Below are 45,998 nucleotides of genomic sequence, written 5' to 3' on the forward strand. Positions count from 1 at the left end.
ACTGCCCGAGACCGAGTTCTGGGCGCTGCTGCGCGCCGAGGTGCTGCGCTACCAGGACCGCTTCCCCGAGCTGAGCGAGCGCTTCGAACTGTTCGACCTGTTCCGCCCCCGGATCGACCGGCTCTGCCTCAACCGCAACCGGCTGCTGCTGGACGGCTACCAGGACCGCCCGCACCGCCCGCACGCCGCCCGGTACGGGACCGTGCCCAACGCGCTGGTCGCCGTGGACGTGCGACTGCCCGGGCAACGGAACCGGATTGTCACCCCCGCCCCGTAGGGTGGGAGGGTCATGACGAACGACTCCGAATCCCACGACTCCGAATCCCAGCGGGCGGCGGACCTCGGCGACGAGGCCGAGGAAGCCGTAGCCGTCCCGCGCTCGCGGATCCCCGAACTGCTGCACGCCGCGGTGGCGGCCGTCGGCGGTGTGGAGCGCCCCGGTCAGGTCCGGATGGCCGAGGCCGTCGCCGACGCCGTCGACCACGGCGAGCACCTGCTCGTCCAGGCCGGCACCGGCACCGGGAAGTCCCTGGCCTACCTGGTGCCCGCGCTCGCCCACGGCGACCGCGTGGTGGTCGCCACCGCCACCCTGGCACTGCAACGCCAGCTGGTGGAGCGGGACTTGCCGCGCACCGTCGACGCGCTGCACCCGGTGCTGCGCCGCCGCCCGCTGTTCGCGATGCTCAAGGGCCGCTCCAACTACCTGTGCCTGCACCGGGCCAACGAGGGCACGCCGAGCGACGAGGGCGAGGGCCTGTTCGACCCGGTGGACGCGCTCGGCGGGCCCACCGGGAAGCTCGGGCAGGACGTGCTGCGGCTGCGCGACTGGGCCGACGAGACCGACACCGGGGACCGCGACGACCTCAGCCCCGGCGTCTCCGACAAGGCCTGGGCCCAGCTGTCGGTCACCTCCAAGGAGTGCCTGGGCGCCACCCGCTGCCCGTACGGGCAGGAGTGCTTCGCGGAGAAGGCGCGGGAGCGGGCCAAGCTGGCGGACGTCGTGGTCACCAACCACGCGATGCTCGCGATCGACGCGATCGAGGGCGCGCCGGTGCTGCCCGAGCACGGGCTGCTGATCGTGGACGAGGCGCACGAGCTGGTCAACCGGGTCACCGGCGCGGCCACCGCCGAGCTGACCGTCGGCGCGGTCAACCGGGCGGTGAAGCGGGCCGCGCGGCTGGCCAACGAGAAGGCCGTCGACGCGCTCCAGGCCGCCGCCGAGAACTACCACGGCCTGATGGAGACCGCCCAGCCCGGGCGGGTCGAGGAACTGCCCGAGTACCTGGCGTACGCGGTCACCGCGATCCGGGACGCCTCCCGGCAGGTGATCACCTCGCTCGGCGAGACCAGGGACAAGGGGCTCAGCGACGAGGACGCCGTCCGCAAGCAGGCGATGGCCTCGGCCGAGGCGCTGCACGAGACGGCCGAGCGGCTGTTGGAGGACTCCGAGTACGACGTGGTCTGGATCGAGCGCAGCGACCGCTACGGGCTGGGCACCGCCTCGCTGCGGGTCGCCCCGCTGAGCGTCTCCGGGCTGCTGCGCGAGGGCCTGTACAAGGAGCGCTCGGTCGTCCTCACCTCGGCCACGCTCAAGCTCGGCGGGGACTTCAACGGTGTCGCCGCCTCGGTCGGCCTGCCGTCCGAGACGCGGCTGCCGGACGTCCGCACCGACGGGGACAACCCCGAGCCGGGCTTCGGGGAGGACGCCGTCCCGCACTGGCGCGGGATCGACGTCGGCTCGCCGTTCAAGTACCCCAAGCAGGGCATCCTGTACGTCGCCAAGCACCTGGCCGACCCCGGGCGGGACCCGGAACGGCCGGACATGCTGGACGAGTTGGCCGAGCTGATCGGCGCGGCCGGCGGGCGGACGCTGGGCCTGTTCTCCTCGATGCGCGGCGCCCAGACGGCCGCCGAGGCGATGCGCGAGCGACTGGACAACCGCGTCCTGCTCCAGGGCGAGGACACCCTGGGCGAGTTGATCCGGGAGTTCGCCTCGGACGCGACCACCTGCCTGTTCGGCACGCTCTCGCTCTGGCAGGGCGTGGACGTGCCCGGCTCGGCCTGCCAGCTGGTGGTGATGGACCGGATCCCGTTCCCCCGGCCGGACGACCCGCTGATGAGCGCCCGCCAGAAGGACGTCGAACAGCGCGGCGGGAACGGCTTCATGGCCGTCGCGGCGACGCACGCGGCGCTGCTGATGGCGCAGGGAGCGGGCCGGTTGGTGCGCGCGGCCGACGACCGGGGCGTGGTCGCGGTGCTGGACCCGCGGGTGGAGACCAAGCGGTACGGGGGCTTCTTCCGGTCCTCGATGCCGGAGTTCTGGTACACCACGGACCGCAACCAGGTGCGCCGCTCGCTGGCGGCGATCGACGCCTCGGCGGCGCCGGTGCGGCCGGTGGTGAAGCGGGGCTGAGGGCCCCGCCGCGGCACACGACGCCGGAGGGGCTCCCCGTGGTCGCGGTGGAGCCCCTCTCCCGTGTGCGGCGACCCCGGGGACGGCGGCCCGGGTGCGGCGGTCTGTGGCGGTGCGCGCCGTACGTCAGAGGCGGCGCAGGACCGCGACGACCTTGCCCAGGATGGTCGCGTTGTCGCCGTTGATCGGCTCGTACGCGGAGTTGTGTGGCATGAGCCAGATCCGGCCGTCCTCGCGCTTGAGCCGCTTGACGGTGGCCTCGCCGTCGATCATCGCGGCGACGATGTCGCCGTTCTCGGCGACCGGCTGGCGGCGCACGGTGACCCAGTCGCCGTCGCAGATGGCCGCCTCGATCATCGAGTCGCCACGCACGGTGAGCGCGAACAGCTCCCCCTCGCCGACCAACTGGCGGGGCAGCGGGAAGACGTCCTCGACCGTCTGCTCGGCCAGGATCGGCCCGCCGGCGGCGATCCGGCCGACCAGCGGGACGTAGGAGGTGGACGGGCGGCCGGCCGTCTCGGCGGTGTTCGGGCGGGCCACCTCGACGCCACGGACCTCGTAGGCGCGCGGACGGTGCGGGTCCCGGCGGAGGAAGCCCTTGCGCTCCAGGGCCATCAGCTGGTGGGCGACCGAGGAGGTGCTGGACAGGCCGACGGCCTGGCCGATCTCGCGCATGGACGGCGGGTAGCCGCGGCGCTGCACGGAATCCCGGATGACCTCGATCACCCGGCGCTGGCGCTCGGTGAGCCCGGCCTCGTCGGTGCGGATGCCGGGCGGGCGGCCGGGCATGGCGCGGGCGGGGGAGGAGTGGCTGTCGTCCATGGCGGCGGAGTGTTCGATCGGCTGGTCGGGGACGCGGGGCGCCCCGGAAAGGGCCGCGCCGGAGAGACGGTGGTCTTCGCTACGGTCCATGTTGATGTCCACACCCTGCTGATTCATGGTGCGCTGCCCCACCTTGAACTGGGAGTGTTCCTGCACCGGGATGGTGTTGCTTTCGATCGTGTTCACGGCGGCCCCTCTCGACGGCTGTCCTCTCCCTTTTCCAGCCCAACGCGCCTCCTATCGAAAGGTTGCGCCAAACACACGTTCGAGTGAATTATTCGGGAGTTGACTGACTCGATCAAGGCTTTGTTGTACATCGAGTAAATGTTCGAGCAGAACTCGACCTCGGCAGTCTAATCGGCACCGACACGCCAGGGCGTCCACCTCCCCCTGAGACCTAGATGTAGTGGCTACAGTCCTCTCCGTGCCCAGTACTAGTGGTCACCCCGCATGATCAGCTTGCCGAGGCCGGGGGCACATCGCATAGACTCGACTGGTCCGAACGTTCTGCCAGGGAGGGATCCCGAGGTGCACTGCCCCTTCTGCCGGCACTCCGACAGCCGTGTTGTCGACAGCCGGACCACCGAGGACGGCAGCTGCATTCGCCGCCGTCGGCAGTGCCCGGACTGCGGTCGCCGCTTCACCACGGTGGAGACGGCCGCACTGATGGTCATCAAGCGCAGCGGCGTCACCGAGCCGTTCTCCCGGCAGAAGGTCATCACCGGCGTCCGCAAGGCCTGCCAGGGCCGTCCCGTCACCGAGGACGCGCTGGCCCAGCTCGGCCAGCGGGTCGAGGAGTGCGTGAGAGCCAGCGGCAACGCCGAGCTGACCACCCACGACGTGGGGCTGGCCATACTCGGCCCGCTCAAGGAACTCGACGTGGTCGCCTACCTGCGCTTCGCCTCCGTGTACCAGGCGTACGACGGACTGGAAGACTTCGAGGCCGCCATCGCGGAACTCCGCGCCGAGCGGCCCCACACCCCGGAGACGGACGACACCTGCGTGTCCGTCTCCGCCGCCGCGCCCTAGCCGGCGCCGGGCCCCCGGCCCGCCCCGTTCCGCACCACCACGGCCCCGCGGGGCCCACGCGTGCCCGAAACCGGGGCACGAAACACTACAAACCGTGCGCAAGCAGGCTGGGTCTCCGTCTGCCCGCACACCGGAAGAACGAACCAGCAGTGCCCGGACTTTTAGGGGCACTTCGGGCGTTTGCCCAGGAGGAGGAAAAGTGACAGACACCACGAGCGGTTCCGCGCGCGGGTCGAAGTCCGAGAAGGCCGCGGCCAAGGGCGCCAAGGCCCCGAAGGGCGGTCTCCGGATGGAGCGCATCTACACCACTCCTGGCGTGCACCCGTACGACGAGGTCCGCTGGGAGCGGCGCGACGTCGTCATGACCAACTGGCGCGACGGCTCGATCAACTTCGAGCAGCGCGGCGTCGAGTTCCCCGACTTCTGGTCGGTCAACGCCGTCAACATCGTCACGTCCAAGTACTTCCGCGGCGCCGTCGGCACCCCGCAGCGCGAGTGGAGCCTGAAGCAGATCATCGACCGCGTGGTGCTCACCTACCGCGCCGCCGGCGAGAAGCACGGCTACTTCGCCTCCAAGGACGACGCCGAGATCTTCGAGCACGAGCTGACCCACGCCCTCCTCCACCAGGTGTTCAGCTTCAACTCGCCGGTCTGGTTCAACGTCGGCACCAAGCAGCCCCAGCAGGTCAGCGCCTGCTTCATCCTGTCCGTCGACGACTCCATGGAGTCGATCCTCGACTGGTACAAGGAAGAGGGCATGATCTTCAAGGGCGGCTCCGGCGCAGGCCTCAACCTCTCCCGGATCCGCTCCTCCAAGGAACTGCTCTCCTCCGGCGGCAACGCCTCCGGCCCGGTCTCCTTCATGCGCGGCGCCGACGCCTCGGCCGGCACCATCAAGTCCGGTGGCGCCACCCGCCGCGCGGCCAAGATGGTCGTCCTCGACGTCGACCACCCGGACATCGAGGCCTTCATCGAGACCAAGGTGAAGGAGGAGGAGAAGATCCGCGCCCTGCGCGACGCGGGCTTCGACATGGACCTCGGCGGGGACGACATCACCTCCGTCCAGTACCAGAACGCCAACAACTCCGTCCGCGTCAACGACGAATTCATGACCGCCGTCGAGAACGGCACCGAATTCGGCCTGCGCGCCCGGATGACCGGCGAGGTCATCGAGACCGTCGACGCGAAGAAGCTGTTCCGCAAGATGGCCGAGGCCGCCTGGGCCTGCGCCGACCCCGGCATCCAGTACGACACCACGATCAACCACTGGCACACCTGCCCGGAGTCCGGCCGCATCAACGCGTCCAACCCCTGCTCCGAGTACATGCACCTGGACAACTCCAGCTGCAACCTCGCCTCGCTCAACCTGATGAAGTTCCTGCGCGAGGACGACTCCTTCGACGCGGAGGCCTTCGCCAAGGTCGTCGAGCTGGTCATCACCGCGATGGACATCTCCATCTGCTTCGCCGACTTCCCCACCGAGAAGATCGGCGAGACCACCCGCGCCTTCCGCCAGCTCGGCATCGGCTACGCCAACCTCGGCGCCCTGCTGATGGCCACCGGCCACGCCTACGACAGCGAGGGCGGCCGCGCCCTGGCCGGCGCCATCACCTCGCTGATGACCGGCACCGCGTACCGCCGCGGCGCCGAACTCGCCGGCGTGGTCGGCCCGTACGACGGCTACGCCCGCAACGCGACCGCCCACCGGCAGGTCATGAAGCAGCACGCGGACGCCTCGCTGGACGCCGTCTCGGTGGACGACCTGGACTCCCCGGTCTGGCTGGCCGCCAACAAGACCTGGCAGGACGTGCTGCGCATCGGCGCGCAGAACGGCTTCCGCAACGCCCAGGCCTCGGTGCTCGCCCCGACCGGCACCATCGGCCTGATGATGGACTGCGACACCACCGGCGTCGAGCCCGACCTGGCCCTGGTCAAGTTCAAGAAGCTGGTCGGCGGCGGCTCGATGCAGATCGTCAACGGCACCGTCCCGCGCGCCCTCAAGCGCCTCGGCTACCAGGACGAGCAGATCGAGGCGGTCGTCGCCCACATCGCCGAGCACGGCAACGTGGTGGACGCGCCGGGCCTGAAGCCCGAGCACTACGAGGTGTTCGACTGCGCGATGGGCGAGCGCGTCATCTCGGCCATGGGCCACGTGCGCATGATGGCGGCGATCCAGCCGTGGATCTCGGGCGCCATCTCCAAGACCGTGAACATGCCCGAGAGCGCCACCGTGGAAGAGGTCGAGGAGATCTACTTCCAGGCCTGGAAGCTCGGGGTGAAGGCCCTGGCCATCTATCGCGACAACTGCAAGGTCGGCCAGCCGCTCTCGGCGAAGACCAAGTCCTCCGAGGCCGCCGAGGCCAAGGTCGAGGAGGCCCCGGCCGCCGCGGTCGAGAAGGTGGTCGAGTACCGCCCGGTCCGCAAGCGCCTGCCCAAGGGCCGTCCGGGCATCACCACCTCCTTCACGGTCGGTGGCGCCGAGGGCTACATGACCGCCAACTCCTACCCGGACGACGGTCTGGGCGAGGTCTTCCTGAAGATGTCCAAGCAGGGCTCGACCCTCGCGGGCATGATGGACGCCTTCTCCATCGCCGTCTCGGTCGGCCTCCAGTACGGCGTGCCGCTGGAGACCTACGTCTCGAAGTTCACCAACATGCGCTTCGAGCCGGCCGGTCTGACCGACGACCCGGACGTGCGGATGGCGCAGTCGATCGTCGACTACATCTTCCGCCGCCTGGCGCTCGACTTCCTGCCATTCGAGACCCGCTCGGCGCTCGGCATCCACTCCGTCGAGGAGCGCCAGCGCCACCTGGAGACGGGCTCGTACGAGCCGCTGGAGGCCGAGGAGATCGACACCGAGTCGCTCGCCCAGTCCGCCCCGGTCGCCGCCAGGCCGGCCGTGGTCCCGGCCCCGGCCGTCGAGGCGCCCAAGGCGGCCCCGAAGCAGGCCCACAACTCCACGGAGCTGATGGAGATCCAGCTCGGCCTCAACGCCGACGCCCCGCTCTGCTTCTCCTGCGGCACCAAGATGCGCCGCGCCGGCAGCTGCTACCTCTGCGAGGGCTGCGGCTCCACCAGCGGCTGCAGCTGACCGCGCCCGACCCCGGTGGTCGCCTCCTGAGGTGACCCCCTGAAGCGGGGCGAGGACCTTTCCCGGTCCTCGCCCCGCTTTTTCGTGTGCCCGGGCGTGTCTTTCGTGTGCCCGGGCGTGCCGATGTCACGTCCTGGGGTGGTGTCCGGTCCGTAGGGGGTGAAGGCATGTGACGAGAGGGGCGGGGCGATGGCCGGGACGGTGCTGGTGACCGGGGCGACGGGGACGTTGGGGCGGGAGGTGGTGCGGCTGCTGGTGGCGCGCGGGGTGGCGGTGCGGGGGTTGAGCCGGCGGGTGCGGGAGGGGGGCGACGGGGTCGAGTGGGTGGTCGGGGACCTGGTGAGCGGGGCCGGGATGGCGCGGGCGCTGGCCGGGGTCGAGGTGGTGGTGGACTGCGCGACCACCCAGAAGAAGGAGGACGTGGCCGGGGTCCGGACGCTGGTGGCGCGGGCCGGCGAGGCCGGGGTGCGGCACCTGGTGTACGTGTCGATCGTCGGGATCGACCGGGTGCCGATCGCGTACTACCGGACGAAGCTCGCCTGCGAGCGGGTGGTGCGGGAGTCGGGTTTGGGCTGGACGGTGCTGCGGGCGACGCAGTTCCACGACCTGGTGCTGAAGGTCTTCGACGCCTCCGCGCGGCTGCCGGTCTTCCCGGTGGTGAGCGGGGCGGCGTTCCAGCCGGTGGACGTCCGCGAGGTGGCCGAGGCGGTCGTGGACCTGGCGGGGCGGGAGCCCGTCGGCTTCGCGCCGGAGGTGGGCGGTCCGCAGGTGCGTTCGTACCGGGAGCTTGCCGGGGACTACCTGCGGGCGGCGGGCAAGCGCCGGGTGCTGCTGCCGCTGCGCCTGCCGGGAGCGGTCGGCCGCGGGCTGCGGGAGGGCGGCAACCTGACGCCGGACCGGGCGGTGGGCCGGGGGACCTTCGAGGAGGCGCTGGAGCGGCGGTTCGGCGGTCGCCGAGGCCGTTCACACGTCGACCGGAGTTGACGGCAGGGGCGAGAGCGGAGAATTCGCGGCTGCGGCGAGCAGCAGGGGCCCGGTGGGTGATGGCGGGAGACTGGCCGTCAACTGGCCGCTTGAGGCCTATGTCTGAATCGATATGATCGGCCGAAAGCGTGAACCGATCAGATGCCCGAAGACGATTCGCTGCGTCGCCGGGCGGTCCGGTATCGCGCCCGACCAGCTGTCGGCGGCCGCGACCGTCGCCGACCCGCTGCCCGCGCCGCCGCCCGCCGACGTTGCCGAGGACCGCACCGATGAGAGAAGCCACCAGCCCCGACGGCCGATCGCGCCGACGGCCCGCGCCGCGCACCGTCGCCCTGACCGCGGTGGCCGTGCTGCTGGCGCTGGTCGCCGCGCCGGTCGGCGTCACCCGGGCGTTCGGCGCGCACCAGCCGCTCACCGCCCTCGCGGTGGTCGCCGTCACGGTGCTCTGGCTGATCGCCGTCGGGCTCGCGGCGACCGGCGTCGAGCGCAACCACGGGCTGACCGAGGAACTGGCCGCGCAGCACGAGGAGACCCGGGCCGCGCTGGTCGCCGCGGGCAGGGCCCGGCAGGCTGAGACGGCCGCCGTCGACCACGCCGCCGCCGCGCTCGCCGAGCGGGACGCCGCCCGTGCCGAGCAGGCCAGGGCGGAGGCGGACGTCACCGCCGCGCACGCCGAGCTGGCCCGGCTGCGGGCCGAACTCGACGCCGAGCGCGCCGGGGCGGAGGCGGAGCGGACCAGGGCCGAGGCCGAGCGTGCCGAGCTGGCCCGGATCGTCGACGGCGTACTGCCCGAGGTGGTGACGAAGCTGCGGGCCGGCGCGGCCGTGGACAGTGCGCTGGCCGTCCACCGCAAGCACCCCCAGTACGTGCTGCTGCGTGCCGTCGGCGAGGAGATCGGCCGCGGCGAGCGGCTGCGGGCCGCCGCGCTCGCGGTCTGCGCGACCGCCGCCGGGCGGGTCCAGGCGCTGGCCACGAGCATGCACGCCGAGTTGCGCGAGATGCAGCACCGGCATGACGAGGAGGTCCTCGGCGACCTGCTGAGCCTGGACCACTCGACCGCCCAGGCGGGCCGGATGGCCGACAGCATCGCGGTGCTCACCGGTGCCCGATCGGGGCGCCGCTGGGCCAAGCCGATCTCGGTGGAGTCGGTGCTGCGCGGTGCGCTCGGCCGGATCGGCGCCTACCAGCGGGTGCGGCTGCACAACGCCAGCACCGCCGCGGTCGCCGGGTACGCGGCCGAGGGCGTGATGCACGCGTTGGCCGAACTGCTGGACAACGCCACCAACTTCTCCGCCCCGCCGGCCGAGGTGCACGTCTACGTCGAGGAGGTGCCGGCCGGGCTGGTGGTCACCGTCGAGGACAGCGGGCTGGGCCTGAGCGACAGCTGGCTGCGCCGGGCCGAGCGGGCCGTCTCCGCCGAGCCGCTGGACCTCACCACGCTCTCCGCCGGGACCCGGCTGGGGCTGGCGGTGGTCGGCGTGCTGGCGCGCAAGCACGGGCTGCAGATCTCCTTCCGGCCGTCGGCGCGTGGCGGCACCGGGGTGGTGGTGCTGATCCCGCAGCAGCTGGTCACCCACCCGGCGCCGGCTGCCGCCCCGGCGTCCGTCCCGGCGCAGGCGCCGTCCGTGGAGAACGCGCGCCCGGCGCTCACCTCGGCGCGCACCGCCCCCGCCTCCCTGCCTCCGGTGCCCTCCGCGCAGCGGACCCCCGTCGGGGCTGGAACCGGGGCACAACCGCTGCCCAAGGCGCAGACCGCCACCGCGCCCGCGCTGCCGGCCGCGCCCGCCCGGATGACCGACAGCGGCCTGCCGCAGCGCCGTCGCGGGCAGACGCTGGCCACCGCCGCCCCCGCGGCGGACCGGGCCGCGAAGCCCGCAGGAGCCGACGCGGCGGTTGCGGCCGCCCGGTTCGGCGCGTTCCGACGGGCCGCCGCCCGTCCCGTGGGGGCCGAGCAGCCCCCTGCCGGGGTTCCGACCACGGACCCCGACACCATGCCCGACGCTTCCCCCGTCACCGAGAAGGACACCTGATGAGCAGTGCCGACGACCGCGACCTCGACTGGCTGTTGGAGAACCTGCTGGCGGCGACCCCCGGCACCCGGCACGCCCTGGTTCTCTCCGCCGACGGCCTCAAGCTCTGCCACACCGCCGGACTGAGCACCGACCAGGCCGACCAGCTGGCCGCCATCGCCTCCGGCCTGCAGAGCCTGGCGCACGGCGCCTCGATCGAGTTCGGTGACGGCAGCGGCGGCGTGCGGCAGTCGATGACCGAGTTCCACGGCGGCATCCTGTGCATCGTGGCGGCCGGCGAGGGCGCCCACCTGGCGGTGGTCACGGACGACGAGGCGGACGTCGGCGTGGTCGGCCACAACATGCACGGCCTGATCGAGCAGATCGGGGTCCACCTCAGCGCGCCCGCCCGGAGTACGGAAGGCGAGGCCGTGCGAGAGAGCGCGACGATATGACCCCGGGGCCGGTGCTGCCGGGGCGCGACGACGACCCCGACCGCCTCTACACCATCACCCGGGGACGCAGCCGGGCTCCGGAGAACGCCTTCGACCTGGTGACCCTGATCGTCGCCGAGCGGCAGCCGGCGCCTGGGATGCAGTCGGAGCACGCCCGGATCCTGCGGATGTGCGAGGCCCCGACCGCGGTGGTGGAGGTGGCGGCGGAGCTGGCGCTGCCCGTCTCGGTGGTGAAGATCCTGCTCGGCGACCTGCTGGAGTCCGGGGCCGTCACCGCCCGCCACCCCCGGTTCGCGCCGAACAAGGCCCGGCTGCCCGACCTCGACACGCTGAAGCAGGTGCTGCATGGCCTCCAACAGCTCTGACGTCCGGGCCGCTGATGACGTCCGGATCGATGCCGACGGCCGGTCCGATGCCGACGTCCGGTCCACCGCCGGGGACGGCGTGCGGCCCGCCGGCTCGCGCACCCCGCTGCGGGCGACCGCCGACAACGCGCTGAAGATCGTCGTGGTCGGCGGCTTCGGGGTGGGCAAGACCACCCTGGTCGGGTCGGTCAGCGAGATCCGTCCGCTGAACACCGAAGAGGTGATGACCAGGGCGGGCGAGGGCATCGACCCGGCCGGCACCTGGGGCAAGCGCTCCACCACGGTCGCCTTCGACTTCGGCCGGATCACCCTCTCCGAGCGCCAGGTGCTCTACCTGTTCGGCGCGCCCGGGCAGGAGCGCTTCTGGTTCCTCTGGGACCGGCTGTTCAGCGGCGCCCTGGGCGCGGTCGTCCTGGTGGACACCCGGCGGCTGGAGGAGTCCTGGTACGCGATCGACCGGCTGGAGCACCACGGCACGCCGTTCATCGTGGCCCGCAACAACTTCGGCGAGCCGAGTCACACCCTGGAGCAGGTCCGCGAGGCGCTGGACCTGCCGGCCGAGGTGCCGCTGGTGGACTGCGACGCGCGCGACCGCGAGTCCGGCAAGCGGGTGCTGATCGCCCTGGTCCACCACCTGGCCGCCCTGGCCGGGGCCGACGCGGCGAGCCTGGCCGACGGGCCCGCCCCGGTCACCGCCGACGGGCCCGCCCCGGTCGCCGCCGGAGGGGAAGAGCCCGCCCCGGCAGGGTCCCGAACCGCGATCTACGAGGAGAGCACCCCGTGACCGAGCCCGCCGCCACCCCGCCCCCGGGCTGCCCGGCGCACGCCGGCGCCACGCCGCTGTACGGGCCGCGCTTCCAGACCGACCCGTCCCAGCTCTACCGCGAGCTGCGTGCCGCGCACGGCCCGGTCGCCCCGGTCGAGCTGGCCGGCGGGGTGCCCGCCTGGCTGGTGATCGGCTACCGCGAGCTCCAGCAGGTGACCGGCCAGCCGCAGCTGTTCGGCCGCGACTCCAGCCGTTGGCACGCCTGGGCGACGCTGCCCGCCGACTGGCCGCTGAAGCCGATGATGGCGCCCGTCCCCTCGATCCTCTACGCCGAAGGCGAGGAGCACGTCCGGCGCTCGCGCGCGGTCACCGACGCGCTGGCCGGGACCGACCCGTACGAGCTGCGCAAGCATGCCGAGGAGATCGCCGACCGGCTGATCGACGAGTTCGCCGGGCGCGGCGAGGCCGACCTGGTCGCCGAGTACGCGCACCGGATGCCGCTGCTGGTGCTGTGCCGGGTGCTCGGCCTGGACGAGGAGCAGGCACCGCAGCTGACCGCGGCGCTGCTGGCCATGCTGGACGGCGGCCCGGACGCGCCGGCCGGCGCCCAGCGGCTGCTGGAGCTGATGCTCGCGCTGGTGGAGGAGAAGGCCGAGCACCCGGGCGCCGACATCGCCTCGCGGATGCTGGCGCACGAGGCCGGGCTGACCCACGACGAGGTGATGCGCGACCTGCGGGTGCTCTTGATCGCCGGCCACCAGCCGAGCTCGTACTGGATCTCCAACGCGCTGCGGCTGATGCTCACCGACGAGCGGTTCGCGGCCTCGCTGGCCGGCGGCCGGCGCAGCATCAGCCAGGCGCTGAACGAGGCGCTCTGGGAGGACACCCCGACCCAGATCTTCGCCGGCCGCTGGGCGGTCAGGGACACCCAGCTGGGCGGTCAGCGGATCGGCGAGGGGGACCTGGTCCTGCTCGGAATCGCCGGGGCCAACGCCGACCCGGCGGTCCGGCAGGCGGACGGCCGCCCGGCGGAGGGGAACCGGGCGCACATGAGCTACTCGTACGGCGAGCACGGCTGTCCCTTCCCGGCCCAGGAGGCGGCCGAGGTGATCGCCACCACCGCGATCGAGGTGCTGCTCGACCGGCTGCCGGACCTGAGGCTGGCGGTGGCCGAGCACGCGCTGGTGTGGCGGCCGTCGGCCTGGGTGCGCGGGCTGGTGGCGCTGCCGGTCTCGTTCACCCCGGGCCACCCGGCCTGATCATTCAACACCCGCCGTTCGAAAGAGAGTTGTCGATGACCGCTGCCCCGGCCCGAATCGTCCTCGACCCGCTGGCCCGCGACAACGCGGCCGAGGGTGCGCTGCTGAGGGCCGCCGGCCCGGCGGTGCCGGTCGAGCTGCCCGGCGGGGTCCGGGCCTGGGCGGTGACGCAGCATGCCGCCGCGCGCGACCTGCTGACGGACGCCCGGCTGGTGAAGGACGCCGCGCACTGGGCGGCCTACCGGCGCGGGGAGGTGCCGAAGACCTGGCCGCTGATCGGCCTGGCGGTGCCCGGCCCGAGCATGGTGACCACCGACGGCGCCGAGCACCGCCGGCTGCGGGCGCTGGTCGCCCAGGCCTTCACCCCGCGCCGGGTGGAGCTGATGCGCCCGCGCGTCGAGGAGGTCACCCACGCGCTGCTGGACGCCCTGGCGGCGGGTGAGCCCGTGGTGGACCTCAAGACGGCCTTCGCCTTCCCGCTGCCGATGACGGTGATCTGCTCGCTGCTGGGCGTGCCGGAGTCGGACCACGGCCTGCTGCGCGACCTGTACGAGCGGTTCTTCGGCACCAAGCCGAACCCGGAGGGCATCCAGGCGACCGTCGCCGGACTGAACGCCTTCGTCAACGACCTGGTGGCGCAGCGTCGTTCGGCTCCCGGCGAGGACCTGGCGAGCGTGCTGCTGGCGGCCGACACCGAGGGCGGGGCGCTGACCGACGCGGAGGCGGCGGCCACCCTGCGGGTGATCATCGCGGCCGGCCACGAGACCACGGTGAACCTGATCGGCAACGCGGTGCGGGCCCTGCTGACCCACCCGGACCAGCTGGAGCTGGTCCGCTCGGGCCGGGTCTCCTGGGACGCGGTGGTGGAGGAGTCGCTCCGCTGGACGCCGCCGACCAGCAACTTCCTGTTCCGCTTCGCCGCCGAGCCCATCCCGGTCGGTGACGTGGTGATCCCGGCGGGCGAGCCGGTGCTGGTCTCGTACAACGCGATCGGCCGCGACCCGCTCCAGCACGGGGTGACGGCCGAGGTCTTCGACATCACCCGGGACCCGATCCGCCACCTGTCCTTCGGCCACGGCCCGCACGTCTGCCCCGGCTCCCCGCTGGCCCGGCTGGAGGCGGGGATCGCGCTGCCCGCGCTGTTCGAGCGCTTCCCGGGGCTGTCGCTCGCGGTGCCGGACGCCGAGCTGCGTCCGAGCCCCTCGCTGGTGGTGAACAGTCTGCTGGAGCTGCCGATCCGGTTGTTCTGACGTTACGTCATACTGACTGCCCCCGCTCGGGTTTCCGGTCGGGGGCGGTCGTGCACCTTGGCGCGGGCCGACGGCTGCGTTAACGTCTTCGATCAGTTCGGCCGCCCGTCCCGCTGCTCCCCGCAGGCCCATCTCCGGTACAGCGCAATGTCGTTCAGTCCACCGTCGGCAGCATGCCCTGGCGAGGAGAACCGCATTGACCCTCAATCCGACCGCACTGCACGTGAGTCACCGCCGTCGCCTGGCTGCCGTACCAGCTCTGGTGGCGGCACTGGTGCTGACCGCGGCCTGCTCCAACAGCCCCGGCGGTTCGGGTGGCGGCGGAGGCGGGTCGGCCGAGTCGCTGTCCGGCGACTGTGCCAAGTACCAGCCGTACGCCGGACACTCGGGCACCACCGTGACCGTGTTCGCCTCGATCCTCAGTCCGGAGTCGGACAACCTGGAGAAGTCCTGGGCCGAGTTCGGCAAGTGCACCGGGATCAAGATCAGCTACGAGGGCTCGAACGACTTCGAGTCCCAGCTGCCGGTCCGGGTCTCCGGCGGCAACGCCCCGGACTTCGCGATCATCCCGCAGCCGGGCCTGCTGGCGCAGATGGTGAAGAGCGGCAAGGTGGTGAAGCCGCCCGCCCAGACCGTCGCCAACCAGGACAAGTGGAGCCCGATCTGGAAGACCTACGGCTCGGTCAACGGCACCTTCTACGCGGCCCCGATGAGCGCCAACATGAAGTCCCTGGTCTGGTACTCGCCGAAGGCCTTCAAGACGGCCGGCTACGAGGTGCCCAAGACCTGGGCCGACCTGATGGCGCTCAGCGACCGGATCGCCAAGGCGGGTGGCGCCAGGCCGTGGTGCGGCGGCATCGCCTCCGGGACGGCCACCGGCTGGCCGGCCACCGACTGGCTGGAGGAGGTGGTGCTCGGCTCGTACGGCGGCGAGGTGTACGACCAGTGGGTCGGCCACCAGGTGAAGTTCTCCGACCAGAAGATCACCACCGCGATGAAGACCGTCGCCGACTGGATGCAGAACCCGGCCTGGGTCAACGCGGGCTTCGGCGACGTGAAGTCGATCGCCACCACCACCTTCCAGGACGCGGGCACGCCGATCCTGAGCGGCAAGTGCCTGATGCTCCAGCAGGCCTCGTTCTACGAGGCGCAGTGGCCCAAGGGCACCAAGGTCGGGCCGGACGGGGACGTCTTCGCCTTCCGCCTGCCCGCGGTGAACCCGTCGGTCGCCAACCCGGTCGAGGGCGGCGGAGAGTTCCTGGCGGCCTTCTCCGGCCGGCCCGAGGTGCAGGCGGTGCAGAACTACCTGTCCAGTTCGGACTGGGCGAGCAGCCGGGTGAAGACCGCGAGCGGCTGGGTCTCGGCCAACCAGGGCGTGGACAAGAGCCTCTACACGGACCCGATCGACAAGCTGTCGGCCGAGGCGCTGACCGACCCGTCGGCGACCTTCCGCTTCGACGGCTCCGACCTGATGCCGGCCGCCGTGGGCGCCGGGCAGGAGTGGAAGTCGCTCACCGCCTGGTTCGCGGAGGGGCAGTCGATCCAGAAGACCGCCGCCGACATCGACGCCGCCTGGCCGCAGTAGCCGACGTGCCGGGGCCGCTCCCGGCGCACCCGGGACCACCTGTCGAGGGCGGTGCGGGGCCACCCACCCGCACCGCCCGCCCTTCCCACCACGCCCGAAGGGACGCGCAGCCATGTCCGTACCCGGATTCCCTTCTCCCGGATTCCCTTCTCCCGGCTTCCATTCGCTCGGACTCCCTTCGCCCGGGTTCCCTTCGCCCGGGTTCCCTTCGCCCGGGTTCCCTTCGCCCGTCGGCGGGTCGGCCGCCGAGGGACTGCTCGTCGACAGGCTGGCGGCCGGCTCCTGGAACGACGCGGCGATCAAGTTCGGCAACACCTTCGGCGCCGTCGCGGGCTTCCTCGGCATCCTGCTGGTGGTCTTCCTGGTCGCCGGACGGGCCCGGGGCCGGCTGGCCCGTCCGCTGGCGGTCGCGGTGTTCCTCGGTCCGGCGGTGCTGCTGCTGGCCGTCGGCCTGGTGGTGCCGCTGGTCCGCACGGTCTACCTCAGCCTCCAGAACGACGACGGCACCCGGTTCGTCGGCGGTGAGAACTTCGGCTGGGCCTTCACCTCCGACTCGGTGCAGAAGGTGCTGGTCAACACGCTGCTCTGGCTGGTGGCCGTACCGCTGGTGGCGACCGGGCTGGGACTGGTGCTGGCGCTGCTGGTGGACCGGATGCGAGGCCAGTCGGTCTACAAGTCGCTGATCTTCATGCCGATGGCGATCTCGTTGGTCGGCGCGTCGATCATCTTCAAGTTCGTCTACGAGTCGCGCGGGCCGGGCCAGCCGCAGATCGGCCTGCTCAGCCGGCTCGCCGTCGCGGTGGGCTGGAACGATCCGCCGAACTGGCTGCTCTCGCAGCCGCTGAACACCTTCCTGCTGATGGCGGTGATGGTCTGGGTGCAGACCGGCTTCGCGATGGTGGTGCTGTCGGCGGCGATCAAGGCGATCCCGGCGGAGGTGGTGGAGGCGGCCCGGCTGGACGGCGCGAGCGGGGCACGGCTGTTCTGGTACGTCACCGTGCCGATGATCCGCAGCACGGTGCTGGTCGTGCTGACCACCGTCCTGCTCATCACCCTGAAGGCCTTCGACATCGTCCGCACCATGACCGGCGGCAACTTCGGCACCCAGGTGCTGGCGAACGAGATGTACTCGCAGTCCTTCGTGCAGTTCAACTCCGGTCGCGGCAGTGCCCTCGCGGTGCTGCTCTTCGTCGCGGTGCTGCCGCTGGTGGCCTACAACATCGTGCAGCTGCGGAAGGAGCGTGAGGTCCGGTGACCCGGACGGACGGCCGGGAGGGGGCGGCGGATCCGGCGCGGCCGGCGGAGCCGTTGCGGGAGGTGGAGTCGCCGCGGGAGGTGAGGCCGACGCAGTCGGTGCGGAAGGCCTTCAGCAGTCCGCTGGCCTCGGTGTTCGTGATCGCGATGACGGTGCTCTGGACGATCCCGACGCTGGGCCTGCTGGTGACCTCGCTGCGGCCCAAGCAGGACGTGACGGACAGCGGCTGGTGGACCGCCCTCGTCCACCCGGACCTCGGCCTCGACAACTACCACTCGGTGCTGTTCGAGGGCGGGCCCGGCGTCTCCACCGGCCTGATGCCCTTCCTGGTCAACTCGCTGGCGATCGCCGTCCCGGCGACGGTCTTCCCGCTGATGCTGGCGGCGATGGCGGCGTACGCGCTGGCCTGGGTGCGGTTCCGGGGGAGCGACGTGGTCTTCTTCACGGTGTTCGCGCTCCAGGTGGTGCCGCTCCAGATGGCGCTGATCCCGCTGCTGCGGCTGTTCTCCGGCGGCGCGCACCTGGGGCCGCTGACGCTGATCCCGGCGGTGGACCTGAAGGGCAGCTACGCGCCGGTCTGGCTGGCGCACACCATGTTCGCGCTGCCGCTGGCGGTGTTCCTGCTGCACAACTTCATCGCCCAGCTGCCGCGCGACCTGATGGAGGCCGCGGTGGTGGACGGCGCCTCGCACTTCAAGATCTTCCGTTCGATCGTGCTGCCGCTGTGCACCCCGGCGCTGGCCTCGTTCGCGATCTTCCAGTTCCTGTGGGTCTGGAACGACCTTCTGGTGGCGCTGACCTTCGCGGGCGGCACCCCGGAGGTGGCGCCGATGACGGTGCGGCTGGCACAGCTGTCCGGTTCGCTCGGCGGGCGCTGGGAGCTGCTCACGGCCGGGGCGTTCCTGTCGATCACCGTGCCGCTGATCGTCTTCTTCAGCCTCCAGCGGTACTTCGTCCGGGGACTGCTGGCCGGGTCGGTGAAGGGGTAGCGGGGGAGTCCAGGGGAGCGAGGCAGTTCTGAACGCGTTCAGACTCAGCTTTTGAACTTGTTCAGAATGGTCTACAGTCGGCAGCGGCCGGGGCGCCGAACGCGCCCGCCGGCGGACCGCCCGTGGGGTGGCCTCCGCATGCCCGCCGATCACTGAGGGGGACTCATGTCCGGCCCTTCCGCGCCTGTGCCATCCGATTCGTCCGGCCCTTCCGGCGTTCCCGACTCCTCCGGGCCGCTCGGTTCGGCCGGGTCGCCCGACTCTCCCGGCCCCTCCGGGGCGCCGGGTGCGAGCGACGTGCCGGGGCCGACCGGGGCGCCGGGTGCGGCCGATGTGCCGGGTGCGAGCGACGTGCTGGGTGCGAGCGACGTGCTGGGGTCGAGCGACGTGCTGGGGTCGACCGCGTCGCGCAACCCGTACGGTGCGTACGACCCGTACGACCCGTACGGTCCCTACCGCGCGGTCGGCCCCGGCCCGCAGGGCAGGCCGGGGCGGGGGCCGGTGCCCGGAACGTCGGCGCACTCGGTCGGCACGTGGCTGCGCGCCAGTGACCCCGAGCGCCGGGCAGGGGCCACGCCCCGGGTCGTCCTGGCCGCCCTGCTCACCGGTCTGCTGACGGCCTGGCTGCTGTTCGACGGTCTGGGTGTGAACCTGCTGGTCTGCGGTGCCGCCACCGCCGTCGGGGCCGGGTTCGCCGCCCGGGTGGCGGGCCGTCGGATCCGGCCCTGGACGGCCGTCTGGAGCCTGCTCGCCCTCGCCCTGCTCGTCGTCCCCGCGCGGTGGGACGCCGACTGGCCCGCGCTGCTGGCCGCCGGGGGCGCGCTCGCGCTGGCCTCACTGGCCCTGCACGGCGGCCGTCGCTGGGCCGGTGTCCTGTTCGCCCTGCCCGGTCTCCTCTGGCAGCCGGTGCCCGCCGTGGGGTGGGCCTTGACCAGCGTGCAGGGGCGCCTGCTGCCGGGCCGGGGCCGGATCGTCCCGGTGCTCAAGGCGCTCGCGGTCGCCGCCGTCCTGCTGACCGTCTTCGGCCTGCTGTTCGCCAGCGCCGACGCCGCCATGGCGGACCTGCTGGGCAACCTCAGCCCGGACCTCGACCTCGGCCGGCTCCCGGGGCGCGCCGTGCTGTTCGTGCTCGGGACGGCGACCGCGCTGGGTTTCGCGCACATGGCCGCCGGCCCGCGCCGCTGGGACCGCACGGTGATCCGGCCGGGCCGCGAGCGGCGCCGGCTGGAGTGGGCGCTGCCGCTGGTCGCGCTCAACCTGATGTTCGGCGTCTTCGCGGTGATCCAGGCCGTGGTGGTGCTCGGCGGCGCGGACGCCGTGCTGAGCAACACCGGGATGAGCCGCTCCGAGTACGCCCGGCAGGGGTTCTGGCAGCTGAGCGTGATCACCGTGCTGACGCTGGTCGTGGTGGCGGTCGCCAAGCGCTGGGCGCCGCGCACCACCGCCGCCGACCACCGGCTGGCGCGGATCCTCCTCGGGCTGCTCTGCCTGCTGGCGCTGGCCGTGGTCGCCTCGGCGCTCGGCCGGATGTGGTTCTACGTGGACGCCTCCGGGCTCACCCGGCTGCGGCTCTGGGTGCTGGTGGTCGAGGTCTGGCTGGGCGTGGTCTTCCTGCTGCTGATCGCCGCCGGGCTGACCCGCCGCGCCGGCTGGCTGCCGCGCGTCGTCGTCCTCAGCGGGATGCTCACCGTCGCGGTCTACGGCCTGATGGGTCCGGACGCGATCGTCGCCGAGCAGAACGTCACCCGGTACGAGCAGGCCCTGCGGACCGACCCGCACGGCGCGGCCATCGACCTGCGCAACGTCCGCCGGCTCTCGGCGGACGCGGTGCCCGCCCTCGAGCGCCTCCCCGAGCCACAGCGGAGCTGTGCGCTGCAGCTGATCGGACACGAGCTGGAAGGGGAGTCGAGGCCCTGGTACGCGACCAACCTCGCCGCCGCCCGGGCCCGGGGGATCCTGGCGCAGCGGCCGCTGGCGGACTCCACGGTGGTCGGCCGCACGGCCTGCGACGGGGCGGGGCTGGCGTACGAGGACCTGTAGGCCGACCCGGGGCTGGGGCCCGCGGACAGCGGCAGGACCGGCCGGGAGCGTGCTGCTCCCGGCCGGCCCTGGGCGTTGTGGTTTGTGGCGGTGTCGCCGCGTCGCGACGGTGTCAGCGCATCGCGACGGTGCCAGTGCATCGCGACGGTGCCAGTGCGGCGCGACAGCGTCAGTGCATCGCGACGGCGGAGGAGTCGCTCGGCAGGTCGCCGGCCTTGGCCTTGATCGCGAAGAGCGCGACCAGCAGGGCGACGGCGGCGAGCGCGGCACCCACGATGAAGCCGTGCGAGATGCCCTCGGTGAGCACGGTGTTGGCGGCGTCGGTGCCCTGCGGGAACTCGTGGTGCTGCTGGAGGTAGGCCAGCTGTTCCGGCTTGGCGCTCTCCATGAACTTCGGCAGCTGTACGGCGGCCTCGGCCGTGGCGTAGTGCGCGAAGACCGTGGTCAGGATCGACAGGCCGAGTGAACCGCCGATCTGCTGCATCGAGTTGAGCAGGCCGGAGGCGGCGCCGGTCTCCTCGCCCGGGACGCCCGCGACGGAGATCAGCATCACCGGGACGAAGATCAGGCCCATGCCGAAGCCGAACACCACCGTGGGGCCGAGCACCCCGTCCAGGTAGCCGCTGTCCTTGCTCATCTGGGTCAGCCAGGTGAGGCCGACGGTGACCAGCAGCGCGCCGCCGGCCATGAAGGGCTTCGGGCCGTACTTGGCCTGGAGGTTGGAGGCGATCTGCGCGGCGATGATGATCGCGACGCTGATCGGGAGGAAGGAGACACCGGCCTTCAGCGGGCTGTAGCCGAGCGGACCCTGCACGAACAGCACGACGTAGAAGAAGATGCCGAACATGGCCGCGGCCAGGCAGAGCATCATCACCAGGCTGCCGGTGCGGTTGCGGTCGGCGAACAGGTGCATCGGGGTGATCGGCTGGTCGGTGCGGCTCTCGACCACGAGGAAGGCGGCGACCAGGACCGCGCCGGCCGCGAAGGAGCCGAGCGTGATGCCGTCCGACCAGCCGTCGGAGGCGGCCCGGATGAACCCGTAGACCAGGCCGACCAGGCCGAGCGTCGAGGTGAGTGCGCCGGGCAGGTCGAAGCGGCCCGGGTGGCGCTCGGACTCCGCGATGTAGCGCGGCGCGGCGATCGCGATCAGGATCGCGATCGGCACGTTGACGAAGAACACCCAGCGCCAGTTCAGGTACTCGGTGAGCAGGCCGCCGGCCAGCAGGCCGATCGCGGCGCCCGAACCGGCCACCGCCGAGAACACGCCGAACGCCTTGTTGCGCTCCGGCCCCTCGTCGAAGTTGGTGGCGATCAGGGCGAAGGCGGTCGGGGAGCATATCGCGCCACCGATGCCCTGGAGCGCGCGGGCGGCCAGCAGCAGGCCGCTGTCCTGGGCGAAGCCGCCGAGCAGCGAGGCCAGGCCGAACAGCAGGGTGCCGAAGATGAACACCCGGCGGCGGCCGAGGATGTCACCCGCGCGACCGCCGAGCAGCAGCAGCCCGCCGAAGGTCAGGGTGTAGGCGTTGATGACCCACGACAGGTCGGTGGTCGAGAAGCCCAGGGCGTCCCTGATGTGCGGCAGTGCGATGTTCACGATGGTCGCGTCGAGGACCACCATGAGCTGGGTGGCCGCGATGACGGTCAGGGTGATGCCCTTGCCCCGCCCCTGGGTCGTCCGCGGTGGTGCGTTCTTGCTGAGCGTGTCGGAGATAGCCACGAATGTGCCCCCTGCTGGCTATGTGCTCGGTGGTGCGGGTTCGGCGGAGTCGCCGGTCCGGGTGTGGCGCTGCGCCCTTGCGCAGGCCGGGAAGGAACGGGATCGTTCACTAATCGGGACGATATCCCGGTCGTGATTGTGAACGCAAGCGTTCCTTAAGGATGGTGGCGGTGGCGATGGAGCGGTTGGTGCGGCGCCTGGTGGCGGACCGGTCCGGTCGGCCGCTCGGTGGACTGCTCGACGGGGCGCCGGGCGGTGCGGTGGTTGGTGCGGCGGGTGGCGTGGCGGGTGCTGCGGTGGGTGTCGCGGCGGGGCGGGCGTCGTCCGGGGAGACGGCGGCCGGGGCGGGCGCTGGATCCGATGCCGGGACGGGCTCGGGGTCGGGTGCCGCACCGGCCTTCTGTCCGGTGCGGGTCGCCCACCAGGCACTGACGCGACCGGCCCGACGCCGGGGGAAGGAGTTGGAGAACGCTATCTTCGAGGCCGCGCTCGACCAGCTCACCTCCGGCGGATATGCGCGGCTGACCATGGAAGGCGTCGCCGGCGCGGCGCGGACCGGGAAGGCCGCGCTCTACCGGCGCTGGGCGTCCAAGGACGAACTCGTCATCGACGCCCTGGACGCCACTCTCCCACGGCCCTACGACACCCCCGACCTCGGGTCCGCCCGTGACGAACTCCGCGAGCTCGTCGCGGGGTTCACGCAGGCGATGACCTCCCGGGTGGGCGCCGCGCTCAATGCGCTGATGGGCGAGATCGACCACGAGCGGGCCGAGGTCTTCAAGGCCTTCGTCAACGACCGGGTCATCGAGCCGACAGCGCGGACCATCCTGGAGATCCTGCGCCGCGGGGCCGAGCGCGGCGACGTCCGGCCCGGCGCGGCCACCCCGCTGGTGGCGGACGTCATCCCGGCGATGCTGCTCTACCAGGTCAAGATCCGCGGGCTGGAGAGCGTGGGGCCGGGAATCGCCGACCGGCTGGTGGACGAGGTGCTGGAGCCGATGATCCGGGTCTGAGTCGGCCGCGGGGTCCGAGTCGACCTCGGTTGGGCTCCGGGAGGCGGATTCGGCGGTCGCGGGCCGGGCTTAGGCTGGAGGCTGCCCCCGCTGAACGGATTACGCCATGCCCATCGTCCCCCCGACGCACTCCGTCGAACGCTCGCTGCGCCGGGCTGGCGCCAAGATCGTCGTCGGTCTTGACGAAGTCGGGCGCGGGGCCTGGGCCGGGCCGGTCACGGTGGGCGCGGCCGTCACCGGCCTGCGCAAGGCGCCGGAGGGACTGACCGACTCCAAGTTGCTCACCGAACTGCGCCGGCGCGCCCTCGCCCCGGTCCTCGCCGACTGGGTCACCGCGTACGCGCTCGGGCAGGCCTCCCCGCAGGAGTGCGACGAACTCGGGATGACGGCGGCGCTGCGGCTGGCCGCCGTCCGCGCGCTGGAGGCGTTGCCGGTCGAACCCGACGCGGTGATCCTGGACGGCAAGCACGACTACCTCGGCGGCCCCTGGCGGGTGCGCACGGTGATCAAGGGCGACCAGTCCTGCATCTGCGTCTCCGCGGCCTCGGTGCTCGCCAAGGTCCACCGCGACGGCCTGATGGCCGAACTGGGCGAGGGGTGCCCGGACTACGGCTTCGCGGACAACGCCGGCTACCCGTCCCCGGTGCACCGCGCCGCACTGGAGGAGTTCGGCCCCACCGAGCACCACCGACTCTCCTGGGCCTACTTGGACGCACTGCCGAAGTGGCGTCACCTCAAGCGCGTTCGGGAAGGTGCGGGCGACGCTCAGGGGTCCGCCGACGAACAGTTGACGCTCGGTTTCTGACGTTCCGTCTGGAATTGCCTGGGGGAGGGCGGCGGGAGGGCGGTGCCCAATGGGTGGGGCGCCCGTGCGCGTCCGACCGGCATTTGATAGATATCCGGGTATGCCTGTCTTCCCCGAGGAGTCGGAGATTCACGAGAGCCTCCCGAACCCCGGCGTTCCCTTCCCACGCGAGTCGGACGCACAAGCCCCCGCCACCGCACCCACCACCGTCGCCGCCCCGGCTCCGGTGCCCGGCCCCCGTTCGGCGCCCCCGCGCCCGGTTCCGCCGCGTGCCGCCCGTCCGGGCCCGCCGCAACTGATCCCCAAGCCCGGGCCGGCACCGCGCCGCCCCGCCCCCGCCGCACCGCAGGTGGAGGTCCAGCGGATCGCCGCCACCCCGGCGCAGGCGGTGGAGCGCGCCGATGACGCGGTCGACCTGCTGCTGGAGTCCGGGCGCAACCCGGGCGACATCCTGGTGCTGACGACCGGCGAGGCACACCCCTGGCAGCAGCACGAACTCTCCTTCGGCGAGGAGTGCTACTGGGCGCAGCTCACGGAGGGCGGGGACGTGTTCTACGCGGACGCCGCGCTGACCCGCCCGGTCCGCCGCGAGGTGGTCGTCCTGGTGGCCAACGGCGGACCGTCCGCCCGTGCCGCCGAGGCGTACACCAAGGCGCTCGGCCACGCGGCCGCGCTGCTGGTGGTCTGCGGCGACGCCGGCCCGGCAGCCGTGGGTACGGCCGGAGCCGCGCCCGGCCGCCCGGTCAAGGCCTGACCGCAGTCGTCCACTTCGGGCCCGGTGCCGCCGTACGGTGCCGGGCCCGAAGTCCGTCCCACGGCGCTCGGTGGTCGGTCGCCGGCGGTCGGCGGACCGGTAGTCGGCAACTGGTGCTCCATGGCCGACGGTTTGAGGCCCGGCGAATTCGGCAGCTCCTGCGGAGTCAGCGCGTACCGGTGCGACGGGTCGGTTCGGCCGCCGCGACCCGCCCCGTGGCCCACGGGGGCTCGGACTGCGGGGAGCGTGCCGCGTCCTCGCCGCGCTTGGCCTGGTCGGTCGCCGACTGGAGGGTGCGCTGGCCGCGTGGGGCGTCCAGCGCCGAACGCGGGGGCAGCTCCGTCACGGTGTGCACCGGCCCGTCGGCCCACGAGCCCGCATGCGGCTTGCGTCCGCCCCGCCCGTCCCCGAGGACCTGCCAGCCCGCCGGGGTGAGGCCGATGTACGCGCCGCAGCGCAGCCCGTGGAGCACGGACGAGTCCCGCAGCGCCCACATCCAGGCGCCGTCCTGTTCCGTCCAGCCGGGCGCACCGTCGCGGCAGCGCAGCAGCACGGCAGTCCGGGTCGGCTCGGGCAGCCGCAGGTCGTGCGGGATGATCCGGCGCAGGTGCGTCAGCAGCGCGTTCCGGTGCTGCCAGCCGTCGGTGTCGTGCGCCCAGGGGGTGAACGAGGCCGAGGCGACGAGGCGGTGGAGCGCGTCCAGGACGGTGATCACGACGGTACCGGGCTGTGGCAGGTGGCGCTGGTGCAGTTCCAGGACGAACTCGCGGGGGTCGCGCAGCAACGGGATCCCCGAGGCGGTCCACGCCTCCAGGTCCAGTACCCGTCTGGGTGCCGGGCTCCCGGAGAAGGGATTCTGACCTCGGTCGATACCGTTGATCACGATCCTCCTTCCTGGCCCGGGGGCAGGCGGGTGCCTGGGTACGCCGAACGGCGGGTCCAGCGGACCGGGTTTCGGGTACCTCCCAATTCTCGGGGCATCGGGGGCAGAGCGGCAACGATGAAATGATGAACGCCACCCAATAGCCCATGGTCTGTCGGATATGTTCCACAGTCGACCGAGCGCCCCGGAGCTGCCGCCAGGCCTTGATCCACAACGCCTGAAGGGCAGCGTGAACCGTCATGGGCATGTGATCGCTCCTTTCTCGGGCCGTTCGACCGCTGTGATCGAAATCGCTTCGCCTGATCCTTTCTGTTAGGCCATTCGAGTGAGGAAGGGTTCCCGGGCCGGAGGGCCCCCGCGGCGGCTTTCCGCCGCCCCGTCACCCCTGCACGGCCAGCACCAGCGGCAGCACCGCGCTCGCCCCCGCTCGGCGCAGCAGCCGGGCGGCCACGGTCACCGTCCAGCCCGAGTCGACGAGGTCGTCCACCAGCAGCACCGGCCCGCCGGCGGCCGCCACCGCCTGCTCCACCTCCGGCGGCAGGACCAGCGCGCCGGCCAGCGAGTGCAGCCGCTGGGCGCTGTTGCTGCGGGCGCCGTGCGGGGGCAGCCCGCCGGCGTACTCGATCCGGCCGAGCAGCGGCAGCCGCCCGATCTCGGCGATCCGCGCGCCCAGGCTGCCGACCAGTCGGGGCCTGGCCGAGGAGGCCATCGTCACCACGCCGACCGGCCGCTCCAACCGGGTGCCCTCCGTCGTCGCGGGCCCGGCCCAGCCGCCCGGACTGCGGGCCCAGTCGGCGAGCACCGCCACCAGGGCGTCCACCGCCTCGCCGGGCACCGGCACGTCCGGCGCCTGGTCGGCGAGCAGGGTGCGCAGCCGGTTGCCCCAGCCGATGTCGGACAGCCGGCCGAGCGCCCGGCCCGTCTCCGCCTGCTCGCCCACCGGGATCCGGCCCTTGAGCGGCACCCCGAGCGCGTCCATCCCGGTGGGCCAGAGCCGGCGCGGCTCGAAGCTCACGCCCGGCCGGCCGAGCGCGGCCCGGGCGGCCCCCAGCGTCTCGGCGGAGACGTCCGGGGTGTGCAGCGGCCCCGCGCAGTTGTCGCACCGGCCGCAGGGCGCGGCCTGCTCGTCGTCCAGCTGGCGGCGCAGGAACTCCATCCGGCAGTCGGTGCCGGCCGCATAGTCGCGCATCGCCCGCTGTTCCGCCTCCCGGGAGGCGGCGACCTTGGCGTAACGGGCGGTGTCGTACTCCCAGCTCTGGCCGGTGGCCGTCCAGCCGCCCTTGACCCGGCGGACGGCGCCGTCCACGTCGAGCACCTTGAGCATGGTCTCCAGCCGGGCCCGGCGCAGGTCCACCCGGGGCTCCAGGGCGGCGGTGGAGAGCGGCCGGCCGGCCTCGGCGAGCGCGTCGATGGTGCGGCGAACCTGCTCCTCGGGCGGGAAGGCCAGCGAGGCGAAGTAGCGCCAGATCGCCTCGTCCTCGCGCCCGGGCAGCAGCAGCACCTCGGCCCGGTCCACCCCGCGCCCGGCCCGGCCGACCTGCTGGTAGTAGGCGATCGGTGAGCTGGGCGAGCCGAGGTGCACCACGAAGCCGAGGTCGGGCTTGTCGAAGCCCATGCCGAGCGCGGAGGTGGCGACCAGCGCCTTGACCCGGTTGGCCAGCAGGTCGGCCTCGGCGGTGCGGCGCTCGGCGTCCTCCGTGCGGCCGGAGTAGGAGGCCACCGGGAAGCCGCGCTCGCGCAGGAAGGCCGTCACCTCCTCGGCGGCGGCCACCGTCAGGGTGTAGACGATGCCCGAGCCGGGGAGCCGGTCGAGGTGGTCGGCCAGCCAGGCGAGGCGGTGCGCCGGGTCGGGAAGGGAGAGCACGCCGAGGGTGAGGCTCTCCCGGTCGAGCGGCCCGCGGAGCACCAGGGCGTGCTCGTCGGTGGCGCCGGTGCCGAGCTGCTCGGCGACGTCGGCGGTGACCCGGGCGTTGGCGGTGGCGGTGGTGGCCAGCACCGGGACACCGGGCGGCAGGTCCGCGAGCATGGTGCGCAGCCGTCGGTAGTCGGGGCGGAAGTCGTGCCCCCAGTCCGAGATGCAGTGGGCCTCGTCGACCACCAGCAGGCCGGTGGAGGCGGCGAGCTCGGGCAGCACCTGGTCACGGAAGTCCGGGTTGTTCAGCCGTTCGGGGCTGACCAGCAGGATGTCGACCTTCCCGGTGGCGACCTCCTCCTGGACCGCGGCCCACTCGTCGGTGTTGGCCGAGTTGATGGTGCGGGCGTGGATGCCGGCCCGGCCGGCGGACTCGACCTGGTTGCGCATCAGGGCGAGCAGCGGCGAGACGATCACCGTCGGCCCGGCGCCGCGGGCCCGGAGCAGGGCGGTGGCGATGAAGTAGACCGCGGACTTCCCCCAACCGGTGCGCTGGACGACCAGGGCACGGCGGCGGTCGACCACGAGGGCCTCGATGGCCGTCCACTGGTCCTCGCGCAGGGTGGCTCCGGGGCCGGCGAGCTCGCGCAGGACGGCCTCGGCCCGCGCCCGGACCTCGGCGCGGTCGGCGGTGGCGGTGGTGTGGATGTCGGGCTGCTGCATGGCGTCCATGTAACCCCGTACCGCCGACAAGCGACGAATGCGGGGGAGGAGAGGCCGGGGAAGGCGGGGTGTGTTTCATCCGCTGGTCGGCTGAACGGAAGTCAAAATCCACTCTCGGGAGGGCGTGTCGCCTGCTCCGAATGAGTGAAGGGAAATTCGGGGGCGGGGTTATCCACAGAAAAAAGTCAGGTCAGGCATCTTTCGCGCATTGCGTCCACTCTTGCGGCCATGAACGCGATGAACAACGAACACGTCATTCTGTCCCTCGGCCCGGCCTCCGACCACCGGCCGGTCGTCATGCGCGGTCCGGCCGACATGGCCGAGCTGCTTCCCTACTTCCTGGGCTTCTACCCCGACGACAGCATCGTCGCGGTGGGGCTCCACGGCCCCGGCCTGCACCAGGGCGGGGTGATCCGGGCGGACCTGCCGCGCTCGCCCGAGCAGTGGCCGGCCGCGGCGGAGGAGACGGCCGCCCTGCTGATCGCCCTCTCCGAGCGGCACGGGGCCCGGCCGCTCCAGGTGCTGCTCTACCTCTGCCAGGATCGCGGCGCCGCGCACGCTCCGCCGGTGGTGGACGGACTGCGGCCGTTGGCGGATGCGCTCCGGGCGGCCTTCGGACGCCGGGGCGTGGCCGTCAAGGAGTCGCTGTGCGTCTCGGACGGTCGCTGGTGGTCCTTCCTCTGCCGCGGTGACGGGTGCTGCGACGCGGCGGGCAATCCGGTGCGGCGCAGCCCCGAGCCCGGTCCGGCGGCCGCCGCCGCGACGGTCGCCGGGCTGGTGCCGCGCGGCAGCCGGAAGGCGATCATCGGCGGGCTGGCCCCGGTCGGTCCGCCGGAGGGCGATGTCCAGCGGGAGGCGTTCGCCCGGGTCGAGGCCGTGGACGCCCTCGCCAGGGAGCAGCGCATCGCCCTGCTCGACCAGGCCGTCGCCGAGTTCCGGGCCGGAGCCCGGGAGCTGGACGCGGAGCGGACGGCCCAGCTGCTGCTCGCCCTGCGCGACCGCCTGGTGCGGGACCGCGGCGTCGAGTACGCCCGGCCCGCCGAGCTGGCCCCGGCGGAGCGGCTCTGGCGCTTCCTCGCCCGGCGGGCCGTGGCGCCGTACGAGGGCTGTGCGGTGGCCCCGCTGACGTTGCTGGCCTGGACGTCCTGGGTCGCCGGGGACACGGCGACGGCCAGGGTCGTGCTCGGCCACGTCCTGGGGCTCGCCCCGGGCTACCTGCTGGCCGATCTGCTGTACGAGTCGCTCAACGACGGCATGACGCCCCAGGGCCTGCTGGCCGCCGTCGAGGCGCAGCGGCGCCGGCGCGAGGAGCCAGGTCCGCAGGCCCCGGCCGACGGACCGAGGCCTCCGGCGGGCGGAGTTCCCGGCGCCGAGGGTGCGCCGTGCCGTGACGAAGCGGGCTCCGGGCCCGCTGCCCCGGGGTCGGGTGGTGTCCCCGAGGAGCGGACCGGGCGGTCCGCCGGCGGTCGGCGGCACCGGCGGGGCGGTCGGCGGAAGGGCTCGTCCACGGTGCCGGCGCCGGCGGCCGATCCGGGCCCGGGCGCCCCGTCCGGCCCCGAAGGCCCGGAGTCGGCGGGCGGCGGAGCCGGGGCGGCGGTGGGCCTGCTGTCGGCGCCCGGGCGGGCAGCGGCGCCCCGGCACGCCCGGGCGGGCGGGGAGCGGTCCACCCGGGGCCTGCGACTCGGCCGGGCCGCGGCCTGCGCGCCGGCCGCGGCCCGCACCGGCCTCCACCGCTGCCGGGGTGTCCGACGGGCGGCGAGAGGAGGCCACCGTGCGCACTGAGCCGCTCCGCGCCGCGGCGCTGGCCCGAGGGCCGCTACGCCTCGCCGTGCGCCATCCTGATCAGGCGGTCCAGCACCTTTCCGCCGCTCACCCGAAGGCCGTCGTGCTCCCACTCGTTGGTGATCCAGGTCCGCAGGCCGCGCACCGCGCGGGCGGTCTCCAAAGAGTCGGCGGTGTCCACGTACATGTCGTCGTGGTACACCGCCGCCACGACCGGCACGGTGTTGGCGGCCAGCCGCGCCCGGTCGTACAGGTCGGGCCAGTCCGTGCGGGCGGCGAGCAGGTCCGCGGTCTCCTTCAGCGGGCGCAGCGCCGGGTCGGTGTCGAACATCCAGGGGTAGATCATCTCCCCGGTGAACAGCACCGGCGCGTCGGACCCCAGCGCGGACCGGGCGTCGAACCGCGGGAACTCCTTGCGGACCCGCTCGGCCGCCCAGGCGGTGCCGCCCTGGTCCACCGACCGCTGGCCGTAGATCGACTCGTGCAGCACCGCGTACAGCGGGCCGCCCGCGAAGGAGAGCTGGGCCTGGGCGCCGGCCAGGAAGGTGTCGGAGAGCTCGGGCCCGGCGGCGCCCTCCACCCAGGCCTCCTCCAGCAGGTAGTGGAGCGTGCCGGAGCCGCTGCCGCCGCCGAGCAGCATGCCGAGCGCCTGGAACGCCTCGACGGTGAGCAGCCCGCCGTCCGGCAGGGTCGCGGGGGAGTCGGCGAGGTGGGCCGCGATCCGGCGCACCGCCTGGACGTCCTGGGGGAACCGGGCGTAGTGGTCCTCGTTCTTGCCAGCCACCCGCGGGTAGGCGGCGCGGTAGACGTCGTCGGCGGAGCTGCCGAGGCCGGCGAGGCCACCGGTGATGAAGGCCTCGGTCAGCCCCTCGGGGGCGAAGGAGAGGTAGGTGAGGGTGCAGAAGCCGCCGAAGCTCTGGCCGAGCACGCTCCAGCGCCGGTCGGCACCGAGCAGCCGCTCACGGATCAGCTCGGCGTCCCGGACGATCGAGTCCGCGCGGAAGTGGGCCAGGTAGTCAGCCTGCTCCTGCGGGCCGCCGCGCCGGGCGAGGGTCTGCCGGGTCGCGGGGGTGGACCGCCCGGTGCCGCGTTGGTCCAGCAGGAGCACCCGGTAGTCGTCCAGGGCGCGGTCCAACCAGGCGTCCCGGCCGTTCGGGCGCGTGGCCTTGCCGCCCGGCCCGCCCTGGAGGAAGACCAGCCAGGGAAGGTCGTCCCGCTCGCGGCCCGCCGCCACCACCTCACGGGCGTACACCTCGATCTGCTCGCCCTGAGGGGCGGCGTGGTCGAGCGGCAGCTGGAATATGTGGTCGGTCGTGACAATCCCGGGCAGCCGGCTGATGGTGGACATGCAACTCCTCGGTCTCTGCTGGTCACAGCGGTGGCGTCGCGGTTCACGGGGCCACCGGGTGCGGGGGCCGCGACCCCCGCACCGTATCCTGGCGGCGGTCGAGCACGGTTCGACCGCCCCGTCCGTCCGACCGGACGGCCGACCCCGGCCCGAGCAGGCCCGACGGCGGCCTGTACGACGGGTGCCGGCCCCGGGCCCGCGGACGGTGACGTGCTCGCGGCGAGGGCCCGGTGGCGTTCCGACGGAGGCGGTACACCGCCCGGCAGGGCAGCCCCGACCAGCGGCGCAGCAGCGGGGCGTGACCTGGTGGCCGTGCGCGGCGTTGACTCCGGGGGCCTGCACCCGGTCCGAGCGGGCCGATCGCCGGGCGGTGCGGGCCCGGCCGCCCGGGCACCGGCAGCCTCGGCCGCCGCGTACGACAGTACGACGGGTCGCCGCCGCGGGGCCGGGCGGTCCGGCGGGTCCGGGCCGTGGGGAATGGCGTCACCGGCGGTCCGGAACGATGGACCTGACGGCGTGCCGGGCCCGGTGACGCGCCCCGGAACGAAGGAGCGGCGCGCCGGTACCGGTCCGGTACCGCGCACCGCATGGCACGACCCGACACCGGGTACGGCCAGACATGGCACACCGCCGGCGGGACGGCCCCGTCGGCCCGGCACCAACAGCACGTGATCGAGCACGCTAGCGGCCCACCGGCCTGACCCGGCCACCGGACCGCCGAGGGGAGGAGAGTCCGGTGACCGCCATGAGGCCACCACAGGCCATGCCGGCCGAGAGCGTGGTCGGCGCGCCGCCCAGGCCGGTGGGCCGCCCCGACCAGGCCCCGGCGGCCGGGCCCGCGGGCGCACCGGCCGGTCCGGCCCGCCCCGCGGCCCCGCCGCGCCCGCAGCCGCCCGCCGTCCACCACGCGGTGATCTGTGTCAACGCCCCAGCGATGGCTGCCTCCGGCCCCGACGGTCAGCTGCGCGGCCACGGCCTGCACGGCTTCTACCGCAACGGCGTCCGGGCGCTCGCCCGGATGGAGCTGCGGCTGGGCGGCATGGAGCCGCTGCCGCTCCAGGGCGCCCTGACCAGCACCGCCCAGGCCCGCTTCCTCGGTGCCGTCCGCCTCCCCGGCGACCTCGACCCGGACCCTGCGCTCACCGTCGAGCGGCTGCGGCACGCGGACGGCGTGGAGACCGTCGTCGTGCGCAACACCGGTCCGCGGCCCGCCCGGCTGCCGCTGGAGATAGCCCTCGGCACCGACCTCGGCCCGGTCGCCGAGATCGCCGCCGGGCACCGCCAGCCCGACCTGCCGGGGCAGGTGCAGTCCGCCGGACTGCGCTGGACGGGCCCCGTCCACAGTGCCGTGGTCAGTGCCAAGCCCTCCCCGCACGCCGTCCTGGCCGGCGCCGGCGTGCTCCGCTGGGACCTGGAGGTCCAGCCCGGCGCCCGCTGGTCGGTCGAGCTGCACACCCAGCTGGAGAGCGCCAGCGGCGGCCCGCGCCCGCCGGGCGGCCGCGGCACCGGCGTCCCGCTGCCCTGGTCCGAGCCCGAGGTCCGCAGCGACGACACCCGGGCCGCCCCACTGGTCTCGCGCTCGCTGGACGCCCTCGGCGGGCTGCTGTTCGCCGACCCGGACCGCCCGACCGACCTCTACCCGGCCTCCGGCGCGCCCTGGCGCTTCGGCCTCGCTCCGGCCGACGCGCTCTGGGCCGCGCGGCTGACCCTGCCGCTCGGCACGCGGCTGGCGGCCGGCACCCTCCGGGCGCTGGCCCGCCGCCAGCAGCTCGCCCCCGCCCCGGGCCGCCCCGAGGGCCTGCTGCCCGGCGCCCTGCGCCACGGTGGTCCCGAGCTGCCGCCCACCTGCACCGCCACCGAGGCCACCCTGCTGTTCGTCACCGTGCTGGCCGAGGCGTGGCGTTGGGGCCTGCCCCCGGCGGAGGTCGCCGAGCTGCTCCCGGCCGCCGAACGGGCCCTGGCCGCCCTGCGCGAGGGCCTGGTCGACGGCTTCGTCGCCGACCTGAGCCGCCCGGCGGAGGAGCGATCCGCCCAACCGGTCGCCGCCCGCGCCGAGGTCCAGGCGCAGGCCCACCGCGCCGCCCTGCACGGGGCCGAGCTGCTGGAGGCCTTCGGCCGGCCGGGCGCCGAGGACTGGCGCGGCTGGGCCGCCGCGCTGCGCGGGCGCTTCCGCGAGCGGTTCTGGATCGACGACCTGTCCGGCGGCCGCCCCGCGGCCGGCCTGGCCCCGGGCGGTCAGCCGCTGCCCGCCGTCGCCTCCTCCCTCGTGCACCTGCTGGACACCGGGCTCGCCGTCGACGGTGGTCGGCACGACGGCCTGCTGGACCGCGAGCAGACCCGGCTGCTTGCCCAGCGCCTGGCCGCGCCGGAGCTGGACAGCGGCTGGGGCCTGCGCACCCTGAGCGCCAAGTCGCCCCGCTTCAACCCACTGGGTCACCGCGGCGGCGCCGTGCGGGTCCACGAGACGGCGCTGGCGGTCGCCGGACTGGCCGAGGCCGGTCACGAGAACGAGGCCGGCACCCTCCTGGAGGGCCTGCTCGCCGCGAGCGCCCACTTCGAGGGGCGGCTGCCGGAGATGTACGCGGGGGAGCAGCGCGTCCTCGGCTGCCCGCCGGTGCCCCACCCGGCCGCCTGCCGCCCGGCAGCGGTCTCCGCGGCCGGTGCCGTGCACGCGGTGTTCGCCCTCGCCGGGGTGCGGCCCGACGTCCCGGGTGGCCGGGTGCTGGTCCGCCCGGCGAGCACCGCACCGCTCGGCGAGCTGGAGCTGACCGGTCTGCGGGTGGCGGGCGAGCCCTTCTCCGTCCGGGTGAGCCGGATCGGCGTGGCGATGGTGGAGGAGGCGTCCGCGGACCTGCAACTCGTCGCCCGCTGAGCCCGTCGCCGCCCGACCACGCCCCGGCGTCGGTGACGCTCGGTCACCGACGCCGCGCCCGCCCGCTCTCGGCACCGCGTGGCGGTGAGCGGCTCGCGCAGGGCCGCGCAGGCCAGGGCGTGGGGCACCGGCCCCCGCGTTCCACGCACGGGCCTGTGCTTATCGTCAGAGAGACGACTATGATCGTCGCCATGTCGCGTTACGATCCGTCGGCCTTCCCTCCGTTCGCTGTCACGGTTGACCTGGTGGTGCTGACGGTGCGCGACCACTCGCTCTGCGCCCTGCTGGTCAGACGAGGCGAGCCGCCGTTCCAGGGGTACTGGGCGCTGCCCGGCGGCTTCGTTCGTCCGGACGAGGGCCTGGCCGAGGCCGCCTCCCGCGAGCTGGCCGAAGAGACCGGCCTGCGCGCCCACACCGCCCCCGGCCATGACGCGGTCGGCCCCGGCGCGGCCGGCGCCCACCTGGAGCAGCTCGCCACCTACGGCCACCCGCAGCGCGACCCCCGGATGCGCGTGGTCAGCGTCGCCTACCTGGTGCTCGCTCCCGACCTCCCGACGCCCCGGGCCGGCGGCGACGCCAGCAGCGCCCGCTGGGCCCCGGTCGGTGAGCTCCTCGGCGAGAACCCGGCCGACGGCGTCCCGCTCGCCTTCGACCACGGCCTGATCCTCGCCGACGGCGTGGAGCGCGCCCGCTCCAAGATCGAGTACTCCTCCCTCGCCACCGCCTTCTGTCCAACCGAGTTCACCGTCGGCGAGCTGCGCCGGGTCTACGAGGCCGTCTGGGGCGTGGTGCTGGACCCGCGGAACTTCCACCGCAAGGTCACCGGCACCCCCGGCTTCCTGCTGCCCTCCGGCGGTACGACGACCCGTCAGGGCGGCCGCCCGGCCCAGTTGTTCACCGCCGGTGGTGCCACCGTCCTCAACCCGCCCATGCTCCGCCCGGAGTCCTGAACCCCCGCGGGCCCCGAACCCGGCCCACCGCGGCCCCGGCAGCCGAATGGCCCGGCCTGGCTGCGAACCCGGGGACGACGGCGCAGAGTGTCGGTGGACGCTCCGGCCGCCGGGCCGGAGGCCTTCCGGCCCAGGGAGCCCCGCGATGGCCATCGAGGACTGCGCCAACCAGCGGATCCTCATCGAGCGGCTGGCGGCGGACTACCGGAGCCTCGACACGACCACCACCGCCACGGAACGGGAACTGGCCGCGCTGCAGGCCGGGCGCGCGGCGCCCGAGGCGATCGCCGCCGTGCAGGAGCGGCTGGCCGCCGAGCGCGAACGGCTGGGTGAGATCACGGTCGAGGGCCAGGCCGCCGTCGACGAGTTCCACGCGGTGTGCGGCGGCGAGCAGCTCCCGCCCCTGCCCTGGCCCGACACGCTATAGGGACGTCCCTCGCCGGGTACGGCGTTCCGCCCGGCCTCAGGCGCCACAGCCGTCGAAGCACCACAGCCGGCGAAGCACTGCGGACAGCTCCGTGTCGGAGTCCTCCGGAACGAACCGGCCGCCGCCCGTGAATCGCAGGATCGGATTGTCCCCTGATCGGGTGAGGTGGGCAGTCGGTGGGCCCGTGCCGTTCCCGTAATGCCCGGAATAGCCGCCGCCGCCCCCTAATGTGCTGGCGCGGAGCCGAGCGGGTGCATGCCCGTCAGGGGCGCTCCGCGTCGAGCAGGTCGGCCGACGGCATGGGAGCAGCCAGCGATGATCCAGATCACCGGACTGACCAAGGTCTATTGCAAGGGTGCTCCGCCCGCGGTGCTCGATCTGACCTTCGACGCCCGGCCCGGCACGGTGACGGCGCTGCTCGGTGCCGAGGGAGCGGGCAAGTCCACCGCGCTGCGGCTGATGCTCGAACTCGAACGCGGCCAGGGCGTCACGCTCTTCGACGGCCGTCCCTACCGGCGGCTGCGCCACCCGGAGCGCGAGGTCGGGGTGCTGCTGCCCGGCACCGGGGACGCCGCGGTGGCCGGGCACCCGGGCCGCAGGGCGCGCAGCCACCTGCGGATGCTCGCCGCGGCCGTCGGCGTCCCGGTTCGGCGGGCCGACGAACTGCTGGAACAGACCCGGCTGGCCACCGTCGCCGGGCAGCGACTGCGCACCTTCTCGCCCGGCATGCACCGCCGTCTGGCCCTGGCCGCCGCCCTGCTCGGCGACCCCGGCGCGCTGCTGTTGGACGAGCCCGCCGAGGGCCTGTCGCCGCGCAACGTCGAGTGGTTCCACTCCTTCCTGCGCTCCTTCGGCGACGCCGGCGGCACCGTCCTGGTGACCACCCGCACCCCGCAGGAGGCCTCGCAGATCGCCGACCGGGTGGTCACCCTGGACCGCGGCCGACTGGTCGCCGACCAGCCGGTCGCGGAGTTCCGGCGGACCAGGATCAGCCCCGAAGTGGCCGTCCGGGGGCCGCAGATGGCGCGGCTGGCCGATCTGTTGGTCAGCCAGGGCGCGGAGGTCCGGCGGGACGGCAACGTGGGGCTCGCGGTGGCCGGCATCGACCGCACCGAGATCGGCGAACTCGCCTACCGTCACGGGATCCTGCTGCACGAGCTGGCCGACCGGGTGGTCGAGCAGCCGGCGCCGCGGATCGTCCTGCCGACCGGCTCGGGCGGCTCCGGCCGTCCCCGCCTCGATCCGGAACCCGAGGCCGGGCCGAGCGGCGCGGAGCGCACCGCCGGACCGGCCGCCGCGTCAGCCCCGACCGAAGCGGTGCCGCCCCCGGCCGAGCCCACGGCGACCCCGGTCCCGGTCGCACCGGCCGTCGCCACCCAAGCCGCGCCGGCCACCGCCCCTGCCACCTCTGCCGCCCCCGCCCCCGCGGCCGAAGGCGCCACCGACCCGAGGCGCAGCGCCCCGCACCGCCTCCTGCAGGACGGCTCGCTGCCCACTCGCGCCCTGCCCGCCGCGGCCGCCGCCGCCCTCCCTGCCGCCGCGTTCCCTGCCCTCGGCTCGGCCGCCCGTCGCCCGGAGCCCGCAGGGCCTCGCCCGGAGTCGACCGCGAAGACCGGGCCCGACGCCGCTGCCGAACCCGCCCCCACCGTGGCTGTCGACCGGCTCTTCCGCGACGACCCGGTCCCGGCCCCGCCCCAGGCGCCCATCCGGGTCCGGCCCCTGGGCTGTCGGGAGAGCACCGAGGACCTGCTCGCCGACGACACCGTCCGTCTCCGCCGCCCCGCCTCGGGCACCCCCGCCGTCCGGGCCTCCACCGCCCGCTCCACGGCTTCCGCCGTTCCTGTCACCCCCGCCCACTCCACGGCCCCCGCCGTCCGGGCCTCCACCGCCCAGCCCCGCAAGACGCCCGCCACCCCCGCGGCCCCCGCCACCCCCGACGACCACCGGAGCGAGTGAACCGTGCATGTCCTGGCCTACGAGCTGCGCCGCCTGCGCGGCCTGCCTTCCACCTGGGTGCTGCTCGCCGCCGTGCTGCTCGGCGACGCCGTCCTGGCCGCCGTACTGGCGAGCCGGACCCCGGACGGCCCGTTGGGGGCCGCGGCCGGGGTGCGGCTGCTGACCGCCGCCCTCCCGCTGGTCCCACTGCCCTTCGCGGCGCTCGGCGCAGGCGTGCTGGGCGCGCTCTCGTACGGGCACGAGGTGCGCCACCCGGGGCTGCCGGCCTCCCACGTGTCGTACCCGCGTCGGGTCCGGCTGCTGCTGGCCAAGCTGCTGGTGATCGGTCCGGTGGCGGCGCTGCTGGCGCTGGCCACCCTGTTGCTCGACACGGTGGTCGTGCACGTCGCGCTGCCGGACGGCGTCGCCGTGACGGCCTGGGCGGACCCGGCCGCGCTGTCGGGCCGGGTGGCCGAGGCGCTGAACGGCGCCGGGCTGTCCGGGCTGTCCGACCTGCCGGGCGTGTTCGCCCCGCTCGGACTGGTGGCCGGTCAGGGGGTGCCCGCCGCGCTGCTGGCCTTCGTCCTGCTCACCGTGGCGGCGGGCTGGACCGGGCTGTTGACCGCCTCGCTGACCCGCGGCGCCGCGGCCGGGGTACTGCTGCTGTGCGCGCTGCCACCGCTGCTGGAGTCCGGCGTCGCGCTGCTGCTGCGTCACACCGGAAGGCCGTGGCCGATCCGGGCGGCCGAGCTGCTGCCGTTCCAGTCCGGGATCGAGTCGGCCTACGCCTGGGTGTACGGCGGTGCGCACGGGGCGGTGGCCGGGAGCGTGGCGCTGACCGATCCGGCGCTGCTCGCCGCGGTCGTGGCCCCCGCGGCGCTCCTGCTGCTCGCCGCCCTGCTGGTCCAGGCCCGCCGCCGCGCCCTGTAGCGCCCCACCGCGTGGCGCCGCCCGTGCAGGACCCGGCCGGGCCCTGCGGCTGCCCGGCGGAAGCCGTCCTGCCCGGGTCTTCCAAGATCGACCAGCAGTGACCGCAATGCGCGTTTCTTCCTGATAAGAAGTCAATTATCCAGTCACGGTCGATCACCCTTTCGTGTGCTTTTCACGAGAATTCTCAAGCCACGCCTGCCGATCGCCGACAAAGGAGGCGTGAGTACCCTTGCGCACCCCACCATGACCCCCGCCCGTTCCGCCGAAGGGCCGATCCACGGCCCCGGCGACCTGGACCGCTTCTCGTACGCCGACCGGCCGACTCCGCCGGCGCCCCGCTGGGAGGGCGCCGAGTCCGACATCGCCCGGGTCGGTCGCAAGACCACCAGCAGCCGCGGTCGCGGCCTGCACGGCCAGCTGGTCCAGCAGCTCGGCCAGATGATCGTCTCCGGCGACCTCGGCGCCGACCGCCCGCTGGTGCCCGAGGAGATCGGTCAGCGCTTCGAGGTCTCCAGGACCGTCGTCCGCGAGTCGCTGCGCGTGCTGGAGGCCAAGGGCCTGGTCAGCGCCCGGCCGAACGTCGGCACCCGGGTCCGCCCGGTCGGCGACTGGAACCTGTTGGACCCGGACATCATCGAGTGGCGCGCCTTCGGACCGCAGCGGGACGAGCAGCGCCGGGAACTGTTCGAGCTCCGCTGGGCGATCGAGCCGCTGGCCGCCCGGCTCGCCGCCGGCCACGGCCGTGAGGACGTCCAGCAGCGCCTGGTCGAGCTGGTCGAGATCATGGGTCACGCCGCCTCCCAGGCCGACCTCTCCACCTACACCCGGGCCGACGCCGAGCTGCACGGCCTGATCCTCCAGCTGGCCGGAAACCGGATGCTCGAGCACCTGTCCGGGATCGTCGCCTGCGCGCTGCAGGTCTCCGGTGGCCCGGCGATCTCCTGCGAGCGGCCCTCCGAGTCCTCGGTCGGCCTGCACGCCCGGCTGGTGGACGCGCTGGGCGCCGGCGACGGCACCGCGGGCGAGGCCGCGATGAGGGCGCTGCTCACCGTGCATCCCGAGATCGAGCCGTCCGTCCCCGCGCCCAGGGAGCACTGAACGGGCTGTTCTCCACGAGCGGAGGCGCCGGATGGCGGCGGCCCGCTCCCGCCAGGGCCCTCCGACCGCACCGCGCGGCGCAGCCGGGGGGCCTCCGCATGCCGTCACCCGCCCGTCCGCCGCCCGGTGCCGGTGTCGGAGCCGGAGCCGGGATCGAGGCCGGGGTCGAGGCCGAGGGGCCCTTCGGGGCGTCCCGTCGAAAGGCGGGCCCGGGAAAGCCGCGGTGAGAGGCGGGCCCATTTTCGGGCCTGCTCATGACAATAGTTCGCTCCGCGAGTGCGCGATGATGGAAGCGGCCCCCGGTCGCGGGCGCCGGATGGTGTGACCCGCGACACGAAGGCCATGCGTAACACTTGACGAGTAGCAGCGATGTGTCCTGAGCGGAAGCAGCTCCGGAATACTCCAACATGTCAGAATGCTGTGTTGGTCCGCGGCGCTGCTGCCGTCCTGCAAACCCAGTCCTCAAACCCGAGTCGGTCGGAATCGACACCGCGCGTCCGGCGCGCGATCTCCTTCCCCGCCCGCTCGGGCGGCCGGTACGGGTTCGAGTCCACTCATCGTCCGAGAGGTTGTTCGTGTCGGCCAGCACATCCCGTTCGCTTCCCCCCGAGATCGCCGAGTCCGCGGCTCTGCTGGCGCTCATCGAGCGGGGCAAGGCCCAGGGGCAGATCGCCGGTGACGACGTGCGCCAGGCGTTCGAGGCGGACCAGATCCCGGTCACCAAGTGGAAGAACGTCATGCGCAGCCTCAATCAGGTGCTGATTGAGGAGGGCGTGGACCTCATGGTCAGCGCGGCCGAACCGGCCGGCGCCAAGCGCAAGAGCGTTGCCGCCAAGAGCCCCACCAAGCGCACCGCCACCAAGGCTGTCACCACCCGGACCCCGGCCGCCCCGTCGGCCCCGACCAAGCCGCCGGTGCGGATCGCCCCCGGCGCCCCCGTCGCGGCTCCGGCCGTCGCCGCCGCCGCGGCCCCGGCTCCCACCGTCTCCGCCGAGATCACCGCCGAGGCGACGACCGGCGTCGTCGCCGAGGTGAAGTCGGCCGCGAAGAAGGCCGCCCCGGCCAAGAAGGCCGCGGCCAAGAAGACCGCCGCGCCCGCCAAGAAGACCGCCGCCAAGAAGACGGCCGCCGGCAAGGGTGCCAAGGGCGACGAGGAGCTGCTCGGCGAGGAGGAGCTGCTCGAGGACGTCGCTCTGCCCGGCGACAAGGCCGAGGCCGAGGGCACCGGTCCGGAGGAGGAGTCGGAGGGCTTCGTCCTCTCCGACGACGACGAGGACGACGCGCCGGCCCAGCAGGTCGCCGTCGCCGGCGCCACCGCCGACCCGGTCAAGGACTACCTGAAGCAGATCGGCAAGGTCCCGCTGCTCAACGCCGAGCAGGAGGTCGAGCTCGCCAAGCGCATCGAGGCCGGCCTGTTCGCCGAGGACAAGCTCTCGGCCGCCGACAAGCTCGCCCCGAAGCTCAAGCGCGAGCTGGAGATCATCGCCGAGGACGGCCGCCGGGCCAAGAACCACCTGCTGGAGGCCAACCTCCGCCTGGTGGTCTCGCTGGCCAAGCGCTACACCGGTCGCGGCATGCTCTTCCTGGACCTGATCCAGGAGGGCAACCTCGGTCTGATCCGTGCGGTCGAGAAGTTCGACTACACCAAGGGCTACAAGTTCTCGACCTACGCCACCTGGTGGATCCGCCAGGCGATCACCCGCGCCATGGCCGACCAGGCCCGCACCATCCGCATCCCGGTGCACATGGTCGAGGTCATCAACAAGCTGGCCCGCGTCCAGCGCCAGATGCTCCAGGACCTGGGCCGCGAGCCCACCCCGGAGGAGCTGGCCAAGGAACTCGACATGACCCCCGAGAAGGTCATCGAGGTCCAGAAGTACGGTCGCGAGCCGATCTCCCTGCACACCCCGCTGGGCGAGGACGGCGACAGCGAGTTCGGTGACCTGATCGAGGACTCCGAGGCGGTCGTCCCGGCCGACGCGGTCTCGTTCACCCTGCTCCAGGAGCAGCTGCACTCGGTGCTGGACACCCTGTCCGAGCGCGAGGCGGGCGTGGTCTCGATGCGCTTCGGCCTGACCGACGGCCAGCCGAAGACGCTGGACGAGATCGGCAAGGTGTACGGGGTCACCCGTGAGCGCATCCGCCAGATCGAGTCGAAGACCATGTCGAAGCTGCGCCACCCGTCGCGCTCCCAGGTGCTGCGCGACTACCTGGACTGATCGACGGCAGTCGTTCCACACCGTTCCGCACGAAGGCCCGGAGCCGCACGGCTCCGGGCCTTCGTGGCTGCCCGGGCCGGGTGCGTCAGCGTCCGGGTGGTGGTTGTCCCTCGTCCGGGTGGCGGGGCGGCGGGAAGCGGTCGCACCGTGTAGCCGGTCACCTACGCTGTGCCGGTTGCCTGCTTCCGAGCCCCCTGGAGTCACGGTGCCGACCGAGCCGGACCGCACTGACCTGCCGACGCCCACCCCGTCCCCGGCGGACCTCTCCGACCGGGCCGATCCGGCCGCAGTCCGGGCGGGCCGCCGCCGCAGGGCCGCCGTGCTGGCGCTGATCGCCGCGGTGCCCGTCCCGCTGGTCGCCGTCGGCACCGCGGCGCCGGCCGAGGCGCAGCGCCGGGTGGTCGGCGGGACCGCGGCGAGCACCGCGGACCACCCATGGATCGTGGCGCTGTCCAGTCGCCAGCAGTTCGGCGGCGGCCGTTCCGGCCAGTTCTGCGGGGGCGCGCTGGTCACCCCGACCAAGGTGGTGACGGCCGCGCACTGCTTCTACGACGAGTCCAGGGGCCGGGTGGAGCGGCCGGGCCTCAAGGTGATCGTCGGCCGGGACGACATGCGGAGCACGGCCGGCCGCGAGGTGGCGGTGCGGTCGGTCTGGATCCATCCCGACTACTCCTTCGCCGCCAACATGAACGACGTCGCGGTGCTCACCCTCGCCGAGTCCCAGGGAGCCCGGCCGGTGGTCGGACTGGTCGGCCAGGGCGAGACGGCACCGTACGCGGCCGGGACCACGACGCACGTGTACGGCTGGGGCGACACCACCGGGCGGGGTGACTACTCGCCCACGCTGCGTGTGGTGTCCGTGCCGATCGTGCCGGACCGCACCTGCGCGCAGGCCTACCCGGGAGGGCCGGACGGAAGGTTCGACGCCCGGGGCATGGTCTGCGCGAGCGAGGAGCGGGGCGGAAAGGACGCCTGCCAGGGCGACAGCGGCGGCCCGATGATTGTCGACGGTCGGCTGGTCGGCCTGGTGTCCTGGGGGACGGGGTGCGCCGAGGCGGCCCACCCCGGCGTCTACACCAGGGTGTCCTCGGTCGCGGACGCGGTGCGCGCGGTCCTGTGACCGCCCGCGGACGCGGTGTCGTGTCCGGCGCCATGACCCTCGCCGTGGGTGAGCGGCCGATCACCTGCCGGCGCCGGAATCTGACACCGCGTCGGCTTCACCGCCCGTGCGAGCCGGGCCGTCGGTGGGCCCGGGAAGGCGTGCCGGGTACAGCAGAGCCGGGCGGTCGGCCCCCGAAGGGGTCGGCCGCCCGGCTCACCGGTCGCGCGCGGTGCGCGACCGGACACAGCACGACGCCGGCTGCTGGTTTTGGCGCCCGGGATCAGCGCTCTTCGTCTGCGGCCGTGGCAGCGGTCGTGGTCAGACGGCCGCTCTCGTCCTGTATCTCCACGGCGATCTTCTTGAGCTCGGGCTCGAACTTCCGGCCGTGGTGGGCGCAGAAGAGCAGCTCTCCGCCGCTGGCGAGTACGACGCGCAGGTAGGCCTGGGCGCCGCAGCGGTCGCAGCGGTCAGCCGCGGTGAGCGGGCTCGCAGGGGTCAGAACAGTAGTCACGTCGCCTCTTCTCTAGCTCGACGAGCTGTCGTACCAGGGTCAACATCCAACCAGGCCGAAAACGTTCCCGCTCGTGGCTTTTCTTCTCTGAGGATTCTGCTGCGTTGATGAGGACGTGCCCCGGGCGTCGGTGGTTCATGCGTGCCGAAATCCCGGGATCCGCCCGCCGCTCGAACGCCCGATCGGGATCGGGTGCGGCGTCCGCGTAGCATAATCCTCTGCCGGGTTGGAGCATAAGCCCCGCCCCGGGCCCCGGTAGCCTGCATAACGGCAGTTCCGGAGCCTGCACCGGGCCCCACGATCCGCCAGGACCGGTGGTACCGGGAGGAGATGGCGCCCCCGGGGCCCGCGCCCGGGTGCGGTGCTTGTTCGCGCAGCGCGTACAAGCTGCGCGGGGCCGGCCCGTCGTGCTGCGCACCCGGTGCAGGGGATCGGGCACGCAGGGCGACGGGTGTCGGTGCGGCGTGCTGCACTGGCGTTTGGTCCGGATGCGTCCGGATGTGACCGATGAGACAGAACTTCACTGAGGAGAGTGCCGCGTGAGTGCCGAAACGACCGTGCCGTCCGCGCTGCTGGCCGGCGACGACGGTTCCAACTACACCGCGCGGCACCTGCTCGTCCTGGAGGGCCTGGAGGCGGTCCGCAAGCGCCCGGGCATGTACATCGGCTCGACCGACAGCCGCGGCCTGATGCACTGCCTCTGGGAGATCATCGACAACTCCGTCGACGAGGCGCTCGGCGGCTACTGCGACCGCATCGACGTCGTGCTGCACCCCGACTCCTCGGTCGAGGTCCGGGACAACGGGCGCGGCATCCCGGTCGACGTCGAGCCCAAGACCGGGCTGTCCGGCGTCGAGGTCGTGATGACCAAGCTGCACGCCGGCGGCAAGTTCGGCGGCGGCTCCTACGCGGCCTCCGGCGGTCTGCACGGTGTCGGCGCCTCGGTCGTCAACGCGCTCTCCGCCCGCCTCGACGTCGAGGTCGACCGCGGCGGGCACACCCACGCGATCAGCTTCCGCCGCGGCACTCCCGGCATCTTCACCGAGACCAGCCCGGACGCGCCCTTCGAGCCGGGCAACGGCCTGACCAAGGCCCGCAGGGTGCCCAAGACCCGCACCGGCACCAGGATCCGCTACTGGGCCGACCGGCAGATCTTCCTCAAGGACGCCAAGCTCTCCCTGGAGACGCTGCACAGCCGCGCCCGGCAGACCGCCTTCCTGGTCCCCGGGCTGACCATCGTGGTGCGTGACGAGCGCCTCACCGAGAGCGACCAGATCGAGGAGTCGGTCTTCCGCTACGACGGCGGCATCGCCGAGTTCTGCGAGTTCCTGGCCCCCGACAAGCCGGTCTGCGACGTGCTGCGGCTGCGCGGCGAGGGCACCTTCAAGGAGACCGTGCCGGTCCTGGACGACCTCGGCCACATGACCCCCACCGAGGTCACCCGCACCCTCGGCGTGGACATCGCGCTGCGCTGGGGCGCCGGTTACGACACCACCCTGCGCTCCTTCGTCAACATCATCGCCACCCCCAAGGGCGGCACCCACGTCACCGGTTTCGAGCGCTCGCTGGCCAAGACGGTCAACGAGGCGCTGCGCGCGAGCAAGCTGCTGCGCGTGGCCGAGGACGACATCACCAAGGACGACGCCACCGAGGGCCTCACCGCGGTGGTCACCGTCCGGCTCGCCGAGCCGCAGTTCGAGGGCCAGACCAAGGAGGTGCTCGGCACCTCGGCGGCCAACCGGATCGTCGCCGCCGTCGTCGCCAAGGAGCTCAAGGCCTTCCTCACCTCGGCCAAGAAGGACCAGAAGCTCCAGGCCAGGGCCGTGCTGGACAAGGTCGTCGCGGCCGCCCGCACCCGGGTCGCCGCCCGGCAGCACAAGGAAGCCCAGCGCCGGAAGACCGCGCTGGAGACCAGCTCGCTGCCCGCCAAGCTGGCCGACTGCCGCAGCGACGACGTCGACCGCAGCGAACTGTTCATCGTCGAGGGGGACTCCGCGCTCGGCACCGCCAAGCTCGCCCGCAACTCCGAGTTCCAGGCGCTGCTGCCGATCCGCGGCAAGATCCTCAACGTCCAGAAGGCCTCGGTGAGCGACATGCTCAAGAACGCCGAGTGCGCCGCGATCATCCAGGTGATAGGGGCCGGTTCGGGCCGCACCTTCGACATCGACCAGGCCCGCTACGGCCGGGTCATCTTCATGGCCGACGCCGACGTCGACGGCTCGCACATCCGCACTCTGCTGCTCACCCTCTTCCACCGCTACATGCGGCCGATGGTCGAGCAGGGCCGGGTCTTCGCCGCCGTGCCGCCGCTGCACCGGATCGAGCTCACCAACCCCAAGCGCGGCCAGGAGAAGTACCACTACACCTACTCCGACTCCGAACTGCGCTCCACGCTGCTGGAGTTCCAGCGCAAGGGGCAGCGCTGGAAGGAGCCGGTGCAGCGCTACAAGGGTCTGGGCGAGATGGACGCCGACCAGCTGGCCGAGACCACCATGGACCCGCGCCACCGCACGCTGCGCCGGATCAACCTGGGCGACCTGGAGCAGGCCGAGAGGATCTTCGACCTGCTGATGGGCAACGACGTCGCCCCGCGCAAGGAGTTCATCGTGGACTCGGCGGCCACCCTGGACCGCTCGCGCTGCCGGGGGGAGGTCGCCGGTCCGGTCAGGTCACCGCGACACCGGCGAGCACCCCCAGCGTGGTGGTCACCGCGGCGGCCGCGAAGGCGATCAGCAGCGAGGTGCGCATGCCGTACAGCAGCTGGG

At 73.4% G+C, this 45,998-nt stretch carries 34 protein-coding genes (1 of these 34 only partly in view); 28 read left to right on the forward strand and 6 right to left on the reverse strand.

Annotation, left to right across the window (positions count from 1 at the left end):
- Window positions 1-277: the end of an IucA/IucC family protein gene (locus tag ACWDBB_RS21225; RefSeq protein WP_449791086.1), read on the forward strand. The gene continues 1,547 nt to the left of window position 1, outside the view; only the last 277 of its 1,824 coding nucleotides appear in the window; its start codon lies off the left edge, out of view; its stop codon occupies window positions 275-277.
- Between the two features lie 12 nt (window positions 278-289).
- Complete coding sequence (locus ACWDBB_RS21230; RefSeq protein ID WP_392883655.1) at window positions 290-2,413, forward strand: ATP-dependent DNA helicase; 2,124 nt, start codon at window positions 290-292, stop codon at window positions 2,411-2,413.
- Between the two features lie 126 nt (window positions 2,414-2,539).
- Here ACWDBB_RS21230 and lexA read toward each other — a convergent pair whose 3' ends face one another.
- Window positions 2,540-3,235 carry a transcriptional repressor LexA gene (gene lexA / locus ACWDBB_RS21235; RefSeq protein WP_449791116.1) on the reverse strand — a complete coding sequence of 232 codons (696 nt, stop codon included), beginning with the start codon at window positions 3,233-3,235 and terminating at the stop codon, window positions 2,540-2,542.
- Between the two features lie 528 nt (window positions 3,236-3,763).
- On the opposite strand from lexA, the gene nrdR reads away from it, so the two are divergent.
- The 13 genes from nrdR to ACWDBB_RS21300 all read left to right on the forward strand — a co-directional run bounded on the left by nrdR (window position 3,764) and on the right by ACWDBB_RS21300 (window position 20,312).
- A complete protein-coding gene (gene nrdR, locus ACWDBB_RS21240) occupies window positions 3,764-4,264 on the forward strand; it encodes a transcriptional regulator NrdR (protein WP_380695744.1) in 501 nt (166 codons plus the stop codon).
- A gap of 199 nt (window positions 4,265-4,463) precedes the next feature.
- Complete coding sequence (locus ACWDBB_RS21245; RefSeq protein ID WP_449791087.1) at window positions 4,464-7,355, forward strand: vitamin B12-dependent ribonucleotide reductase; 2,892 nt, start codon at window positions 4,464-4,466, stop codon at window positions 7,353-7,355.
- Window positions 7,356-7,544: 189 nt separating this feature from the next.
- Complete coding sequence (locus ACWDBB_RS21250; protein WP_449791088.1) at window positions 7,545-8,339, forward strand: SDR family oxidoreductase; 795 nt, start codon at window positions 7,545-7,547, stop codon at window positions 8,337-8,339.
- A gap of 269 nt (window positions 8,340-8,608) precedes the next feature.
- Complete coding sequence (locus ACWDBB_RS21255; protein WP_449791089.1) at window positions 8,609-10,369, forward strand: sensor histidine kinase; 1,761 nt, start codon at window positions 8,609-8,611, stop codon at window positions 10,367-10,369.
- A complete protein-coding gene (locus tag ACWDBB_RS21260; RefSeq protein WP_449791090.1) occupies window positions 10,369-10,803 on the forward strand; it encodes a roadblock/LC7 domain-containing protein in 435 nt (144 codons plus the stop codon). The genes ACWDBB_RS21255 and ACWDBB_RS21260 overlap by 1 nt, the downstream gene beginning before the upstream one ends.
- Window positions 10,800-11,168 carry a DUF742 domain-containing protein gene (locus ACWDBB_RS21265; RefSeq protein WP_449791091.1) on the forward strand — a complete coding sequence of 123 codons (369 nt, stop codon included), beginning with the start codon at window positions 10,800-10,802 and terminating at the stop codon, window positions 11,166-11,168. Before ACWDBB_RS21260 ends, ACWDBB_RS21265 begins: the two co-directional genes overlap by 4 nt.
- Entirely contained in the window at window positions 11,149-11,952 is an 804-nt protein-coding gene (locus ACWDBB_RS21270) for a GTP-binding protein (protein ID WP_449791092.1), read from the forward strand. The genes ACWDBB_RS21265 and ACWDBB_RS21270 overlap by 20 nt, the downstream gene beginning before the upstream one ends.
- Window positions 11,949-13,193, forward strand: a complete 1,245-nt coding sequence (locus tag ACWDBB_RS21275; protein WP_449791093.1) for a cytochrome P450 — start codon at window positions 11,949-11,951, stop codon at window positions 13,191-13,193. Before ACWDBB_RS21270 ends, ACWDBB_RS21275 begins: the two co-directional genes overlap by 4 nt.
- A 35-nt stretch (window positions 13,194-13,228) precedes the next feature.
- Window positions 13,229-14,443 carry a cytochrome P450 family protein gene (locus ACWDBB_RS21280; protein ID WP_449791094.1) on the forward strand — a complete coding sequence of 405 codons (1,215 nt, stop codon included), beginning with the start codon at window positions 13,229-13,231 and terminating at the stop codon, window positions 14,441-14,443.
- A 196-nt stretch (window positions 14,444-14,639) separates the two neighbouring features.
- Complete coding sequence (locus ACWDBB_RS21285; protein ID WP_449791095.1) at window positions 14,640-16,028, forward strand: ABC transporter substrate-binding protein; 1,389 nt, start codon at window positions 14,640-14,642, stop codon at window positions 16,026-16,028.
- A gap of 112 nt (window positions 16,029-16,140) precedes the next feature.
- Window positions 16,141-17,283: a carbohydrate ABC transporter permease gene (locus ACWDBB_RS21290; protein WP_449791096.1), complete on the forward strand. Its 1,143-nt coding sequence runs from the start codon at window positions 16,141-16,143 to the stop codon at window positions 17,281-17,283.
- An 80-nt stretch (window positions 17,284-17,363) separates the two neighbouring features.
- On the forward strand, window positions 17,364-18,272 hold the full coding sequence (locus ACWDBB_RS21295) for a carbohydrate ABC transporter permease (protein ID WP_449791097.1): 909 nt from the start codon (window positions 17,364-17,366) through the stop codon (window positions 18,270-18,272).
- A gap of 333 nt (window positions 18,273-18,605) precedes the next feature.
- Entirely contained in the window at window positions 18,606-20,312 is a 1,707-nt protein-coding gene (locus tag ACWDBB_RS21300) for a DUF4153 domain-containing protein (protein ID WP_449791098.1), read from the forward strand.
- Window positions 20,313-20,481: 169 nt separating this feature from the next.
- Here the strand turns inward: ACWDBB_RS21300 and ACWDBB_RS21305 are convergent, their stop codons facing one another.
- Window positions 20,482-22,029 carry an MFS transporter gene (locus ACWDBB_RS21305; RefSeq protein ID WP_449791099.1) on the reverse strand — a complete coding sequence of 516 codons (1,548 nt, stop codon included), beginning with the start codon at window positions 22,027-22,029 and terminating at the stop codon, window positions 20,482-20,484.
- Window positions 22,030-22,490: 461 nt separating this feature from the next.
- Between ACWDBB_RS21305 and ACWDBB_RS21310 the strand changes: the two genes are divergently transcribed.
- The 3 genes from ACWDBB_RS21310 (at window position 22,491) to ACWDBB_RS21320 (ending at window position 24,601) form a co-directional block, all read left to right on the forward strand.
- Window positions 22,491-23,042 carry a TetR/AcrR family transcriptional regulator gene (locus tag ACWDBB_RS21310; RefSeq protein WP_449791100.1) on the forward strand — a complete coding sequence of 184 codons (552 nt, stop codon included), beginning with the start codon at window positions 22,491-22,493 and terminating at the stop codon, window positions 23,040-23,042.
- A 106-nt stretch (window positions 23,043-23,148) separates the two neighbouring features.
- On the forward strand, window positions 23,149-23,847 hold the full coding sequence (locus ACWDBB_RS21315) for a ribonuclease HII (RefSeq protein WP_449791101.1): 699 nt from the start codon (window positions 23,149-23,151) through the stop codon (window positions 23,845-23,847).
- A 100-nt stretch (window positions 23,848-23,947) separates the two neighbouring features.
- Window positions 23,948-24,601, forward strand: a complete 654-nt coding sequence (locus ACWDBB_RS21320) for a hypothetical protein (RefSeq protein WP_449791102.1) — start codon at window positions 23,948-23,950, stop codon at window positions 24,599-24,601.
- Window positions 24,602-24,767: 166 nt separating this feature from the next.
- Here the strand turns inward: ACWDBB_RS21320 and ACWDBB_RS21325 are convergent, their stop codons facing one another.
- Both ACWDBB_RS21325 and ACWDBB_RS21330 read right to left on the reverse strand, forming a co-directional pair.
- Window positions 24,768-25,484, reverse strand: coding sequence for a hypothetical protein (locus ACWDBB_RS21325; RefSeq protein ID WP_449791103.1), 717 nt, complete (start codon window positions 25,482-25,484; stop codon window positions 24,768-24,770).
- Window positions 25,485-25,863: 379 nt separating this feature from the next.
- Window positions 25,864-28,059 carry a RecQ family ATP-dependent DNA helicase gene (locus tag ACWDBB_RS21330; protein WP_449791104.1) on the reverse strand — a complete coding sequence of 732 codons (2,196 nt, stop codon included), beginning with the start codon at window positions 28,057-28,059 and terminating at the stop codon, window positions 25,864-25,866.
- A gap of 228 nt (window positions 28,060-28,287) precedes the next feature.
- On the opposite strand from ACWDBB_RS21330, the gene ACWDBB_RS21335 reads away from it, so the two are divergent.
- Window positions 28,288-29,841, forward strand: a complete 1,554-nt coding sequence (locus ACWDBB_RS21335) for a DUF4192 family protein (RefSeq protein ID WP_449791105.1) — start codon at window positions 28,288-28,290, stop codon at window positions 29,839-29,841.
- Between the two features lie 34 nt (window positions 29,842-29,875).
- Here ACWDBB_RS21335 and ACWDBB_RS21340 read toward each other — a convergent pair whose 3' ends face one another.
- On the reverse strand, window positions 29,876-31,189 hold the full coding sequence (locus tag ACWDBB_RS21340) for an alpha/beta fold hydrolase (RefSeq protein WP_449791106.1): 1,314 nt from the start codon (window positions 31,187-31,189) through the stop codon (window positions 29,876-29,878).
- A 745-nt stretch (window positions 31,190-31,934) separates the two neighbouring features.
- Here ACWDBB_RS21340 and ACWDBB_RS21345 point away from each other — a divergent pair.
- From ACWDBB_RS21345 to ACWDBB_RS21380, 8 genes are all read left to right on the forward strand, one after another.
- Window positions 31,935-34,061: an amylo-alpha-1,6-glucosidase gene (locus tag ACWDBB_RS21345; RefSeq protein WP_449791117.1), complete on the forward strand. Its 2,127-nt coding sequence runs from the start codon at window positions 31,935-31,937 to the stop codon at window positions 34,059-34,061.
- A gap of 191 nt (window positions 34,062-34,252) precedes the next feature.
- A complete protein-coding gene (locus ACWDBB_RS21350) occupies window positions 34,253-35,011 on the forward strand; it encodes an NUDIX hydrolase (RefSeq protein WP_359912725.1) in 759 nt (252 codons plus the stop codon).
- Between the two features lie 145 nt (window positions 35,012-35,156).
- The gene (locus ACWDBB_RS21355; protein WP_449791107.1) at window positions 35,157-35,438 is read left to right on the forward strand and encodes a hypothetical protein; all 282 of its coding nucleotides are present in this window, start codon (window positions 35,157-35,159) and stop codon (window positions 35,436-35,438) included.
- A gap of 315 nt (window positions 35,439-35,753) precedes the next feature.
- Window positions 35,754-37,394: an ATP-binding cassette domain-containing protein gene (locus ACWDBB_RS21360; RefSeq protein ID WP_449791108.1), complete on the forward strand. Its 1,641-nt coding sequence runs from the start codon at window positions 35,754-35,756 to the stop codon at window positions 37,392-37,394.
- Between the two features lie 3 nt (window positions 37,395-37,397).
- On the forward strand, window positions 37,398-38,303 hold the full coding sequence (locus ACWDBB_RS21365) for a hypothetical protein (RefSeq protein WP_449791109.1): 906 nt from the start codon (window positions 37,398-37,400) through the stop codon (window positions 38,301-38,303).
- 165 nt (window positions 38,304-38,468) lie between these two features.
- A complete protein-coding gene (locus tag ACWDBB_RS21370) occupies window positions 38,469-39,401 on the forward strand; it encodes a FadR/GntR family transcriptional regulator (protein WP_449791110.1) in 933 nt (310 codons plus the stop codon).
- A gap of 569 nt (window positions 39,402-39,970) precedes the next feature.
- Entirely contained in the window at window positions 39,971-41,620 is a 1,650-nt protein-coding gene (locus ACWDBB_RS21375; RefSeq protein ID WP_449791111.1) for an RNA polymerase sigma factor, read from the forward strand.
- Window positions 41,621-41,939: 319 nt separating this feature from the next.
- On the forward strand, window positions 41,940-42,740 hold the full coding sequence (locus ACWDBB_RS21380; RefSeq protein ID WP_449791118.1) for a S1 family peptidase: 801 nt from the start codon (window positions 41,940-41,942) through the stop codon (window positions 42,738-42,740).
- 262 nt (window positions 42,741-43,002) lie between these two features.
- On the opposite strand, the gene ACWDBB_RS21385 is transcribed toward ACWDBB_RS21380, so the two are convergent.
- Window positions 43,003-43,233: a DUF7455 domain-containing protein gene (locus ACWDBB_RS21385; RefSeq protein ID WP_449791112.1), complete on the reverse strand. Its 231-nt coding sequence runs from the start codon at window positions 43,231-43,233 to the stop codon at window positions 43,003-43,005.
- 539 nt (window positions 43,234-43,772) lie between these two features.
- Here ACWDBB_RS21385 and ACWDBB_RS21390 point away from each other — a divergent pair.
- On the forward strand, window positions 43,773-45,998 hold a 2,226-nt coding region (locus ACWDBB_RS21390; protein ID WP_449791113.1), incomplete at its 3' end, for a DNA gyrase/topoisomerase IV subunit B.

This window comes from Kitasatospora sp. NPDC001095, assembly GCF_053598615.1.

Excerpts from the sequence above, each read along its gene's own strand:
- ACWDBB_RS21315 (WP_449791101.1), top strand. The coding sequence starts at position 23,149 with ATGCCCATCGTCCCCCCGACGCACTCCGTCGAACGCTCGCTGCGCCGG.
- ACWDBB_RS21280 (WP_449791094.1), top strand. The coding sequence starts at position 13,229 with ATGACCGCTGCCCCGGCCCGAATCGTCCTCGACCCGCTGGCCCGCGAC.
- ACWDBB_RS21355 (WP_449791107.1), top strand. The coding sequence starts at position 35,157 with ATGGCCATCGAGGACTGCGCCAACCAGCGGATCCTCATCGAGCGGCTG.
- ACWDBB_RS21345 (WP_449791117.1), top strand. The coding sequence starts at position 31,935 with ATGAGGCCACCACAGGCCATGCCGGCCGAGAGCGTGGTCGGCGCGCCG.
- ACWDBB_RS21330 (WP_449791104.1), bottom strand. The coding sequence starts at position 28,059 with ATGCAGCAGCCCGACATCCACACCACCGCCACCGCCGACCGCGCCGAG.
- ACWDBB_RS21250 (WP_449791088.1), top strand. The coding sequence starts at position 7,545 with ATGGCCGGGACGGTGCTGGTGACCGGGGCGACGGGGACGTTGGGGCGG.
- ACWDBB_RS21340 (WP_449791106.1), bottom strand. The coding sequence starts at position 31,189 with ATGTCCACCATCAGCCGGCTGCCCGGGATTGTCACGACCGACCACATA.
- ACWDBB_RS21320 (WP_449791102.1), top strand. The coding sequence starts at position 23,948 with ATGCCTGTCTTCCCCGAGGAGTCGGAGATTCACGAGAGCCTCCCGAAC.
- ACWDBB_RS21290 (WP_449791096.1), top strand. The coding sequence starts at position 16,141 with ATGTCCGTACCCGGATTCCCTTCTCCCGGATTCCCTTCTCCCGGCTTC.
- ACWDBB_RS21350 (WP_359912725.1), top strand. The coding sequence starts at position 34,253 with ATGTCGCGTTACGATCCGTCGGCCTTCCCTCCGTTCGCTGTCACGGTT.
- lexA (WP_449791116.1), bottom strand. The coding sequence starts at position 3,235 with ATGGACGACAGCCACTCCTCCCCCGCCCGCGCCATGCCCGGCCGCCCG.
- ACWDBB_RS21360 (WP_449791108.1), top strand. The coding sequence starts at position 35,754 with ATGATCCAGATCACCGGACTGACCAAGGTCTATTGCAAGGGTGCTCCG.
- ACWDBB_RS21270 (WP_449791092.1), top strand. The coding sequence starts at position 11,149 with ATGGCCTCCAACAGCTCTGACGTCCGGGCCGCTGATGACGTCCGGATC.
- ACWDBB_RS21260 (WP_449791090.1), top strand. The coding sequence starts at position 10,369 with ATGAGCAGTGCCGACGACCGCGACCTCGACTGGCTGTTGGAGAACCTG.
- ACWDBB_RS21265 (WP_449791091.1), top strand. The coding sequence starts at position 10,800 with ATGACCCCGGGGCCGGTGCTGCCGGGGCGCGACGACGACCCCGACCGC.
- ACWDBB_RS21335 (WP_449791105.1), top strand. The coding sequence starts at position 28,288 with ATGAACGCGATGAACAACGAACACGTCATTCTGTCCCTCGGCCCGGCC.
- ACWDBB_RS21255 (WP_449791089.1), top strand. The coding sequence starts at position 8,609 with ATGAGAGAAGCCACCAGCCCCGACGGCCGATCGCGCCGACGGCCCGCG.
- ACWDBB_RS21230 (WP_392883655.1), top strand. The coding sequence starts at position 290 with ATGACGAACGACTCCGAATCCCACGACTCCGAATCCCAGCGGGCGGCG.